Source organism: Streptomyces sp. NPDC088733 (assembly GCF_044751185.1).
Classification (GTDB): domain Bacteria; phylum Actinomycetota; class Actinomycetes; order Streptomycetales; family Streptomycetaceae; genus Actinacidiphila.
Window position 1 is genome coordinate 52,327 of record NZ_JBIVLH010000010.1, and the last position, 53,601, is coordinate 105,927.

General features: G+C 70.8%; 66 protein-coding genes, 1 tRNA gene and 1 pseudogene (1 of these 68 only partly in view). 22 read left to right on the forward strand and 46 right to left on the reverse strand.

Going from position 1 to position 53,601, the window contains the following annotated elements:
- The 32 genes and pseudogenes from ACIP64_RS19750 to ACIP64_RS19905 form a co-directional block, all read right to left on the reverse strand.
- Positions 1-189: the beginning of a hypothetical protein gene (locus ACIP64_RS19750; RefSeq protein ID WP_401588203.1), read on the reverse strand. It extends 261 nt beyond the left edge of the window; the window shows 189 of its 450 coding nt (coding positions 1-189); its start codon is at positions 187-189; the stop codon falls past the left edge of the window.
- Between the two features lie 18 nt (positions 190-207).
- A complete protein-coding gene (locus ACIP64_RS19755; protein WP_401588205.1) occupies positions 208-384 on the reverse strand; it encodes a hypothetical protein in 177 nt (58 codons plus the stop codon).
- Entirely contained in the window at positions 381-545 is a 165-nt protein-coding gene (locus ACIP64_RS19760; RefSeq protein ID WP_401588208.1) for a helix-turn-helix domain-containing protein, read from the reverse strand. Before ACIP64_RS19760 ends, ACIP64_RS19755 begins: the two co-directional genes overlap by 4 nt.
- The gene (locus ACIP64_RS19765; RefSeq protein ID WP_401588211.1) at positions 542-955 is read right to left on the reverse strand and encodes a hypothetical protein; all 414 of its coding nucleotides are present in this window, start codon (positions 953-955) and stop codon (positions 542-544) included. Before ACIP64_RS19765 ends, ACIP64_RS19760 begins: the two co-directional genes overlap by 4 nt.
- Entirely contained in the window at positions 952-1,356 is a 405-nt protein-coding gene (locus ACIP64_RS19770; RefSeq protein WP_401588214.1) for a hypothetical protein, read from the reverse strand. The genes ACIP64_RS19765 and ACIP64_RS19770 overlap by 4 nt, the downstream gene beginning before the upstream one ends.
- Before the next feature lie 71 nt (positions 1,357-1,427).
- The gene (locus tag ACIP64_RS19775; RefSeq protein WP_401588216.1) at positions 1,428-1,619 is read right to left on the reverse strand and encodes a hypothetical protein; all 192 of its coding nucleotides are present in this window, start codon (positions 1,617-1,619) and stop codon (positions 1,428-1,430) included.
- Positions 1,616-1,819: a hypothetical protein gene (locus tag ACIP64_RS19780; protein ID WP_401588219.1), complete on the reverse strand. Its 204-nt coding sequence runs from the start codon at positions 1,817-1,819 to the stop codon at positions 1,616-1,618. Before ACIP64_RS19780 ends, ACIP64_RS19775 begins: the two co-directional genes overlap by 4 nt.
- Before the next feature lie 59 nt (positions 1,820-1,878).
- Positions 1,879-2,613 (reverse strand): DNA-methyltransferase, encoded by a 735-nt coding sequence (locus tag ACIP64_RS19785; RefSeq protein ID WP_401588222.1) that lies wholly within the window; start codon positions 2,611-2,613, stop codon positions 1,879-1,881.
- 330 nt (positions 2,614-2,943) lie between these two features.
- Positions 2,944-5,592, reverse strand: coding sequence for a hypothetical protein (locus ACIP64_RS19790; protein WP_401588225.1), 2,649 nt, complete (start codon positions 5,590-5,592; stop codon positions 2,944-2,946).
- The gene (locus tag ACIP64_RS19795; protein ID WP_401588228.1) at positions 5,589-5,876 is read right to left on the reverse strand and encodes a hypothetical protein; all 288 of its coding nucleotides are present in this window, start codon (positions 5,874-5,876) and stop codon (positions 5,589-5,591) included. Before ACIP64_RS19795 ends, ACIP64_RS19790 begins: the two co-directional genes overlap by 4 nt.
- Before the next feature lie 19 nt (positions 5,877-5,895).
- Entirely contained in the window at positions 5,896-6,192 is a 297-nt protein-coding gene (locus tag ACIP64_RS19800) for a hypothetical protein (RefSeq protein ID WP_401588230.1), read from the reverse strand.
- Entirely contained in the window at positions 6,192-6,494 is a 303-nt protein-coding gene (locus ACIP64_RS19805; protein ID WP_401588233.1) for a hypothetical protein, read from the reverse strand. The genes ACIP64_RS19800 and ACIP64_RS19805 overlap by 1 nt, the downstream gene beginning before the upstream one ends.
- Positions 6,491-6,778: a hypothetical protein gene (locus ACIP64_RS19810; protein ID WP_401588236.1), complete on the reverse strand. Its 288-nt coding sequence runs from the start codon at positions 6,776-6,778 to the stop codon at positions 6,491-6,493. Before ACIP64_RS19810 ends, ACIP64_RS19805 begins: the two co-directional genes overlap by 4 nt.
- Positions 6,775-7,029 (reverse strand): annotated as a pseudogene (locus ACIP64_RS19815) (WhiB family transcriptional regulator); the annotation flags it as partial. The gene ACIP64_RS19810 and the pseudogene ACIP64_RS19815, both read right to left, overlap by 4 nt.
- 188 nt (positions 7,030-7,217) lie before the next feature.
- Complete coding sequence (locus ACIP64_RS19820) at positions 7,218-7,802, reverse strand: hypothetical protein (RefSeq protein WP_401588239.1); 585 nt, start codon at positions 7,800-7,802, stop codon at positions 7,218-7,220.
- Positions 7,799-7,933 (reverse strand): hypothetical protein, encoded by a 135-nt coding sequence (locus ACIP64_RS19825; protein ID WP_401588242.1) that lies wholly within the window; start codon positions 7,931-7,933, stop codon positions 7,799-7,801. Before ACIP64_RS19825 ends, ACIP64_RS19820 begins: the two co-directional genes overlap by 4 nt.
- Positions 7,930-8,271 carry a hypothetical protein gene (locus ACIP64_RS19830; RefSeq protein WP_401588245.1) on the reverse strand — a complete coding sequence of 114 codons (342 nt, stop codon included), beginning with the start codon at positions 8,269-8,271 and terminating at the stop codon, positions 7,930-7,932. Before ACIP64_RS19830 ends, ACIP64_RS19825 begins: the two co-directional genes overlap by 4 nt.
- Positions 8,268-9,089 (reverse strand): exonuclease domain-containing protein, encoded by an 822-nt coding sequence (locus ACIP64_RS19835; RefSeq protein ID WP_401588248.1) that lies wholly within the window; start codon positions 9,087-9,089, stop codon positions 8,268-8,270. The genes ACIP64_RS19830 and ACIP64_RS19835 overlap by 4 nt, the downstream gene beginning before the upstream one ends.
- Positions 9,086-10,180, reverse strand: a complete 1,095-nt coding sequence (locus ACIP64_RS19840; protein WP_401588250.1) for a hypothetical protein — start codon at positions 10,178-10,180, stop codon at positions 9,086-9,088. Before ACIP64_RS19840 ends, ACIP64_RS19835 begins: the two co-directional genes overlap by 4 nt.
- Complete coding sequence (locus ACIP64_RS19845; protein ID WP_401588253.1) at positions 10,180-11,094, reverse strand: hypothetical protein; 915 nt, start codon at positions 11,092-11,094, stop codon at positions 10,180-10,182. The genes ACIP64_RS19840 and ACIP64_RS19845 overlap by 1 nt, the downstream gene beginning before the upstream one ends.
- Positions 11,091-11,315 (reverse strand): hypothetical protein, encoded by a 225-nt coding sequence (locus tag ACIP64_RS19850; protein WP_401588256.1) that lies wholly within the window; start codon positions 11,313-11,315, stop codon positions 11,091-11,093. Before ACIP64_RS19850 ends, ACIP64_RS19845 begins: the two co-directional genes overlap by 4 nt.
- Positions 11,308-11,745, reverse strand: a complete 438-nt coding sequence (locus ACIP64_RS19855) for a hypothetical protein (protein ID WP_401588259.1) — start codon at positions 11,743-11,745, stop codon at positions 11,308-11,310. Before ACIP64_RS19855 ends, ACIP64_RS19850 begins: the two co-directional genes overlap by 8 nt.
- Positions 11,742-12,098, reverse strand: a complete 357-nt coding sequence (locus ACIP64_RS19860; protein WP_401588262.1) for a hypothetical protein — start codon at positions 12,096-12,098, stop codon at positions 11,742-11,744. Before ACIP64_RS19860 ends, ACIP64_RS19855 begins: the two co-directional genes overlap by 4 nt.
- Complete coding sequence (locus ACIP64_RS19865; RefSeq protein WP_401588264.1) at positions 12,095-12,361, reverse strand: hypothetical protein; 267 nt, start codon at positions 12,359-12,361, stop codon at positions 12,095-12,097. Before ACIP64_RS19865 ends, ACIP64_RS19860 begins: the two co-directional genes overlap by 4 nt.
- The gene (locus tag ACIP64_RS19870) at positions 12,358-12,564 is read right to left on the reverse strand and encodes a hypothetical protein (RefSeq protein WP_401588267.1); all 207 of its coding nucleotides are present in this window, start codon (positions 12,562-12,564) and stop codon (positions 12,358-12,360) included. The genes ACIP64_RS19865 and ACIP64_RS19870 overlap by 4 nt, the downstream gene beginning before the upstream one ends.
- Positions 12,561-13,139, reverse strand: coding sequence for a hypothetical protein (locus tag ACIP64_RS19875; protein WP_401588269.1), 579 nt, complete (start codon positions 13,137-13,139; stop codon positions 12,561-12,563). Before ACIP64_RS19875 ends, ACIP64_RS19870 begins: the two co-directional genes overlap by 4 nt.
- Positions 13,136-13,375 (reverse strand): hypothetical protein, encoded by a 240-nt coding sequence (locus ACIP64_RS19880; RefSeq protein ID WP_401588272.1) that lies wholly within the window; start codon positions 13,373-13,375, stop codon positions 13,136-13,138. Before ACIP64_RS19880 ends, ACIP64_RS19875 begins: the two co-directional genes overlap by 4 nt.
- Positions 13,372-13,740 carry a hypothetical protein gene (locus tag ACIP64_RS19885; protein ID WP_401588275.1) on the reverse strand — a complete coding sequence of 123 codons (369 nt, stop codon included), beginning with the start codon at positions 13,738-13,740 and terminating at the stop codon, positions 13,372-13,374. Before ACIP64_RS19885 ends, ACIP64_RS19880 begins: the two co-directional genes overlap by 4 nt.
- Entirely contained in the window at positions 13,737-14,072 is a 336-nt protein-coding gene (locus tag ACIP64_RS19890) for a hypothetical protein (RefSeq protein WP_401588276.1), read from the reverse strand. The genes ACIP64_RS19885 and ACIP64_RS19890 overlap by 4 nt, the downstream gene beginning before the upstream one ends.
- Complete coding sequence (locus ACIP64_RS19895) at positions 14,069-14,857, reverse strand: phage antirepressor (protein ID WP_401588278.1); 789 nt, start codon at positions 14,855-14,857, stop codon at positions 14,069-14,071. Before ACIP64_RS19895 ends, ACIP64_RS19890 begins: the two co-directional genes overlap by 4 nt.
- A 93-nt stretch (positions 14,858-14,950) precedes the next feature.
- Positions 14,951-15,223 (reverse strand): hypothetical protein, encoded by a 273-nt coding sequence (locus tag ACIP64_RS19900; RefSeq protein ID WP_401588280.1) that lies wholly within the window; start codon positions 15,221-15,223, stop codon positions 14,951-14,953.
- Positions 15,224-15,229: 6 nt separating this feature from the next.
- The gene (locus ACIP64_RS19905; protein ID WP_401588281.1) at positions 15,230-15,508 is read right to left on the reverse strand and encodes an XRE family transcriptional regulator; all 279 of its coding nucleotides are present in this window, start codon (positions 15,506-15,508) and stop codon (positions 15,230-15,232) included.
- A 265-nt stretch (positions 15,509-15,773) separates the two neighbouring features.
- On the opposite strand from ACIP64_RS19905, the gene ACIP64_RS19910 reads away from it, so the two are divergent.
- The 6 genes from ACIP64_RS19910 to ACIP64_RS19935 all read left to right on the forward strand — a co-directional run bounded on the left by ACIP64_RS19910 (position 15,774) and on the right by ACIP64_RS19935 (position 23,491).
- The gene (locus tag ACIP64_RS19910; RefSeq protein WP_401588283.1) at positions 15,774-16,130 is read left to right on the forward strand and encodes a helix-turn-helix domain-containing protein; all 357 of its coding nucleotides are present in this window, start codon (positions 15,774-15,776) and stop codon (positions 16,128-16,130) included.
- Between the two features lie 164 nt (positions 16,131-16,294).
- Positions 16,295-16,543 carry a hypothetical protein gene (locus ACIP64_RS19915; protein ID WP_401588286.1) on the forward strand — a complete coding sequence of 83 codons (249 nt, stop codon included), beginning with the start codon at positions 16,295-16,297 and terminating at the stop codon, positions 16,541-16,543.
- Positions 16,533-17,837, forward strand: a complete 1,305-nt coding sequence (locus ACIP64_RS19920; protein ID WP_401588289.1) for a tyrosine-type recombinase/integrase — start codon at positions 16,533-16,535, stop codon at positions 17,835-17,837. Before ACIP64_RS19915 ends, ACIP64_RS19920 begins: the two co-directional genes overlap by 11 nt.
- Before the next feature lie 274 nt (positions 17,838-18,111).
- Positions 18,112-18,486, forward strand: a complete 375-nt coding sequence (locus ACIP64_RS19925) for a VOC family protein (protein WP_401588292.1) — start codon at positions 18,112-18,114, stop codon at positions 18,484-18,486.
- A 35-nt stretch (positions 18,487-18,521) separates the two neighbouring features.
- Positions 18,522-21,839: an AfsR/SARP family transcriptional regulator gene (locus tag ACIP64_RS19930; protein WP_401588295.1), complete on the forward strand. Its 3,318-nt coding sequence runs from the start codon at positions 18,522-18,524 to the stop codon at positions 21,837-21,839.
- 56 nt (positions 21,840-21,895) lie between these two features.
- A complete protein-coding gene (locus ACIP64_RS19935) occupies positions 21,896-23,491 on the forward strand; it encodes an MFS transporter (protein WP_401588298.1) in 1,596 nt (531 codons plus the stop codon).
- Positions 23,492-23,615: 124 nt separating this feature from the next.
- Here the strand turns inward: ACIP64_RS19935 and ACIP64_RS19940 are convergent, their stop codons facing one another.
- Positions 23,616-24,383, reverse strand: coding sequence for a DUF5324 family protein (locus tag ACIP64_RS19940; RefSeq protein ID WP_401588300.1), 768 nt, complete (start codon positions 24,381-24,383; stop codon positions 23,616-23,618).
- Between the two features lie 214 nt (positions 24,384-24,597).
- Between ACIP64_RS19940 and ACIP64_RS19945 the strand changes: the two genes are divergently transcribed.
- Both ACIP64_RS19945 and ACIP64_RS19950 read left to right on the forward strand, forming a co-directional pair.
- Positions 24,598-25,125 (forward strand): peptidylprolyl isomerase, encoded by a 528-nt coding sequence (locus tag ACIP64_RS19945; protein WP_401588302.1) that lies wholly within the window; start codon positions 24,598-24,600, stop codon positions 25,123-25,125.
- A gap of 73 nt (positions 25,126-25,198) precedes the next feature.
- Complete coding sequence (locus ACIP64_RS19950) at positions 25,199-26,053, forward strand: rhomboid family intramembrane serine protease (protein WP_401588305.1); 855 nt, start codon at positions 25,199-25,201, stop codon at positions 26,051-26,053.
- Positions 26,054-26,294: 241 nt separating this feature from the next.
- Here the strand turns inward: ACIP64_RS19950 and crgA are convergent, their stop codons facing one another.
- Positions 26,295-26,549 (reverse strand): cell division protein CrgA, encoded by a 255-nt coding sequence (crgA, locus tag ACIP64_RS19955; RefSeq protein WP_319663327.1) that lies wholly within the window; start codon positions 26,547-26,549, stop codon positions 26,295-26,297.
- A 136-nt stretch (positions 26,550-26,685) separates the two neighbouring features.
- Between crgA and ACIP64_RS19960 the strand changes: the two genes are divergently transcribed.
- From ACIP64_RS19960 to ACIP64_RS19985, 6 genes are read left to right on the forward strand one after another with little or no spacing between them, the layout of a single operon-like run.
- Positions 26,686-27,453, forward strand: a complete 768-nt coding sequence (locus ACIP64_RS19960) for a DUF881 domain-containing protein (protein WP_401588307.1) — start codon at positions 26,686-26,688, stop codon at positions 27,451-27,453.
- On the forward strand, positions 27,453-28,163 hold the full coding sequence (locus tag ACIP64_RS19965; RefSeq protein WP_401588856.1) for a class E sortase: 711 nt from the start codon (positions 27,453-27,455) through the stop codon (positions 28,161-28,163). Before ACIP64_RS19960 ends, ACIP64_RS19965 begins: the two co-directional genes overlap by 1 nt.
- A 41-nt stretch (positions 28,164-28,204) precedes the next feature.
- Positions 28,205-28,381 carry a hypothetical protein gene (locus ACIP64_RS19970; protein WP_360904574.1) on the forward strand — a complete coding sequence of 59 codons (177 nt, stop codon included), beginning with the start codon at positions 28,205-28,207 and terminating at the stop codon, positions 28,379-28,381.
- On the forward strand, positions 28,378-29,013 hold the full coding sequence (locus ACIP64_RS19975) for an aminodeoxychorismate/anthranilate synthase component II (protein WP_401588310.1): 636 nt from the start codon (positions 28,378-28,380) through the stop codon (positions 29,011-29,013). Before ACIP64_RS19970 ends, ACIP64_RS19975 begins: the two co-directional genes overlap by 4 nt.
- Before the next feature lie 4 nt (positions 29,014-29,017).
- Positions 29,018-30,442 carry a class E sortase gene (locus ACIP64_RS19980; protein WP_401588313.1) on the forward strand — a complete coding sequence of 475 codons (1,425 nt, stop codon included), beginning with the start codon at positions 29,018-29,020 and terminating at the stop codon, positions 30,440-30,442.
- A 31-nt stretch (positions 30,443-30,473) separates the two neighbouring features.
- The gene (locus ACIP64_RS19985) at positions 30,474-31,202 is read left to right on the forward strand and encodes a class E sortase (protein ID WP_401588316.1); all 729 of its coding nucleotides are present in this window, start codon (positions 30,474-30,476) and stop codon (positions 31,200-31,202) included.
- 91 nt (positions 31,203-31,293) lie between these two features.
- Here ACIP64_RS19985 and pknB read toward each other — a convergent pair whose 3' ends face one another.
- The 6 genes from pknB to ACIP64_RS20015 form a co-directional block, all read right to left on the reverse strand.
- On the reverse strand, positions 31,294-33,300 hold the full coding sequence (gene pknB, locus ACIP64_RS19990; RefSeq protein WP_401588319.1) for a Stk1 family PASTA domain-containing Ser/Thr kinase: 2,007 nt from the start codon (positions 33,298-33,300) through the stop codon (positions 31,294-31,296).
- A gap of 151 nt (positions 33,301-33,451) precedes the next feature.
- Positions 33,452-34,915 carry a peptidoglycan D,D-transpeptidase FtsI family protein gene (locus tag ACIP64_RS19995; protein ID WP_401588321.1) on the reverse strand — a complete coding sequence of 488 codons (1,464 nt, stop codon included), beginning with the start codon at positions 34,913-34,915 and terminating at the stop codon, positions 33,452-33,454.
- Positions 34,912-36,300 (reverse strand): FtsW/RodA/SpoVE family cell cycle protein, encoded by a 1,389-nt coding sequence (locus tag ACIP64_RS20000; protein ID WP_401588324.1) that lies wholly within the window; start codon positions 36,298-36,300, stop codon positions 34,912-34,914. Before ACIP64_RS20000 ends, ACIP64_RS19995 begins: the two co-directional genes overlap by 4 nt.
- 28 nt (positions 36,301-36,328) lie before the next feature.
- Positions 36,329-37,900, reverse strand: a complete 1,572-nt coding sequence (locus ACIP64_RS20005; protein WP_401588858.1) for a PP2C family protein-serine/threonine phosphatase — start codon at positions 37,898-37,900, stop codon at positions 36,329-36,331.
- A 57-nt stretch (positions 37,901-37,957) separates the two neighbouring features.
- Positions 37,958-38,476 carry an FHA domain-containing protein gene (locus ACIP64_RS20010; protein ID WP_360904592.1) on the reverse strand — a complete coding sequence of 173 codons (519 nt, stop codon included), beginning with the start codon at positions 38,474-38,476 and terminating at the stop codon, positions 37,958-37,960.
- A 10-nt stretch (positions 38,477-38,486) separates the two neighbouring features.
- Positions 38,487-39,344, reverse strand: coding sequence for an FhaA domain-containing protein (locus ACIP64_RS20015; RefSeq protein ID WP_401588327.1), 858 nt, complete (start codon positions 39,342-39,344; stop codon positions 38,487-38,489).
- 363 nt (positions 39,345-39,707) lie between these two features.
- On the opposite strand from ACIP64_RS20015, the gene ACIP64_RS20020 reads away from it, so the two are divergent.
- Positions 39,708-39,791, forward strand: a tRNA-Leu gene (locus ACIP64_RS20020).
- Between the two features lie 189 nt (positions 39,792-39,980).
- On the opposite strand, the gene ACIP64_RS20025 is transcribed toward ACIP64_RS20020, so the two are convergent.
- Positions 39,981-40,664, reverse strand: coding sequence for a hypothetical protein (locus tag ACIP64_RS20025; protein ID WP_401588330.1), 684 nt, complete (start codon positions 40,662-40,664; stop codon positions 39,981-39,983).
- 489 nt (positions 40,665-41,153) lie between these two features.
- Entirely contained in the window at positions 41,154-41,630 is a 477-nt protein-coding gene (locus ACIP64_RS20030; protein ID WP_401588332.1) for an ArsI/CadI family heavy metal resistance metalloenzyme, read from the reverse strand.
- 91 nt (positions 41,631-41,721) lie between these two features.
- On the opposite strand from ACIP64_RS20030, the gene ACIP64_RS20035 reads away from it, so the two are divergent.
- From ACIP64_RS20035 to ACIP64_RS20045, 3 genes are read left to right on the forward strand one after another with little or no spacing between them, the layout of a single operon-like run.
- Complete coding sequence (locus ACIP64_RS20035; protein ID WP_401588335.1) at positions 41,722-42,087, forward strand: ArsR/SmtB family transcription factor; 366 nt, start codon at positions 41,722-41,724, stop codon at positions 42,085-42,087.
- Entirely contained in the window at positions 42,084-42,797 is a 714-nt protein-coding gene (locus ACIP64_RS20040; RefSeq protein ID WP_401588337.1) for an aquaporin, read from the forward strand. The genes ACIP64_RS20035 and ACIP64_RS20040 overlap by 4 nt, the downstream gene beginning before the upstream one ends.
- Before the next feature lie 20 nt (positions 42,798-42,817).
- On the forward strand, positions 42,818-43,228 hold the full coding sequence (locus ACIP64_RS20045) for an arsenate reductase ArsC (protein WP_401588340.1): 411 nt from the start codon (positions 42,818-42,820) through the stop codon (positions 43,226-43,228).
- Positions 43,229-43,278: 50 nt separating this feature from the next.
- Here the strand turns inward: ACIP64_RS20045 and ACIP64_RS20050 are convergent, their stop codons facing one another.
- On the reverse strand, positions 43,279-44,298 hold the full coding sequence (locus ACIP64_RS20050; RefSeq protein WP_401588343.1) for a cation diffusion facilitator family transporter: 1,020 nt from the start codon (positions 44,296-44,298) through the stop codon (positions 43,279-43,281).
- 573 nt (positions 44,299-44,871) lie between these two features.
- Here ACIP64_RS20050 and ACIP64_RS20055 point away from each other — a divergent pair.
- The 4 genes from ACIP64_RS20055 to ACIP64_RS20070 all read left to right on the forward strand — a co-directional run bounded on the left by ACIP64_RS20055 (position 44,872) and on the right by ACIP64_RS20070 (position 49,804).
- Complete coding sequence (locus ACIP64_RS20055; protein ID WP_401588345.1) at positions 44,872-45,243, forward strand: hypothetical protein; 372 nt, start codon at positions 44,872-44,874, stop codon at positions 45,241-45,243.
- Between the two features lie 117 nt (positions 45,244-45,360).
- Complete coding sequence (locus ACIP64_RS20060; RefSeq protein WP_401588348.1) at positions 45,361-46,515, forward strand: PLP-dependent cysteine synthase family protein; 1,155 nt, start codon at positions 45,361-45,363, stop codon at positions 46,513-46,515.
- Positions 46,512-47,783, forward strand: coding sequence for an MFS transporter (locus tag ACIP64_RS20065; protein ID WP_401588351.1), 1,272 nt, complete (start codon positions 46,512-46,514; stop codon positions 47,781-47,783). The genes ACIP64_RS20060 and ACIP64_RS20065 overlap by 4 nt, the downstream gene beginning before the upstream one ends.
- 944 nt (positions 47,784-48,727) lie before the next feature.
- Complete coding sequence (locus ACIP64_RS20070; RefSeq protein ID WP_401588353.1) at positions 48,728-49,804, forward strand: PP2C family protein-serine/threonine phosphatase; 1,077 nt, start codon at positions 48,728-48,730, stop codon at positions 49,802-49,804.
- Positions 49,805-49,917: 113 nt separating this feature from the next.
- On the opposite strand, the gene ACIP64_RS20075 is transcribed toward ACIP64_RS20070, so the two are convergent.
- The 3 genes from ACIP64_RS20075 to ACIP64_RS20085 all read right to left on the reverse strand — a co-directional run bounded on the left by ACIP64_RS20075 (position 49,918) and on the right by ACIP64_RS20085 (position 53,159).
- The gene (locus ACIP64_RS20075) at positions 49,918-50,523 is read right to left on the reverse strand and encodes a cadmium resistance transporter (protein WP_401588356.1); all 606 of its coding nucleotides are present in this window, start codon (positions 50,521-50,523) and stop codon (positions 49,918-49,920) included.
- Between the two features lie 151 nt (positions 50,524-50,674).
- Entirely contained in the window at positions 50,675-52,753 is a 2,079-nt protein-coding gene (locus tag ACIP64_RS20080) for a heavy metal translocating P-type ATPase (RefSeq protein WP_401588359.1), read from the reverse strand.
- Positions 52,746-53,159, reverse strand: a complete 414-nt coding sequence (locus ACIP64_RS20085; protein ID WP_401588361.1) for an ArsR/SmtB family transcription factor — start codon at positions 53,157-53,159, stop codon at positions 52,746-52,748. The genes ACIP64_RS20080 and ACIP64_RS20085 overlap by 8 nt, the downstream gene beginning before the upstream one ends.
- Between the last annotated feature and the right edge of the window lie 442 nt (positions 53,160-53,601).

Here is a 53,601-nt window from a genome sequence, read left to right on the forward strand (position 1 = left end):
GAATGCCTGGACGATGGCGGGGTCGTCGAGGAAGTCCTCCAGGCACTCGTCTTCGGTGTCCCAGTCGCCGTCCTGGAGTTCCTTGATGAGGTCGCCGAGGACCTTGCGCTTGACCTCGGGGGTGGCACCGGTGTCGATGAGGGCTTGGGCGACGGGTTCGAAGATGCGGTTGGCGCTGTTCCAGCCCATGGCGGGTGGTCCTTCCGTTCAGTCGATGAGTGCGGCGGCCGCGATCACGGCCGTAATGGCGAGGGCGACGACCAGCCACGGCAGGAGGGCGCGCCAGTGGTCGCGGATCAGGCAGGCCGCGACAACGAGGAGCGCGCCGGCGGTGGGTGCGCCCGCGCAGACGGCGCCGGTGAGGACGGCGTGGCCCTGGGTCACAGCTCGCCTCGCTGTCTGCGGGCGGCGCGCCACCAGCGGTAGATCGTGGCGCGCGCTACGCCGAGGCGGAGTGCGACGGATGCGGGTTTGCGTCCGGCGTCGAGGAGGGTGAGGGCTTGGGTGCGGCGGGACGGGTTCGGGTCGGGCGCGGGATGGCTCATCGCGGGTCTCCTGCGGGCCGTGTGGCGTGCGTGGCGGCTTCGGTGGGGCTCAGGGCGTCCGGGGCGCTGCCGGGCGCTCCAGCGGGCTCCTGGCGGCCGTCGAGTGCGGTGATCGTGGGACAGGGCCAGGGAGCGTCAGCGCAAGTGGCCCTGTCCGGATCGCACCCGAAGCACCACTGGCCCTCCTTGCAGCGGGCGTTGCCGCACGGCGCGGGCTGGTGCAGCTCCCGCACCCGGGCGACCCGCGCCCGCTCGGTGTGCAACGCGGCCTGCAGCCCGCCCGCGCTGCGCCGCGCCGCGTCCAACGCGGTCAGCGCGTCCCGCAGGATCACCGCCTCACCGGCCAGCAGCACGCCGCGCTCGGCCCGGTTGACGAGGGCGAGCAGCTGCTTGAGCGTGGGCCCGGTCACTGGGCGTCCCCGCAGGTCCGTGCCTCAACGTCAAACCCGGCAACAGGGGCGGCGTTGCGGTTGAGGATGGCGTCGGCGGCGGCTCGGGCGAGGTCGGCGTATTCGCCGCCGGACAAGCCGACGGTCTCGCCGCGCTGGAGCATGGCCAGCGCGTTGGGGCCGAGGCGGACGGGCACCGTTCGTAGCGCGAGCTCGATGAGGTCGGCGAGCTGTTGCAGCGTGTACGAGTCGAAGCCGATCGAGTTGTGGCCGTCGTAGTCGACGAAGACGTGCGACATGCTCACGGTCGGCTCGGGCCGGGCGGACTCGGGGGCGTGCTCGCACTCGCCCCAGACGAGGGTGTGGACGCGGGGCTTTCGGCAGGCTCGGGCGCAGCCGTCGAAGTCGGCGGGCGTGGTCATGATTCGCTCCTTGGTGGATGCTGGGCGGGCGTCGCCCCCGCGATACGAGCGCGGGGGCGACGTGCAGGGGGTCATCGCTGGCCGGCTTGCCAGCAGGCAGGGCAGATGTCGCGGTGGTCGGCAGTGCGGTGCCAGCCCTGGCGGCGGGCGTCGGCTCGGGTCTCAGTGGCGGTGCAGGACAACCCCCGCGGGTAGAACTCGGCCAGGCAGAGGTCGCCCCCGTCCGACTCGACGTCGCAGGCGATCACCGCGTAGGCGCTCATCGCCGGCCCTCCGCCCAGTCGTCGATGACGGAGTCGGTGATGTGGCTGGTGTCCTCGGCCTCGTCGGCTCGGGGGGTGCCGGTGATCTCGTGAAACCGGTCGTCAAGGCGCTGTGCGAGGCGGACCCGGGTCTCCGGGGAGAGCTGATCGACGAGGCGCATCATGCGGGCGTGGTCGGCGGTGGCGGGGCGGTCGTTCACGGTCGGGTCTCCTTGGTGGGGTGTGCGGGGCGCGGCCATCACACGGCCGGGACGGCGGGTCATATGGCGAGGGTCAGGTTCGACAGGCGGCGGGCGGCGGCTTCGGCGTAGGGCTCATGGCGCTCGATGCCGATGGCGCGGCGTCCGGCCTGGCGGGCAGCGTCGAGGGTGCTGCCGGAACCGGCGAACGGGTCCAGGACAAGGCCGCCTTCGGGGCAGGCGTACCGAATCAGCGGGTCCAAGATCCCGAGCGGCTTCTCCGTCGGGTGGAACCCGCCACGGACGGACGGGGCTTCGAGGACGGACCGCATGAGGCGGGTGCCGTCGTCGGCGTACAGATGTGCACCAATCGCCCCGGTGTGGGGGGTGCGCGATGCCCTGGCGCGAGCGTGTTTGTCCGGGCCGGTGTAGGCGAGCCGCGGGGTGTCGTGGTGCACGCTGGACCAGTCGCCGCGGTACCAGTGCGTGGCGATCTCGTGGACGCGCTTGAAGCGGTCGGTAGCGAAGCCGGTCCCGTTGGCCTTCTGCCAGATCACGTCCTGGCTGAGCTTCCAGGCCGCGAACTCGGGCGCCCGGTCGAGGAACATGCGCATCGATCCGAAGCACCACATGCTGCTGGCGACCGAAGCGGCGAGGTCGGGCCAGCCGTCCGGCCACCGGTCCCAAGCCAGGCTGGTCTCGGCGTAGGGCGGGTCGGCCAGCACCAGATCGGCCTGCAGGCCGAGCGCGGGCAGCACCTCCCGCATGTCGCCCAAGTACAGGGCGACCTGGTCGTCGGCGTAGTACGGGGTCATCGGGTGGCCTTTCTGGGGCTGGTGGTGGTCGGGTAGGCGGTGGGCCTGTGCGCGCGGCCGGCGGGAACCGGTTCTGGTTCCGAGCCGTGGGGCGTTGGCTCGGCTTGGGGTTGGTTATTTGCGTCGGCAAGGAGGTGGACAGGTGGACAAGGTGGACACGTGTCCACCCCCCCGTGTCTCGCGCGTCGCGTGAAAGAGAAGATGTCCGTTTTCTTATAGTTGTTACGTATATTTTTGAGGCCGATTTCCTCGCGACAGGGGGTGGTGGACGGATGTCCACCTGTCCACCTCGGGGGAAAAGGTGGACGTGGACGGGAACTTGTCCACCTTCTATTCGCCCGTTTTGACACAGATCCGGTCCCCCTCCTCGTAGACCCAGCCCTTGGTGACCGCGAGCGCCACAGCCCGCTCAGCCACCCCGCGATCCCGCGACGCGAGCGCCTTCTTCAGCGCCCCGAACGTGACCCCGCCGACGGTGGAGGCGTGCCGGCGAACGAGGTGGGCGACGCGTTCGACGGTGAGGTCGGCGTCGGTCTTCGCGGCGTGGGACCGAAGCTCGGCGTGGATCTTGGCGTCCTCGGTGCGCTGCTTCTCTGCGGCGGCTTCGCGCTGGGCGCGCAGGACGAGGGCGTCGCGGACGGCGCAGGACGAGGCCCACGCGGTTTCGGCGAGGGACCAGTCTTCTTCGGTGACGAAGTGCCGGCCGCCGTCGAGGAGCGCGAACAGGGCGGCGAGCTTGACCTTCATCAGGCCGGCGTGTCCGTCGAGTTCGGGGACTTCGATTTCGCCGCGGCCGCGGGCGACGCGGTCTTGCCACAGCATCTTGCGGATGCGGTCGGGGAAGACGATGTCGACGGGCCCGTCGGGGCGCAGGCGGCCGGGGTGGTTGTCGATGGGGCCGGGCCAGGCGGGGGGGACGTCGGGGATGGTGGGGTCGTCGGCCCAGCCCCAGTAGAAGCGTTGGGGGGTGCCGGTGTGGGCGTCGGCGAGGAGGACGGTGGCGATGGACGGCTGGAATCCGGCGAGGAGGCCGAGGCTGTAGGAGCCGGGGGCGATGTAGCGGGTGCGTTCTTCGGAGGCGTTGGTCTGGCCGAGGGCTTCGCCGATGGCGGCGCGGCGGAGGGTTTCGCCGAGGATGCTGCCGGAGCGTTCGGCGAGTTTGGCGAGGGTTTGGCCTTCGTCGACGTAGAAGAACGCGTTGTGGCGGACTTGTTTGCGGACGCGGGCCATGACGGGGTCGCCCTTGTAGGGGCCTTTTTGGTGGAGTTCGCCGGTGGGTTCTTCGACGGTGCCCATGAAGGCTTCGGCGACGCCTTCGCCGGTGCCGATGGGTAGGCCGTCGCGGAAGTCGTCGTCTGCGGGCATGAGGTCGCGGTTGACGCCGGCGCTGATGGACTTGCCGGCGCCGGAGGTGCCGACCATGGCGGCGAAGATGTTGAGGCTGGCGCGGCCGCCGATGCCTGTGACGGCTCGGACGTGGTGGCTGATCATGCCGGAGAGGCGGGCGAGGGTGGAGTAGAGGACGAGGTCGCCGGAGCAGCCTTGGGAGTGGGCGGCTTGGCGGATGTGTTGGAAGACGGGCCGGCTTGCCCAGAACGTTTCGGGGAGGAGGCCGGGCCGGTGGGTGGGGGGCGCGGATGCGTCTGGCGCGTCGTCGGGGTCGGGTTGGTCGTGGGGTTCGTCGGTGGGCCACCAGATGTCCTCGGGGGGTGCCTGCGGGGCCGCGGTGGGGGTGCTGCTCTGGGTGTTGGCGGCGATGGCCTGGAGGACCGCAGTGGGCAGGGCGCGGGCTGCGCCGCGGGCTTGGTGGCCGTGGGCGGCGCGGATGGCGTCGCGGGCGGCTTCGCTTTCGTCGCCGGCGTAGTGGAGGTGGGCCCACAGGGTGGGCACGGTGAGCTTCTTGCCCATGGCCTGCTGGCCGACGGGCAGCCCGGAGCGCTCGGACCAGTTGACGGCGACGTGGTCGTCGCAGACGAGGCTGTACTCGGAGTCGGCTGTGCCTTCGGTGCCGGCGGGGCGCAGCCACTTGTGGCGGCCGTCGGCGGCGGTGCCGCGGTAGGTCCAGCCTGCGGGCTGGAGGATGTCGGGGAAGGCGAGGTGGGCGGCGAGGATGTCGAAGACGCCGGTTCCCGTGGTCCGCTGGCCGTTGGCCGGCTTGCGGGCGGCCGTCGGGGTGGGGGTGGTGGTGCGGCCGAGGCGGGTGTCTTGGCGGGCGCGTTTGGCCTGTGCGGCTTTCTCCAGGAGGCGTTGGGCGTCGGGTTCCAGGCGGGTGACGGCGTCGCGCATCACGGCCAGGTCGATGGGCTGGCCGGTGCCGGGGAAGCTGCCGGTGGGGCGGTCGCCGTGCTTGCGGTTGACGGTGCCGGGGATCCGCATGAGCCGGTCGAGGTTGCCGACGCCGACGTCCCAGGTGCAGCCGTGGTTGTAGGCGGCGGCGCCGAGGATGGCCTGGATGCCGGTGGTGAGGTGTTCGGTGCTGGTCCGGTCGTCGTCGCCGGTGATGATGTGGGGCTGGTTGAGCTGCCAGACGGGGTTGCAGCCGCCGCCGGAGTAGACCCAGCCGGACGGCTGGGGGAGGCCGGTGGAGGCGACGATGCTTTGGACGTGGTCGGCGTCGATCGGGTGGGGCATGTCGTCGAGGCCGGGCTTGTGGCCGATGTCGCCGTAGTCGCCGTCGGCCCACAGGAAGGTGACGGCGTGGGCGAGGTCTTTTCCGCCGCGGCCCTTGGCGGGGTGTTCGCGCAGTGTGGTGACCTGGGCGTAGATCCCTTTGGGCTGGCGGGTGTCGAGCTGCATGACGTAGTCGGTGGCGGCGGTGATGCCGTGTTCGTCGGTGGGGAAGCGTCGGCCGGCCCAGCGGTCGGCGTCGGAGCAGATGCTGAGCAGTCCGGGGATGTCCTGGTAGTGGTAGGCCAGGGAGGCGTGGACGAGGTGCTCGTCTGCGGTGAGGTTGTGGAGCGTCTCGGGCTCGGTGATCACTGGCCACGCTCCTTGGTCTGGGTCCGCATGGCGGTGGCGATCTCTTCGGTGAGTTGCGCGATGGCGGTGGCCCACAGGCGGCCGGTCGCGTGGACGGCGCGGGGTGAGGGCTGTTCTTCGAGGTGGCCGCGGATGGCGCCGAGGGTGAGTTCCCAGCGGGCGCGTTCGGCGTTGGCCTGGGCCCGGGTGAGCATCTGCTGCTCGTCCTCGCCGACGGCGTGGAGCTGGGTGCGCGGGACGGGCCATTGGCCCGGCCGGCGGTCGGGCCCGGGGTTCGCGTTCATCCGGGTGACTCCTCGATGGTCAGAAGAGAGTGGTGGGTTCGGCGGGCGGGCACTGGTGGCATGCGACGTGCGGGTGGGGGCAGTCGGGCGGGTGCCAGGAGTGGATCCAGCGGAGCCGGGGCGGGCCGTGGCTGTTGTCGATGAGGCACCAGGTGAGCCGGTTGGGGTCCTTGCGGACTTCGGTTTCCTCGTCGCGGCTGATCCCGGTGGGGTCGGCGTTGACGGTCAGCCCGTCGACGAGCTGGCGGAGGACGGCGCGCGAGCAGCCGCGGCACTTGCCTTGCCGGACGGCCGGGCTGCTCGCGCGCCGGTGCATCAGGCGCTCTGCTTGTTCTCGAAGAGGGTTCCGCGGCTGGTGCGGCGCTCGTACATGGAGCGCTGCTGAGAGCGGAGCTTCTCGTCGGTGAACTCGTCGGCGGCGACCTCGATGCCGGTGACGCGGATCTTCACGGCCTGGGGCTTGTCGCCTTCGATGCCGGGTTCGGTGCGCTCGACGTGGCCGAACTCGACGATGGCCATCCAGTGGCCGGCGCGGTCCTTGAACATGTCGTCGGCGTGAGGCGAGAGGGCTTCGGCGACGGCTTCGAGGACTTTGCTGTCGAACTTGATATCGGTCATGGCGTGCCTTTCGGGGTGGTGACCGCGGCCTGGGCGGCGCGGTAGGCGGTTGGGCTGGAGCGGCGTTTGCCGCTGGCGATGGCGCGGTTGTCGATGGCGGCGGCGACTGCGTCGGGGGTCGGTGTGGTGAAGTGGGCGGCGGGCCAGCCGGGTCCGGGTTGTGGTCGGGGCTTGCCTGCGAGGGCCCAGGGGGCGTGGGTGTCGCAGCGCCAGCCGCAGGGGTAGAAGTGGGTTTCGCCTGCGTGTTCGCCGAGGAGGTTGCAGGTCCCGGCGTGGCCGGTCATGACGCGACCTGGGTGCGGTTGCGGGCGGCGCGGCGCTTCATGGTGCGGCGTTCGTCCTCGGACAGTCCGCCCCAGATGCCGGCGTCCTGGCCGGTCTGGAAGGCCCAGGCGAGGCACTGCTCCATGACGGGGCAGCGCAGTCGGCAGACGTCCTTGGCTTCTTCGATCTGGATGAGCCAGTGACCGGTGTTGCCGTCGGGGAAGAACAGGTCGGCTTCTTCCTGGCGGCAGGCGGCCTGGTGGCGCCAGTCGGTGGCGGCGTTGGTTGTGGGTGCCTTGAACTGGGTGTGGGCGCGGCCCCGGGCGGTGCCGGGCTTGACGGGACCGCCCGCCTGGGGGTCGCCGTGTTCCTGCCACCGGCGGTAGTGGGTGCCGCACCAGCCGCGGGCTTTGGCGTTGCGTTCGCAGCCGTCGATGGAGCAGATGCGGATGGCCGTCTTCATCGGGCCACCGCCGTCATGTCGGGCCAGTCGCACCCGTTGAGGGCGAGGCGGTTGCGGGGCGGCACCACGGCGAGCGGGTGGCCGAGCCAGTCCAGGCCGGCGGCGGCCAGGGCGTAGGCGTCGGCCCGGTCGTACTTGGCGACGCCTTCGAGTTCGATGCCGTACCGCTCGGAGATGGCTTCGCGGACTTCGGGCTTGGAGGCGCGGCCGCTTCCGGCGGCGTACATGGCCCGGTTGGACGGCGGGACGATGGCGTAGGGGATGTGGTGCTTCCAGCACCAGTGGCGGGCCATGACGCGGAGCCCGGCGAGGTCTTCGTGGCGGTGCTTGACTCCGGCGCCGAAGGAGGGGCCTTCGATGACGACGAGGTCGGCGTTGCGGATGAAGTCGCCGATCTTGGTGATGAGGTAGTCGAGGCGGAAGTGGCCCTTCATGGTGGGCTTGATGTGGTCGGTCCATTCGGCTCCGGCGACGCCGGTGCAGGTGAGCGACAGATCGAGTCCGATGACGAGGGGCCTGGGTCCCACCCCCGCGCGGGTGGTCAGCGCGGGGACGGGGGTCTCGATGGGCAGGGCGGTCACGGGTTGCCTCCGGTGGTGCGGGCGTGGCGGCCGCCGCGGGGTAGCCACAGGTAGCGGAAGGTGACGGTGGCGACGGCGAGGCTGAGGGTGATCACCAGGGCGCCAAGGCCGATCGGGAAGTTGGGGATCACGTGCGGCCCCCCGCCTTGGCCCGGTCCCGCTCGCGGCGCTCCGTCTCGCGCAGGCCGGCGGCGTCGAGGTCGCCTCCCTTACCAGGCTTCGCGTGTACACCCACCGCGTCGTCGAGCTGCTTGCCGAGCCGGGTGACTGCGGCGTCCTTCGCGCGGGCTTCGCGCTCCAGGCGGACGATGCGGGCCGCCATCTCGGCCTCGCGGCGAACGGACAGTCGCTGGCTTCGGTGAGCAGCTGCAAGTTCTTCCCCCTGCAGCGCGACCTTGGCGACCAAGCGCTCCTTGTCCCGGCGGAGTTCGACGTTCTCGCGCTTCTCGCGGCGTCCGAAGAGGCTCATGCCGGCACCTCCTCGGCGACCGGGCGCAGCGGCCACGTGCCGTCGACGACGGCCTGCGGATCCCGCTTGCCCTGCGGCGCCTTGGTCCGCAACCAGTCCTGGAAGCTGGCGGCGTCCCGGGCGGCCCACTGCATCTGCATCTGGTGCAGGTCCTGGACCGTGACGCCGGCCATCGAGTCGAACCGCTGGGTGCGCAACTGCCGGACCCACACGGGCCGGTCGGCGGGGGCGCGGTGGGCGATGGCGCCGATCTTGCAGGCGACGCGGGCGGCCATCATGGCGTCGTACTCGGCGCCGTGGGCGTTGCCTTCGTCCCACGGGAGGCCGTAGGTCTCGGCGGAGGTGCGGAGCTGGTACGGGCCCTGCGTCTCGGAGACGCGGCGCCGGTACGGGCAGGCGTGGCGGTCGAGGACCATCGTGTCGATGACGTTCATCTGCGCGGCCGGGATGGCGTCGAACAGGCCACCGCCCAGGTACCGGTGGGCCTCGCGGTCGAGCAGGGTGAGGTCGTACACGATGTTGTGGCCGACGAGGGTGACGCCGCCTGCGACGGCGGTGCCGATGGCGGTGAGGATCTGCTCGACGACCTCGGCGGCGGGCCGCCCCTCGGCGCGGGCCTGCTCGGTGGTGATGCCGTGGACGGCGGTGGCGCCTTCGGGGATCTCGATGCCGGGGTCGGCCATCCACGAGCGTTGCTCGGCGGGCTGGTCGCCGCCGAGGAGGATGGCGGCCGCGGTGACGATGCGGTCGGTGTCGGTGTCGACGCCGGTGGTCTCGGTGTCGAAGGCCAGGAGTCGGCCGGTGTGCCAGGGGTTCACGCCTGGCCTCCCTTCAGGCTGGTGAGGAAGTCGCGCAGCTGCTCGGCGGTGGCGGTGGAGGGGTGGAGGCCGTCGTGCTCCTTGGCGAAGGCGTTCTCGACCTGCTCGGTGGTCATCCCGCGGGTGCCGGCGGCGGCGATGATCTGGAACCAGATCTCGTGCAGCGCGCCGTCGTCGACGACCTCGGCGGGGTAGGCGCCGTCGGCATCGGGGACCACGGGCGGGGGCGGCGCCGCGGCGGCGGGCTTGGCCATGCCGATGGCCTTGATCTGCTCCTGGTAGCTGACGGGGGCGCCTGCGTTCTTCGCCTCCTGGAAGAGGGCGAGGACGTCCTCCTGCGTCTTGGCGTTGCGTGCCTCGGCGAGGTAGTCGCGCGGCGGCCCGGCGGTGATGGCGGTCCGCTCCGGCCCGGACGCCACGGCCGGGGCGCTGGTGGTCTGTCCGGCGATCAGCGCGGCCGGGGTGATGTCGACGTCGAGCGTCGGGACCATGAAGCGCGTCGGGCCGTCGTCGGTGACGGCCGACATCTCCTCCATGCCGAGCCAGCCCTCGACGTGCCCCTGCGCGCGGGCCAGCAGCTCGGCGGCCGCGGGCAGCGTGGTGCCGGCGTAGTAGCCCTTGGAGATCAGCAGCCACTGCCCCATGGCGGGCAAGTCCTTGAGCATGACGTTGACCCGGGTCGTGATCTTGCAGTCGCGGTTCTCCGGGTTGCACACGCACGGCCGGTCGGACTTCTGCTCGGTGACGCCATCACAACGGCGCTGGCACTTCGATCCGGCGTACAGCTCGTACCACTGGGACACGGCGTCACGCGGCGGGATGAGGACCGGGAGCCGGTCGACGGTGGAGTACACCTCGAACTCCGAGGGGCCCCCGTTAGCCGGGGTCCAGGGCTTGACCTCGCCGCCGTACAGCTCAGCGACCGCAGTGAGGATCACGCGACTCGGCGACGTGAAGCGGAACTTGTTGAGCTTGGCCGGGCGGAGGATCTTCTTGCCGGTCTTCTGGGAGACGCGGCCGGTGTCGACGGCGTGGCCGATGCGGATCTCGCCGAGCTGACGGAGGCGCATCTGGAGGTCGAGGATGGGCATCAGGCGGCCCTCTCTTCGGTGATGGCGGGAAGGGTGAGGGCCTCACCCACAACGGACTTGGACAGCTCGCGCTGGAACTCGGCGACCGCCTGGACGTGGCGGAAGACCTCGTAGACGTCGTCGCCGCACTTCAGCGGCATCGGCCGGTAGCCCTCCGGCCGCAGGTGCAGGACGATCCCGATGTCGTGGACCTTGGGCATGGGGATCTGGGTGCCGTCCCGCAGCCACGCCACCTCGGCCCGGCGGTAGGCGGACATCTGCGCGCCGGCCTCGGGGTAGACGCCCTTCTCGTCGAGCTCGCCGCCGGTCTTGGTGTCGCCGATGAACAGCGTCCGCGGCGGCACCTCGAGCAGCTGGGCGATGAGGCGGGAGCGGAAGAGGTAGTCGAGTTTCCCGGCCCAGCCGTCGGCGAAGTTCCCGACGGTCATCTCCGACGCTTCGAACTCGATCTCCCAGTCGGTGACGAAGCGAAGGAAGTGCTCGATGAACGGGGCGATCTCCTCGTCGGAGAGGAAGCTGGCGGGGATCGGCTGGCCGAGGACGTGGGCTTCGATGACGTCATGGACGGCGCCGCCGACCTCGGCTCGCTCGTCCTTCTTGCGAATGTGGCCCTTGCGGAGCCAGTCGTAGGCGGCTTCCTTGTCGGCGGGGCGGAGCGAGGCGTGGACGAGCTTGGGGAGGGTGGCGAAGGCGTCCTGTGCGGTGAGGTTCGCGGCCCAGAACACGAGCTGCGGCTTGGGGAATCCCTGGCTGAGGATGGTCGTGACGCGGCGGAGCTTGATGTCGGTGCCGGGGACGGCGTACCAGCCCTGCGAAGGCTGGGGGATGCGGTCGGGTCCGGTCGGGGCGGCCTTGGTGGTGCGGCGCCGACCGGGGGCCGGGGCGGTGGCCCCGGCCTCGGTCGTGGTGCTCACAGGTCGCCTCCGGGAAGGACGTAGGTGCGGTTGCCGTCGGCGGCCGCGGGGGTCAGGACGCCGGCGCGGACGCGCGCGCGGAGGTCTTTGCGGGCGGTGTTGCGGTGGCCGCTGAATCCGTTGGCGGCGTTGGTGGCCATGGCGCGGGTCGCGGTCCAGGGGCCGGTCTCGCGCTGTATGGCCGCGGCGAGGACGGTGCGGCGGGTGGGCTGCTCAGGCATCGGCGGCCTCGCCCTCGGGCGCGTGGTGCACGGTCCAGGTGCGGTCGGGGTGGCGGACGATCCAGTCGCCGAACTTGGCGACCTGCCGGGTCTCGCCCTGCCCGATACGGAGGCCGGTGACGACGAGCTTGTCGTCGACGTACTCGAAGTAGCCCTTGGCGAACAGGCCGTCCGCGTCGGTGGCGTCGTCGACGATGTTGAGGTTCCGGCGGGTCAGGTTCCAGGTGCGGCAGCCTGCGGCCTCAAGGGCGACGATCGGGGCGCAGAACGAGCACTCGCCACGGACGTCGGTGAGGTTGCCGTCCTTGTCGACGTCGCGGTTGTCGACGTCGCCGAGGAGCTGGCCGCAGCCGTTGCAGGCCCGCTTCATGCGGATCGTGGTGGAGCCGTCGGCGTTCACGCGGTCCGGCGTGAAGGTGCGGGCGCTCATGACGCCCTCCGGATCTGCCCCGGGACCGGCTTCGGGAACGCGGCCTGGTGGAGCGCCGCAACGAGCTGTCGCAGGCTCGACCCGTAGACCTTCACCTCGGTGCTGGCGCCGCGCATGAGCTCCGCGACGAGGCGCTCCAGCGGGAGCCGCTCCGGCGCGTGTCCGGGTGTGGGCGCGGTCTCGGCGACGGCCTGGAGCTCGTCGTAGAGGTCGCGGTCGTCGGTGAGCCGGTCGACCGCGTAGGCGAGGGTCGCGTGGACGATCGCGGCGACGTCGAGTTCGACGCCTCCGGGGATCGCGGTCACGTCGATCGGGTGGGGTCCGTCGATGCGGACGCGGCCGTCGTGGTTCACGAGGACGCACCGCCCTTCGCGGCCTCGGCGTTGTCCGCGGTCGGGGCCTCGACGGGGAACACCGCGTCCAGGTAGGCCCGGATCTCGCGGGCGTCGCGCTCGTCGAGCTCGGCACTCAGGACCGGCTCGCCGGAGCCGTTGAACTTCGGGCCGGCGAGCCGGTAGCCGTGGCCGCGGCCGTCCTCGTCGCGCTCGTTGATGCTGAGCTGAAGGCCGTTGGTCCAGCCGTCGCGGCTGATGTCGATGGTGACCTTCTTGGTCATCGGAAGCTCCAGGGAAGTCGGTGCCGACCCGTCGGCATGGGCTGGGGGGAGGTCAGGTCACGGCGGGCCTCGGCCCCGGGGTCCGTGGTGCGGGGCGTGGCCGGGCGCCCGTTTGCGATCCAGATCAGGTGCGGGATGGCGAAGGCGGCGAGCACGGCGAGGTAGAGGCCGACGGCGCGGGCGAGCCAGACGATGTCGCTCACCGGGACTCACCGCCCTCGGGCTGCTCAGGGCGCGGGGCCGGGCCGTCGATGATGGCGAGGATGGAGGCGCCGAGGTCCCAGGCGGTCTCGCCGTCACGGACCAACTCGACCTGCGACAGCCGCTCCTCGATCTCGCGGTGCCGCAGCTCGGTCGCCTCGGCGAACGTCCGCAGCCTGGCCAGCTCGGCACGGGTCCGGTCCAACTCGCCCAGCAGGAACGGGATGTCCTCGCGGGCGTGCGCGATGAACTCGGCGTCCGGGTGGTCGATGCCGTCGATGTCCGCGCGGTACGGCGGCTCCGACTTGTCCACCCAGTCGAGCCGGTGCACCTCGTAGGTGACGAGCTCCTCGGCTTTGTGCATCATGCGGTCGATCGCGAAGCGGGGCTGGGCGCCCTGCATGCCCCAGCGGTCGAAGTCCATGACGGTCATGCCGCCGCCGTGCGGGGACTGGAGCCGCATGTGGCGGGCCTCGGTGTTGCCACGCCAGCGCCACGGGCCGGGGTAAGCGGCCTCTGTGCGGGTGGTGATCTCCTTGATGCGGGCGGCCCGCTCGTCGGACGTGGTCTCGTTCATCGGGCACCACCCCGCGGCGGCCCGGGGCAGGCGAGCGGCGGCTCGGCCGGGTCCTCCAACTGGTGCCGCTGCGCGAGGAGCTGCGCCTCGCGGAACCCACGCGGGTGGGTGTAGCGCCAGGCCTGCGCGCGGTAGTGCCGCAGGTGCCGGCGGAGCGTCCCGGGCGGGGTCCACTGGCTCGGGGTGACGAGCTGCGCGGCCGCGGTGAGGACCGGGTCGGGAAGGAACTCGGTCATCGCGGGTCACCTCCGGCAACCGCCACCTGCTCGGCGGCGCGACCTTCGGCAGCGCGGATGTTCGTGCGGAGCTGGGCCTCGGCCTCGACCGGCGGCAGTTGCCTGTACGAGCCGCACGGGCAGGTCCGGCCGAAGGCGAAGCACGAGTGCGGGGTCGGGATGGTGTGGGTGAGGTGGGAGTGTCCGCACTCGCAGATGCGCGGGGCGCATGGCGTCTGCAGCTCGGCGACGCGGGCCGTCAGCCGCTCGACCTCGGCGATCAGCTTCCGCAGGTTCGCCGCCCACGTACCGGGCGCCGGGTGCGGGGCGCACTTCACGGACTCGCGGATCTCCGCGAACTCCTCGGGAGTCAGCGGGGCGTTCATGCCGCCACCGCCGAGGACTCCGGAGCCAGTGACGCCCTGCACACCAGCGAGACCGAGAACTCCACGTCCCGCCACACCACGTGCAGCCAGGAAGAGAACCGCGCCTGACCCGACTCGGTGGTGTACCTGGTCTCGGAGGCACTGCCGCCCAGCGCCGCGACATACGCGGCCATCAGCGGGCGAGCGTCCTCCTCCACGGTCAGGTTGCCCATGAGGAAGCCGTCCTCGGATAGAGACCAGCGCATGCGACGGAGGTGCGGGAACTCGGTGATCAGCTGGTTGATGGCCATGACCGGCGCCAGCTGCGGGTTCGTCCTGGTGATCGCCTTCATCGCGCACCGCCCGCGGCCAGAACGCCAGCCCCACCGAGCCGCTTGTGCAGCTCATGCAGGCCCTTCGCCGTCACCCGAACCTGCGGCGCCGTCAGCACCAACTCGCCCGAGTGCGGGTGCTCGTACGACTGCGGCAGCTCCGACAGCCAGCCCCGCTCGATCGCCGCCTGGTACGCGCGCGGCTTGTCGTCGGCCTGTTGCCGGTACGTCCACCGGTACTCGGCGAGCAGCGCGAACAGGCGGGTCCGGCCGATGGAGATGGCCTCGTCACGGCTGAGGATCTTCGCCGCGTCGGCCACCGCGTAGTCACCCTCGCCGGACGCGAGGACCTGCCACGAGCGGGCCACCGGCTCCAGCTCGGCCACGCGGGCCTCCGCGGCGCGCTTCTCCTTGATGAGCTGCACGTTCCGCTCGGCCAGCTCCAGCTCATCCATCGGGGCCGGGGCGTAGCGGCCGGTCTCCCGAATCTCGCGGAGGATCGCTTTCACCCGGGCCTTGATGGCCTTCGCGCCGGGGAGGGTGCTGCGGAAGATCAGCTCCCACATGCCGTCCTCGTAGATGACCTTCATCTGCTGAGGTCCGCCAGGGGTACTCACGATCTGAGTACCCTTCTCGTCCTCGTCCAGGATTCGAAGCGCGTTCGCGGCGTCGCGGTAGCCCATGGTCTTGGCGAAGTCGGAGGCGACCGCGTACGCGCTACCGTCCTCGGTCCGGCCGAAGCGGATACCCGAGCCGGATACGTCGAACACGGCGAGGGTGTTCGGGGGTGGGATGATGGTGCTCAAGGCGACCTTCTTTCGAATCGTTCAGTTGCCGAGTCGTGGGCTCGCCAGGCCGGGAAGTCGGGCGGGCCTTCGGCGTTTCTGCGTGGGGGAAGTTCAGGAAGCGCGGGCGGCGACCATGCGGCCGGCCTTCGCGAGGAGCTCGTCCTCGACGCCCTCGGTCTCGGCGTCGATCCACCGCTGGACCTTGTCCGGGTGGAAGCGGCGGTCGCCGTTCGGGAGCCGTGTCTCGATGGGGCATCCCTGCTTGACCCACCGGTTGACCTGCCAGAGCGAGACGCTGTAGCGGCGAGCCAGTTCGGCGGGCTTCAGGAGCGGGACGAGACCGCCCGGCAGCTGCGGCGGGGTCTTCGCTGCGGGGTTGGCCATCTGGGTCTACCTTTCTACTGTTGATGTGGAGGTGGTGGGCATGGAGAAGAGGGCGTCGAGGGGGCGGTGCAACACCTGGGCTACGAGCTCTCCGGTGTGGCGCTTGCAGCGGTCCTTGGCGGTCTTCCCTTGGCCGGCGAGCTGGCCGACCTTGGCGGCGCTGATGCCCTTGCCTTCGGGGTCGATCTCCTTGGTGGCTGCGGCCACTGCGGGGCCGGAGAGCCCGAGCTCTTCCATGGCGTCGCGGATGGGCTTGCCTGCTTCTCTTCGATGGAGCACTTCCATGCGGAACCTCGCGCCGTTCGGTGGCTGAGCTGCCCCGTTGGGGCGTTGCCATATTTCTACTATTGAAGTTGAGGCGCGTCAAGCGGTCTGTGTCGGCGAGTCGAAGTTTGTGTTTGCGGTAGCGCCCACCCGAATGGGTGTTCTACTGTTTGGGGGCGCGCCCCGGTGGCGCGCCGCGGCGCAGGCGCAACGGGGGACCGCCGAGTTCCCGCCACGCTTCTACTTTTACTTGCGGAAAGTAGAAGGGGCAGGTCATCCTTGCCGTGTGAGCGAACCCGAGCACAATGAGGACTTCGCGCAGCTGATCCAGCGCCTCAAGGACGAGTACGACGTCAACGAGAGCGAGATCGCGCGTCGGCTCGGCGTGTCCCCAGCCACCGTCAACACCTGGACCCAGCGGCAGCGCAAGGCGCCCAGGGCCGCAACGCTGGAAAAGATCTCCGAGGTCTTCCCGAAGTTCACCCGCGACGAGATCTTCGCCGCGGCCGCACGGCGGACGCCGGGCCCGCTCTCCAAAGACGCGACCGAGCGGCTGCTCGCCTACTACGCCCAGCTGACCGAAGAGCAGCAGCGGGCGAAGCTGGTCGAGATGAAGGCCCTTGCGGAGGACAACCGTCTGTAGGGTTCGCGAGTCATAATCTGAATGACTCTCACCGCTTGTGTGCGATCGGTGAACACAGAGCCACGCAAACCCCTCCCGAAACCACTCCGAAGGGTCTAACGTCGGTACGACCCGGTGCTCCCCCACCGGCCCCTACCGTCCCGGCTGCTCCCTGGGGGGACCCCGTGTGTGCCAACCTGCAAGCCTCCATCCGCGTCACCCTTCCGTGGAACCCGGACACCCGGACCATCCACATCGACGCCGCGCATGACACGTACACCGCGACGCTCGCCGTTCGGGCAGTTCTCCTCGAACTCGGCTACTCGCAGCCCCCGCGCGGTGCACTCTGCTGGTGCGGGCAGTTCCTGGACGTCGCGGCCGCCGTCCGGCGGGGCCCCGCCTGGACCAGTGAGGTGACCCGCTATGGCGCGTAGGGCGCTGAACAACCCGAGGCAACGACCGTCCAAGCTGTGCGGCTGCAAGCGCTGCTTGACGGAGTTCCCGGGGGAGCGGAAGCCGAGACGCGACTGCATCGGCAGCTGGCAGGCCCGCTACCGGGACGCGGACGGCAAGCAGCGGCACAAGAACTTCCGGACCAAGCGCGAGGCGGACGCATTCCTGGACTCGGTCCGCAGCGCCGTCCGCGAGGGCACCTACCTGGACCCGACGCGCGGCGACATCACCGTCGAGGCATGGTGGAAGCTGTGGTGGAAGTCCCAGGAGAACAAGGGGCAGACCACGACCCGCAACCGCAAGCTGTCCGGGTGGAACGCGCACATCAAACCGAAGTGGGGCCGGCGCAAGCTCAACAGCCTCGGCTACCTGGAGCTCCAGGAGTGGATGACCAACGAGGTGAAGGGCTACGCGACGCAGACGAAGGTGCTGGAGCTGCTGCGGGCGATGCTACGGGACGCGGTCCGGGATCAGCGGATCAAGTACAACCCCGCGGTCGACGTGCAGAAGACCGCGAAGGCCCCGGCCAAGCACCCCGAGGACCTCAAGCCGCCGACGGAGGAGCAGTACGAGGCGGTCCGTCAGCAGCTCCCCTCGTACTACCGGCCCCTGGTCGACTTCGCCCAGGACACGGGCATGCGATGGGGCGAGTACACCGGGCTCCGCCGTTGCCACGTGGACCTGCCCGGTGCCCTTGTCTACGTAAGGGAAGTGGTCATCGACGACCACGGCCGGCTGCGCCGCCAGGCGATGCCCAAGAGCGCGGCCGGCCTGCGGGTGGTGCCGCTGACGCCGAAGGCCCTCGCCGCGGTGCAGGCGATGATTGACCGGCTTGACCCCGCGGCCACGCAGTCGAAGGTCGAGGACGGGATGTGCCCGGACGAGCTGGTGTTCCGGGGGCCGCTGGCCGGGACGGAGCGGATGAACCCGGGGTCGGGGGAGCGGGAGCCGCTGGACGGCGTGATGAGCAGGAACAACTTCCGGAGAGTGTGGATCAAGGCCATCAAGGGTGCGGGGATCGCGCGGATGGTGACGAATCCGGAGACGGGCCGTAAGGAGTGGTGGCCGCGGGTGCACGACTACCGGCACGCGATTGCGTCGCGGCTGCACGCGGCGGGCATCCCGGAGGTGGATGTGCAGTTGTTCCTCGGCCAGGAGCGCGGCGGGCGGGTGACGTGGTTGTACACGCACGGCTCGGACGATTCGGCGCTGGCCTCGGTGCGATCGGCGCTGCTGACGGGGCGTGCGCTCCATGTGGTCTCGAAGCCTGCATGAGTCCACGAGAGTCCACGCGGAGTCCACTAACCCCGCGCCCTGATCCACTGCACAGGCATACACATCCTCTCGTGACCAGCAGGAAGGCAGGCCGACGGATGCCAACACAGGCCATCACCAGCTGCATTTGATTTTGCATGGCGGATGTCAGGGGTTCGACTCCCCTAGGCTCCACACCTCCCGACCGGGCCGGAACCTCATCGAGGTCCCGGCCCGTCGTGTTTCCGCCGCCGTTCGGAGGGCGGCCCGTCCGGCGCTTCGGCATGCTGGAGCCATGTTCGGAAAAACGAGGGCGTTCAGCGGCTTCGCCGTGGACGACATCGGCAGGGCCGCGGAGTTCTACGGGAAGACGCTGGGGCTGGATGTCTGCGAGGAGCACGGACTGCTGACCCTGCGGATCGAGGGCGGCACCCGGGTGCTGGTGTATCCGAAGCCGGACCACACCCCGGCGTCGTTCACCGTCCTGAACTTCCCTGTCGACGACATCGACCGGGCGGTGGACGGACTGGTCCGGCGCGGCGTCGCCTTCCAGCGCTACCCCGGCATCGAGCACGACGAAAAGGGCATCGCCCGCGGCACCGGCGGTCCGCCGATCGCCTGGTTCACCGATCCGGCGGGCAATGTCCTCGCCGTGCTCCAGGAGGACTAGACCGTCCGGGGGGACGGTGCGGCAGAATCGGCGGCGTGCGGTTCGGGATTCTGGGGGAGACGCGGGCGCTGCGGCCCGACGGACAGACCGCTGCGGCGGGCGGGCCCGGGCGTCGTGCGCTGCTCGCGATGCTGCTGCTGGACGCCGGGCGGATCGTCGGCACCGAGCGCCTGATCGACGGCCTGTACGGCGAGGAGCCGCCGGCCGGCGTGGGCAACGCGCTCCAGTCGCAGGTCTCGCGGCTGCGCTCCGCGATCGGAGCGCCCCTTGAGAGCCATCCCGGTGGATACCGGCTCGCCGTGTCCCGGGACGAGGTCGACGTCCATTGTTTTGAGCGGCTGGCCGCCGAGGGCCGCGGGGCGCTGGCCGGCGGGGAGGCCGCCCGGGCGGCCGGGCTGCTCCGTGAGGCGCTCGGGCTGTGGCGGGGGTCCGCGCTGTCGGACGTGGGCGACGCGCCCTTCGCCGGGCCGCAGATCACGCGTCTGGAAGAGCTGCGTGTCGCGGCCCTGGAGGACCGGATCGCCGCGGACCTCCTGCTCGACCCGCACCGGCACGGCGAGCTGGCGGCCGAGCTGCGGGAACTGGTCGCGGCGTATCCGCTCCGCGAGCGGCTGCGGGCCCAGCTGATGCGGGCGCTGTACAGCTGCGGACGCCAGTCGGAGGCACTGGCGGTGTACGAGGACGCCCGGCGTGAGCTCGCCGACTCCCTGGGTGCCGACCCCGGCCCGGAACTCGCCGAGGCGCATCTGGCCGTGCTGCGCGGCGACGCGGGACCGGCCGTTGTCGCGATGCCCGTTTCCCGTGCTTCGGGTGTTTCACGTGAAACATCGTCCGCGTCGTCCGCGCCGTCCGCCCTGCCGCCGCGGCACACGCTGCCGGCCCAGCTCACCAGCTTCGTGGGACGGGAGGAGGAGCTGCGGCGGATCGGGTCGCTGCTGGCCGATGCGCGGCTGGTCACCCTGGTCGGGCCGGGCGGCGCGGGCAAGACCCGGCTCGCCGTCGAGGCGGCGGGCCGGTACGCCGGGGAGGCGTGCTTCGTCGACCTGTCCGGACTGACCCACGGCTCGGCCGTGCCGCAGGCGGTCGCCGGTGCGCTGGGGCTGCGCGAGGCGGGCCCGCTGTCCTCCGCCGGCCGGGAGGCGGCGGCGCCCGGCCCCCTCGCACGGCTCACGGCGGCGCTCACCGATCGCGAGCTGCTGCTGGTGCTGGACAACTGCGAGCACCTCGTCGAGGACGTGGCACGCCTCACCCACGGTCTGCTGTCCGGCTGTGCCGGCCTGCGCGTCCTGGCGACCAGCCGGGAGGCGCTGGGGATCACCGGGGAGGCCCTGTCGCCGCTCGCGCCGCTCCCGCTGCCCGAGGAGGACGCGGACGACGCCGCCGTGCTCGCCTCCCCCGCGGTCCGGCTGCTCGCCGACCGGGCCGCGGCGGCCGGATCCGCCGAGAGCCTGCCGGACCCCGGGGCCGCCGCCCGCATCTGCCGGGCCCTGGACGGCATTCCGCTCGCCATCGAGCTGGCGGCCGCCCGGCTGCGCTCGTTGTCCGCCGCCGAGATCGCCGACCGGCTCGACGCCCTCCCGGGGGCCGCCGGCGCGGGGGACCGCTTCCGGCTGCTGTCCCGCGGCAGCCGTACCGCGACCCCGCGCCAGCGCACCCTGCGCGGCGTCGTCGACTGGAGCTGGGAGCTGCTGTCCGAGGAGGAACGGACCGTTCTGCGCCGGACGTCCGCCTTCGCCGGCGGCTGGACCCTCGCCGCCGCCGAGGCGGTCTGCGCCGGACCGGCGGACCCGGCGCAGGGCGCCCCCGCGATCGACGCCGACGACGTACTCGATCTGCTCGCCTCGCTCGCCGACAAGTCACTGGTCGTCGTCCACCGTCCCGAGGGCGCCGGCGCCCACGGGACGCGCTACCGGCTGCTCCAGACCATCCGCGCCTACGCCGCCGACCGTGCGGCGGAGGCCGGGGAGAGCGAGCCGCTGCGCCGCGCGCACGCCGCGTACTTCCTCGGCCTGGCACTGACCGCCGACCCCCATCTGCGGCGCGCGGAACAGCTCGACTGGCTGGGCCGCCTGGCCGCCGACCACGACAACCTGCACTCCGCCCTGCGCGGCGCGGTCGCCGCGGGCGACACCGCCGCCGCCCTGCGGCTGCTCGCCTCCCTGTGCACCTACTGGATGCTCCGCGGCATGCGGTACGAAGGCGCCCAGCCCGCGGCCGAACTGCTCCGGGCGACCGGGACGGGCCCGCCGGAGGGGCTGGACGAGGAGTACGCCCTGTGCGTCATGACGGCCGCGGCCGCCACCGCGGACCAGGGCGAACTGGCCGCGCACTTCGCCTCCGTGGCCGAGGTCGTCCGCCGGCTCGGCGGCCTGCCGCGCCGGTTCCCCGTGCTCAACCTGCTGTGGGCGCCCTTCTCCGGCGTCCCCGACACCGAGACGTACGCGGTGTACCGGCGGGAGCTGGCGGGACAGGCCGAGGACCCCTGGCAGACCGCGCTCATGCACATCGGCTCGGGGTTCCAGCTGTGGATGGCGGAAGGCGACATCGACGCGGGAGAGGCGGAGTTCACCGCCGCGCTCGCGGCCTTCCGCACGCTCGGCGACCGGTGGGGCAGCACCATGGCCCTGACCCAGCTGGCCTGGCTCTCCGGGGCCCGCGGTGACCAGCCGCGCGCCCTGCGGCTCGTGGACGAGGCGCTGGCCGTCGCGCGGGAACTCGGCGCCACGGAGAACGTGGCCGAACTGCTCGGCGAGCGCGGCAAGAGCGCCGCCCACGCGGGCCGTACCGACCGGGCCCGGGCCGATTTCACCGCGTGCCTGGAGCTCGCCCGCAGGTCCGGCGCCCGGGAGCTGCTCGCCGGCGCCCATCTCGGCCTGGGCGAGTGCGCGCGGCTGGAGGGCGACCTCGCCGAGGCGCGCCGGCTGTGCGAGCTGGCCCTGTCCGAGTGCCTCACCGGCTGGTACACCGGCGAGGGCGCCCGCACCGAGGCGCTCATCGCCCTGGGCCGGATCGCCCTGGCGGAAGGCCGTCCCGAGCAGGCCCGCGCGCGATTCCTGGAGGCCGCCGACCCCGCGCACGGCGCCCGGAACCTGCCCCTGGCGGCGGCCCTCGCCGCGGCCCAGGCCGAGCTCTCGCTCGCCGAGGGCGACCCCGCCGCGGCCGCCGAACGCCTCGGCATCGCCAGCGCCCTGCGCGGCCCGTCGGTGCCCGCGCTCCCCGATGCCGACCGCACCGACGCCGCCGTGCGGGCCGCCCTGGACTCCCCCGCGTACGAGGCGGCCTACGCACGCGGTGCCCGGCTCCCCGTGGACCGGGCCCTGATGACGCTGACCGGGCAGGACGCCGGCGCCTGACCGCCGGTCAGCGCGCGGTACGCGGCCGGTCAGCGCGCCCGGCCACCGTTGCCCCCATGACGACGACACACACCACCCCGACCCCGCGGGCCCCGGGCCCCGCCCGCCACCGGTGGGCCGCACTGGCCGTCTGCTGCCTGGCCGCCATGCTCCTCGGCATCGACAACAGCGTCCTCAACTACGCCATCCCGTCCCTGCTCAGGGACATGCACCCGAGCGGCACTCAGATCCTGTGGATCTCCGACGTCTACGGCTTCGCCATGGGCAGCCTCCTGGTCGTCATGGGCAACCTCGGCGACCGCCTCGGCCGCAAGCGCCTGATGCTGCTGGGCGCCGCCGCCTTCGGCGGTGCCTCGCTGCTCACCGCGTACGCCCCCGACCCGCAGCTGCTCATCGCCGGGCGGGCCCTGCTGGGAGTGGCCGGCGCGATGATGGTGCCCTCCACCCTGTCCCTGCTGCGCCACGCCTTCACCGACCCCAAGGAGCGCACCACCGCGATCGGCATCAGCAGCGGCATCGGCGCGGCGAGCTTCGCCCTCGGCCCGGTCGTCGGCGGGCTGCTGCTGGACCACTTCTGGTGGGGTTCGGTGTTCCTGGTCAACGTTCCGCTGATGGCCGTCGTCCTGGTCGCCGGGGTGCTGGTGCTGCCCGAGTCGCGCAACCCGCGTCCGGGGCGGCTGGACTGGCCGGGTGTCCCCCTGTCGATCGTCGGTGTGCTGGGTGCCATCTACGCGATCAAGACCGGCTTCCGGGACGGCGCCGGCCACGCGCCGGTGTGGATCGCGGCGGCGGTGGGGGTCGCGGCCCTGCTGCTCTTCGCCCGCCGCCAGGTCCGCGTGGAGGAGCCGTTGATCGACCTGCGGCTGTTCCGCAACCCCGCCTTCAGCGGTGCGGTCGGTGCCAACCTGGTGATGATCTTCGCCTCGTCCACGCTGTCGCTGGCCTTCGCGATGTACTTCCAGACCGTCCGCGGCTGGTCGCCGTTCACCGCGGGCCTCGCCCTGCTGCCCGGCCCGCTCGCCGCGGCGTTCGCCGCACCGCTCGCCACCGCCCTGATCCCGCGTCTCGGCCGGGCCACGGTCGTCGCGCTGGGCCTCGGCATGGTGGCCGTGAGCACCGCGGTCCTCGGGCAGCTGTCCGACCCGGGCACGTCCTACGGTGCGCTGCTGGCGCCGCTGGTCGTCAACGGCATGGGGATCATCCTGATCGTCTCGGTCACCAACGACACGATCCTGGCGAGCGCTCCCAAGGACCGCACCGGCGCGGCCGCGGCCGTCTCGGAGACGGCGATGGAGATGGGCGGCTCGCTGGGCATCGCCGTCCTCGGCTCCGTCCTCGCCTCGGTCTACCGCGACTCCTTGGTCCTGCCCGCCGGGCTGCCCGACGGTGTGGCACGGGCCGCCCGTGAATCGGTGGGCGGCGCGGTCGAGGCGGGTGCCCGGATCCCCGGCGCGGCGGGGACCGCGCTGACGGAGACCGCCAGGGACGCGTTCTGCCACAGCATCCAGGTCACGACGCTGGCCGGGGCGGTGCTCATCGCCTGCGGCGCCGTCGCGGCCCGCTGGGCCCTGCACGGGGTGCCCGCGGAGATCGCCGACCCCGAGGCGGAGCCGGAGGAGGGGGAGGACCTGCCCGTGCCCGCGCAGCGGTGAGATGAGCCCCTGTACGCACAGCGGGAGGGCGGCGGACCACAGGGTCCGCCGCCCTCCCGCGTCATGACGACGTCACGCGGCGGTGGTGCCGGCACCGCACCGCCGCCGCTGCCCGGGCCCCGTCTCAGGGATACGTCTCCCCGTTGCCGGGGCGGTCCTTCGAGTCGGCCTCGGCCTGCTTGGCCTGCACCTCGGGGTCGAGGGCGTCGACGGGGGAGCCGTCGACCTTCCCGAAGGCGGCGTCGGAGCCGACCCCGCCGTTGAGCGAGGCGCGGTCGGCGACCTCGGTGGCCGGCGCGGGCTCCACCAGCCAGTCGGGGTTGGTCTGCCTGCTCCACCACTTCCAGGCCGCGAATCCGCCGCCCGCGACCAGGCCCACCAGCAGGAAGGTCCTGGCGAAGCGCCCGGAACGGGCACGCCGCACGCGGCGGCGCTCCAGTTTGCGGATGTCGGCGGCCGTGACATGGCTGCGCAGGGCGGCGACCGCGGCGGCCGCCCGGACCGCCGCCTCCTCCGCGGCCGGCTGGGCGACCGAGCGGACGGTGCTGACGGCCTGCTCCACGCGCGGGCCGGTGTAGTCCGCCGCCTGCCGGGCCGTCCTGCGGGTCCGCTGGGCGGCGGTGCCGACGGCCTGCTGCACTCCCGGTGGCACCGCCGCCAGGGCCTGGTCGACGCGCGACGCCAGGTAGGCGTCGTACTGAACACGGGCCGCGTCGCGGGCCTGCAGGGCGGCCGACGACACCCTGGGTGCCAGGTACAGCCGCGCCTCGTCCGCGTAGTGCGCGGCGCTGCCCTTCGCTGTGCCGGCGTACGGCGCCACCGCGTCCGCGGCGTGCCGCACGCTGTCCTTCGTCCTTCCGGCTGCGTCGCGCACGCTGTCGATGCGGGTCACGAGAACCTCCTCCTCGGTGGCGTTACGTTTTCGCCTTTCCACCCGGTTTGAAATCATGCCCGTGACGACGGGGAACGGCATGTGCGTACGGGCATCCGGGTCAAGCCGCGTCCGCCCGGGCCGTCGCCGCGGGGCCGGTTCGCGACAGGGCGCGGGAGAAGCCCCGACGTGCGAGGATTTGTCCCTGTCGTCGAGGACTGATGGAAGGTAGACCGTGGCCGAGCAGCTCCACGCCACCCTGAGGACCACCCAGGGGGACATCACCATCCGGCTCCTGCCGGACCACGCGCCGAAGACCGTCCAGAACTTCGTCGAGCTCGCCGAGGGCACCCGCGAGTGGACCGACCCGCGGACCGGTCTCTCCTCCACGGAGCCGCTCTACAACGGCACGGTCTTCCACCGCGTCATCTCCGGTTTCATGATCCAGGGCGGCGACCCGCTGGGCAACGGCACCGGCGATCCGGGCTACCAGTTCGGCGACGAGTTCCACCCCGAGCTGGCCTTCACCCGGCCGTACCTGCTGGCCATGGCGAACGCCGGGCCGGCGACCAACGGCTCGCAGTTCTTCATCACCGTGTCGCCCACGACCTGGCTGACCCACAAGCACACGATCTTCGGCGAGGTCGTGGACCCGGCCAGCCAGAAGGTCGTGGACGCCATCGCCACCACCCCGACCAACCCGCGCACCGACCGTCCGGTGGAGGACGTCGTCATCCAGAGCGTGGTCGTCGAGCGCCGGTAGGGCGACCCGGGAACTCAACCGCCCTGCCCGTCCGTCTGATGTGCGGGGCGATTCCGCGGTGAAGGGCTGAGAGATGACCGACCAGGCGGTCCGCTGCTACCGGCATCCGGACCGGGAGACCGGCATCCGGTGCTCCCGCTGCGAGCGGCCGATCTGCCCCGAGTGCATGGTCAACGCCTCGGTCGGCTTCCACTGCCCCGAGTGCGTGCGCGACGCCCGCCGGGAGACGCAGGCCACCGGTCCGCGCACGGTCGCGGGCGGCAGCGTGGCCGGCGACCCGCGCCTGGTGACCAAGGTCCTGATCGGGCTGAACCTGGCGGTCTTCCTGCTCGTCCAGGCGGTGGGCGACCGGGTGGTGACCGACCTGGCGCTGCTCGGGGCGGCCTGCGACCGGTCCGGCTGCTTCGGTGTGGCCCTCGGCGCGGACCAGTGGTACCGGCTGATCAGCTCGATGTTCCTGCACCAGGAGCTGTGGCACATCGGCTTCAACATGCTCTCGCTGTGGTGGATCGGCGCCCCACTGGAGGGGCTGCTCGGCCGGGCCCGCTACATCGCGCTCTACCTGATCTCCGGGCTGGGCGGCGGTGCGCTGGTGCTGCTGCTGGCGGCGCCCAACACCGCGACGCTCGGCGCGTCGGGCGCGATCTTCGGACTGTTCGGCGCCACCGCGGTCTTCATGCGGCGCCTGCGCTACGACATGCGCCCGGTCCTGATCCTGCTCGGGCTGAACCTGGTCTTCACGTTCTTCTGGGCGGGCATCAGCTGGCAGGCCCACATCGGCGGCCTGGTCGCGGGTTCTCTCGTGGCGGTCGGGATGGCCTACGCGCCGCGTGAGCGCCGCGCGCTGGTGCAGTGGGGGACGGCCGCGGCCGTGCTGGCCGTGGTGCTGGTCGTCGCGTGGGTGGGCGTCGCAGGAATCACCGGTTAGGCCGTAACCCGCTCTGTTGATCTGACGTTATCCACAGCGATGGACCGCTCCCCTGTGCATCCTGTGGGCAAGTCGTGCACGGACCCGCACACACCGTGTCTGACCTGCAAGATCAATGAAAGACCGGTGGCCCGTACATCGGACCACCGGTCACACCGGCGTCAACCCGGTAGTGGTTATCCACAGATCATGCGACCTTTTCAACACTGTGGATGACGCTTGTGGATAACTGTGCGATCGACTACTTCCACTGCGTGGAGACGACGAAGCCACCCGCGATGAAGCCGAAGCCCACGGCGATGTTCCAGTTGCCCAGCTGCTCCACCGGCCAGCTGCCCTGCGTCACATAGAAGATGACGATCCACGCCAGGCCGACGAGGAAGAGCGCCAGCATCAGCGGTGCGACCCAGCCCCTGCCGGTGCTCAGCTTTATGGCGGCGGTCTTCGCCGGCGGCGGGGTGAAGTCTGCCTTCTTGCGGATCCGTGACTTCGGCACGAGGGACTCTCCTGTCGATGCGCTGCGTGACCGCGCGTGTGACGTGTGGTGTGAACTGGCGGGCGGCGAGGCGAACCAGGCCGCCAGGCGTCCGTTAGCGTAGTGCTTCCATGGGTTGGAAGGAGATAAGGCTACGGTGAGCAGTCCGGTCCATGCCTCCCCCACCCGCCGTTCTGCCCGGTCTGTGGTGCTTCGCCTGCTCAGCGCGGCTGTCTTCGCCCTCGCCGGCCTGCTGTTCTGGGTGAGTTTCGACACTGCCAAGGGTGTGGACATCCGCACCGACGAGCCCCTGCTGCGGCTGTCGGACCGGGTTCAGGAGAAGAGCCGGCAGAACGAGAAGCTCGACAACGAGCTCTCCGGCGTGCGCAAGGACGTCGACTCCCTCGCCCACGCCGACAGCGGGGTCAGCGACGCGACCCGCGACCGGCTCGACCGGCTCTCCGCCGAGGCGGGCACGAGCAAGCTGAGCGGCCCCGCCGTCTCCGTCACCCTCAACGACGCGCCGCCGGACGCCGCACCGCTCATCGCCGGCGTGCCCGACCCGCAGCCCAACGACCTCGTGATCCACCAGCAGGACCTCCAGGCCGTCGTCAACGCCCTGTGGGCGGGCGGCGCCTCGGGCATCAAGGTCATGGACCAGCGGCTGATCTCCACCAGCGCGGTGCGCTGCGTCGGCAACACCCTCATCCTGCAGGGACGCGTCTACTCCCCGCCCTACAAGATCACGGCGGTGGGCGACCCCGGCAAGCTGCACAAGGCGATCGACCGCAGCCCGGCGATCCAGAACTACCTGCAGTACGTCGAGGCCTACGGACTCGGATGGAAGGTCGAGGATGACAAGCGGGTGACTCTGCCCGGCTACTCCGGCACAGTGGATCTGCACTACGCCAAGCCTGTGGGGTGATCGCCGTGCGCCTGGTGGTGCGGACGCTGAGCGAGTTGTGCGTCACCGCGGGCGCGCTGATGGTCCTCTTCGTGGTCTACGTGCTCTTCTGGACCGGCTTACGGGCCGACAGCGCCATGGACGGCGAGATCCACCGGCTCCAGGACAGCTGGGCGACACAACCGGCGGGCACGGCGCGGCCGTCCACCGCGCACAAGGTGCCGGATTCCGCGAAACCCGCCCCCAAGGTGACGCCGTACCCGCAGGGCAAGGCCTTCGCCGTCATGTACGTCCCCCGCCTCGGGCGGGACTGGCACAAGCCGGTGCTCCAGGGCACGGAGACCGGCACCCTCAAGCGGGGCCTGGGCCACTACGCGGACACCGCCCGTCTCGGCGGGGTCGGAAACTTCGCCGTCGCCGGCCACCGGCGCACCTACGGGGACCCGTTCAAGGACTTCCCGCTGCTGCGCAAGGGCGACGAGGTCGTCCTCACCGACGGCCGGACCTGGTACACGTACGAGATCGACCGCGCACCCTACCGCACGGTGCCCACCGACGTCGCGGTCGTCGATCCCGTGCCGGAGAAGTCCGGCTACACCGTTCCCGGGCGCTATCTGACCCTGACCACGTGCGATCCCGAGTGGGGCCACAGCCACCGGCTCGTCACCTGGGGGCACCTGGAATCCACACAGCCTGTGGAGGACGGCATGCCGGAGGGACTGTCGGGCTAATCTTGGCGTGGCACGGGGAGCAGGGAGCAGGAAGGCAGCGCATGTACGGCTTCATCTGGAGGCACCTGCCGGGCAACGCGTGGGTGAGGGCGGCGATCTCGCTCGTCCTCGTCCTCGCCGTCGTGTACGTCCTCTTCCAGTACGTCTTCCCGTGGGCGGAGCCGCTGCTCCCCTTCAACGACGTGACCGTGGACCAGGGGATGGCGGCTGTACGGTGAGCGCCCGCATCCTCGTCGTGGACAACTACGACAGCTTTGTCTTCAACCTGGTCCAGTACCTCTACCAGCTGGGCGCCGAGTGCGAGGTGCTCCGCAACGACCAGGTCGCCCTCGCGCACGCGCAGGACGGCTTCGACGGGGTCCTGCTGTCACCGGGACCCGGCACCCCCGAAGAGGCCGGGATCTGCGTCGACATGGTGCGGCACTGCGCGGCCACCGACGTCCCGGTCTTCGGCGTCTGCCTCGGCCTGCAGTCCATGGCGGTCGCCTACGGCGGTGTCGTGGACCGGGCGCCCGAGCTGCTGCACGGCAAGACCTCCCCGGTGTTCCACGAGGGACGCGGGGTCTTCGCCGGGCTGCCGACGCCCTTCACCGCCACCCGGTACCACTCCCTGGCGGTCGAACGTGACACCCTGCCCGAGGAGTTGGACGTCACCTCCTGGACGGAGAACGGCATCGTGATGGGCCTGCGGCACCGCACCGCCCGGGTGGAGGGCGTCCAGTTCCACCCGGAGTCGGTACTCACCGAATGGGGACACCGGATGCTCGCCAACTGGTTGGCCGAGTGCGGCGACCAGGGCGCCGTCGAGCGCTCCGCGGGCCTCGCGCCTGTGGTCGGAACCAGGGCGTGATTGCGTGACCGCGCATCGGCACTTCGGTGACACCGCCGAATTCGCCGCCGCGGTGGAGCAGTTGGCCGACCCGCTCAACGACCCGCTGCCGAGCACCTCGCCGCGCGCGGAAGGGCCCGGGGAGCCCCCGGCCCAGGAGCAGGAGCCGCCTGCCCAGGAGCCGCGGCGGACACCGCAGGAGAGCCGGACGAGCGCGCGGCACGCGCAGCCGTCCGCGTACGAGCCCGCGGCCCGGGCCGCCGAGGCCCCGCCGGTCGACGCCCCGTCCGCCCAGGTGCCGACCGCCCCGGTCTCCGTGCCGCCGTGGGAGGAGCAGGCGCCGCAACCGCCCGAGGCCGCCCGCGTCGTACGCCGCCGGCCCACCGAGGAGGAGCGGGCCGTCGCCCGCCGCAGGGCGGCCGGTGCCCCCGGCGACACGATGGCGCTGCCTGTCGTGGACGCCCCCGGCCCCGTCCCCCGCCGCGACAAGGACACGGACACCGCGCCCGGCGACGGACCGGAGGAGGACCCGGGGCCGCCGCGCCCGGAGCGCGAGGACGACGGCATGCCCGCGGTCGGCGGCCGTGCCGCCCGCCGCAAGGCCGCCCAGGAGGCCGCACGGCGCGGTGGCAGAGGACGCAGGCGTTCCGGTGCCGCCCCGGGCGCCCAGGACGCCACAGGGGCGCTCACGGCCCCGGACGCGTCCACCCCGGCGATGGTCCCCGCCCCCCGCTCCCGTATGGAAGCCCGTCGCGCGGCCCGCGCGGCCAAGGAGAGCCCCGGTGTGATCGCCAGCCGCGTCGTGGGTGAGCTGTTCATCACCTTCGGCGTGCTGATGCTGCTGTTCGTCACCTACCAGCTGTGGTGGACCAACGTCCTGGCCCACCAGCAGGCCGGCGGGGCCGCCAACAGCCTCCAGAAGCAGTGGGAGGGCGAGAAGACGACGCCCCGCGACCCCGGTGCGTTCTCGCCCGGCCAGGGCTTCGCGATCATGTACATCCCCAAGCTGGACGTGAAGGCCCCCATCGCCGAGGGCACCGACAAGCACAAGGTGCTCGACAAGGGCATGATCGGCCACTACGACGGCCAGTTGGAGACGGCGATGCCCTGGGACAAGCAGGGCAACTTCGCGCTCGCCGCCCACCGCAACACCCACGGCGAACCGTTCCGCTACATCAACAAGCTGGTGGACGGCGACAAGGTCGTCGTCGAGACGGAGTCGACCTACTACACGTACGAGGTCACGAGCATGCTGGCCTCGACCCCGCCGTCGAACACCTCCGTGATCAAGCCGGTCCCCAACGGATCCGGGTTCACCAAGCCGGGCCGCTACATCACGCTGACCACCTGCACACCGGAGTTCACGAGCACGTACCGCCTGATCGTCTGGGGCAAGATGGTCGAGGAACGGCCGCGTGCGAAGGGCAAGCCGGACGCGCTGGTCGAGTAGGCCGGGTACGTACGCACAGATCGGGGCAGCGGTGACGACCACCCAGCAGGACCACCAGTGGGAGACGGCGCCCTACCCGCGGCGCACCCGCGACGGCGTCGCCGCCGTCGTCAGCCTGATCGGTGAACTCCTCATCACCGCGGGCCTGGTGCTCGGGCTCTTCGTCGTCTACTCCCTGTGGTGGACCAACGTCCTGGCCGACCGCCAGGCCCAGCGCGACGGCGACGACGTCCGCCGCCAGTGGGCGGTCGAGCAGCCGGGCAAGCTCGACACCAAGAACGGCATCGGCTTCCTCCACGTCCCCGCGATGGGCAAGAACTTCGAGGTCCTGGTCCGTAAGGGCACCGGCACCGACGTCCTCAACGAGGGCGTCGCCGGCTACTACACCGACCCCGTGAAGTCGGCCCTGCCCTGGGACAAGCAGGGCAACTTCTCGCTCGCGGCCCACCGCGACGGCCACGGCGCCAAGTTCCACAACATCGACAAGATCAAGAAGGGCGACGCGGTCGTCTTCGAGAACCGCGACACCTGGTTCGTCTACAAGGTCTTCTCCGTCCTGCCGCAGACCTCGAAGTACAACGTCAAGGTGCTCGCCCAGATCCCCGCCGAGAGCGGCAGGACCAAGGCCGGCCGCTACATCACCCTCACGACCTGCACCCCGGTCTACACGTCCCGCTACCGCTACATCGTCTGGGCCGAACTCGTCCGCACGCAGAGGGTCGACGCGAAGCGGACGCCTCCGGCGGAGCTGGGCGGCTGAGGGGGCCGGCAGAGCAAAAGGGGAGGGGCCCCGGACATCGTGTCCGGGGCCCCTCCCCTTTTGCTCCCGCCCGGCAGGCGGCGTCGGCGCGTCAGCCGCCGTTGCCGCCTCCGTTGAAGAAGCCGCCGCCGCCGTTGTTCCCGCCGCCGTTCGGGTCCTGGACCCCGACCGTCAGCGTGTCACCCGGCTTCATCTGGGAATCGCGGGGCGGGTTCTGGTTCTGGACGATGGCGTTGTCGTTCCCTGCCAGGTTGGGCGGGAACACCACCAGGTTCAGTCCCATCTCGCTGGCGATGCCCTTGACCTCGCCGAGCGACTTGCCCGTCAGGTCGGGGATCGCGTTGGTGGACGGGGGCTTCGCGATCACGATCGTGACCGTGTCGCCCGCCTTGACTGTGCTTCCGGCCCCCGGCTCCGTCCTGATGACCGTGTCCTGGGCGTGGTCGGCGGACTCCTCCTGGGTAACGGTCACCTTGAGACCGTCTGCCGTGAGGATCTGCGTGGCCTCGTCCTTGGACTTGTTGCCGACGTCCTTGATCGTGACCTCTTGCGGGGCCACCGCCACGGTCAGCGTGATCGTCACGCCCTTGGCGCGCTTCTCGCCGCCCTTCGGGTCCTGCTTGAGGACCGTTCCCTCTTCCTCGTCAGTGGAGGTCTGGGACTGCTTGTCGACCTCGAAGCCCGCCTGCTTGAGCTCCTGCTGGGCGTCCTCGAACTTGTCCCCGGTGACGTCGGGCACGGGGATCTTCTCGGCGCCCTTGGAGAGGTTCAGGGTGACCGACTGGTCCTTGGGGATGCTCGTGCCGGGCTCGGCCGACTGCTTGCAGACGTTGCCCTTGGGCTGGTCGGCGCAGAAGACCTCCTCGCCGAAGGAGATCGTCACATTGGCGTTCTGGGCCTTGGTCTCCGCCTCGGCCTTGGCGACGCCGACGAACGCCGGAACGGAGACGGTGTCGCCCCCGCTGTCGCCCCCGGAGAAGAGCGCCTTGCCCATGAAGATCGCGCCGATGAGGACCAGGACGGCCGCGACGACGAGCAGGATGGTCGAGGTGTTGCTCTTCTTGGGCTTGCGCCGACCACCGCCGCCGGGTCCCTGCTGGTCGTAGCCAAAGCCGCCGTCGTCGTCGCGCATGGGCGGCAGCATCGAGGTGCCGGCGTCGTGCTGCGGCGGCATGGCCGTGGTGGCGGAGTCGTTGCCGTAGCCGCCGTAACCGCCGCCGTAGCCGACGGAGCCGAGGGCGACCGTGGCGCCGACCGGCTGGCCGTCGAGGCAGGCCTCGATGTCGGCCCGCATCTCGTCGGCGGACTGGTAGCGGTAGTCAGGGTCCTTGGTCAGCGCCTTGAGGACGATGGCGTCCATCTCGGGGGTGACCTCGGGGTCGTACACGCTCGGGGGCTGCGGCTCCTCCCGGACGTGCTGGTACGCCACCGCGACCGGGGAGTCGCCCACGAAGGGCGGCCGCACGGTCAGCAGCTCGTACAGCAGGCAGCCGGCGGAGTACAGGTCGGAACGGGCGTCGACGGTCTCGCCCTTGGCCTGCTCCGGCGAGAGGTACTGCGCGGTGCCGATGACGGCCGCGGTCTGCGTCATCGTCATGCCGGAGTCGCCCATGGCGCGGGCGATGCCGAAGTCCATGACCTTGACCTGGCCCTGGCGCGTCAGCATGACGTTCGCGGGCTTGATGTCGCGGTGCACGATGCCGGAGCGGTGGCTGTACTCCAGTGCCTGGAGGATGCCCACCGTCATCTCGAGCGAACGCTCCGGCAGCAGCTTGCGGCCGGAGTGCAGCAGCTCACGCAGGGTGGAGCCGTCCACGTACTCCATGACGATGTACGGGATGGAGACCCCGTCGACGTAGTCCTCGCCGGTGTCGTACACCGCGACGATCGACGGGTGGTTCAGCGAGGCGGCCGATTGGGCCTCACGGCGGAACCGGGCTTGGAAGGACGGGTCGCGGGCGAGATCCACCCGGAGCGTCTTCACGGCGACGGTGCGGCCGAGCCGGGTGTCGTGGGCGATGTACACCTCGGCCATACCACCGCGGCCGAGCACCGAGCCCAGCTCGTACCGGCCGCCGAGGCGACGCGGCTCTTCCATAGCGCTTGCCCTTCCTAAACCGTCCGTGTGGCTGCTCGGGCATACCGTACCCGCCGCCGCGTACCGATCCCGGCCCTGGCCGGTAGCCGATATACGACCGGTATCGCAACGTGCGTTTTGGCGCACATACAGAGATACGGCGTGACCGGCATCACTTGTTCAGCACGGCCTCCATGACGCTCTTGGCGATCGGGGCCGCGAAGCCGCCACCGGAGATGTCCCCGCGGTTGGCGCTCGCGTCCTCGACGACCACCGCGACCGCCACCGGGGAACCGGAGTCCGTCTTGGCGTATGAGATGAACCACGCGTAAGGAGACTCACTGTTGTCGATACCGTGCTGGGCGGTACCGGTCTTGCCGCCCACGGTGACGCCGGAGATCTGTGCGTTCTTGCCCGTACCGTCGGTGACGACGGTCTCCATCATCTGCTGGAGCTTCTGGGCGTTCTCCGGGCTCAGCGGCTGCGAGAACTCCTTGGGCTTGGTCTGCTCGACCACGGCGTTGTTCGGGGCCTGCAGCTTGCTCACCATGTAGGGCTGCATCAGCGTGCCGTCGTTCGCGATCGCGGCGGCCACCATCGCCATCTGCAGCGGGGTGGCGGCGGTCTCGAACTGGCCGATCGAGGACAGCGCGGTCTGCGGCTTGTCCATGGTCTTGGAGATGTTGCTGGCCGCGGTGCGGACCGGGATGAAGATCTCCTGGTTGAAGCCGAACTTCTGGGCCTCGTCGACCATCTTGTCGCGGCCGAGGTCGGCGCCGATCTTGCCGAAGACCGAGTTGCACGAGTACTGCAGGGCCACCCGGAGCGTGGCGTTCTTGCAGGGGATGGGCCCCTCGTTCTTCAGCTCCTGGTGGTTGGTGTCCGGGAGGATGTACGGCACCGGGGAGTCCGTCGGGTCGTCGATGTTGCTGTACAGCCCGTCCTGGAGGGCGGCGGCGGCGGTGACGACCTTGAAGGTGGAACCCGGCGGGTACGTCTGGCGCAGCGCCCGGTTGAGCATCGGCTCGTCCTTGTTGTTCTCCTTCAGCAGCGAGCTCCAGGCCTTGCTGTCCTTCTTGGAGTTGCCGGCGAAGGAGGACGGGTCGTACGACGGCGTGCTGGCCAGCGCGAGGATGGCGCCGGTCTTCGGGTCGATCGCGGCGACGGCGCCCTTCTTCTTGCCCAGGCCCTCGAAGGCGGCCTTCTGCGCCTTGGCGTTCAGCGTCGTGACGACGTCGCCGCCCTGCTTCTGCTTGCCGGACAGGATGTCGACGGTGCGCTTGAAGAACAGCCGGTCGTCGTCGCCGGTGAGGATCGAGTCGTAGATCGACTCCAGCTGGGTGGAGCCGAAGGCCTGGGACGCGTAGCCGGTGACCGGCGCCCACAGGGGGCCGTCCTTGAAGGTGGCCTTGTACCGGAAGTCGCTGCCGTTGGTCTCGGCGTGGCCGGTCACGGCCTTGCCGTCGACGAGTATGTCGCCGCGCGGGCTCGCGTACTGGTTGATGGCGACGCGGCGGTTGTTGGTGTCGGTCCTGAGCGCGTCGGCCTGGACGAACTGGATGTAGTTCACCCTGATCAGGAGGGCGAGCACGAGCAGCCCGCAGAAGACAGCGACTCGTCGCAGGGGCTTGTTCACTGGACGCGCACCACCTGGGTCGGCTCGGCATCGGGGGACGAGGCGGGGGTCGGCGCCGGACGGCGCGCGGTGTCGCTGATTCTCAGCAGGATGGCCACCAGCGCCCAGTTGGCGATCACGGAGGAACCACCCTGGGCGAGGAACGGCATCGTCATACCGGTCAGCGGGATCAGACCGGTGACGCCGCCGGCCACGACGAACACCTGGAGCGCGAACGCGCCGGACAGACCGATCGCCAGCAGTTTGCCGAAGGGGTCGCGGGCGGCGAGGGCGGTGCGGGCGCCGCGCTCCACCAGGAGTGCGTAGAGCAGCAGTATGGCCATCAGACCGGCCAGGCCCAGCTCCTCGCCGACGGTGGCGAAGATGTAGTCGCTCTTGGCGGCGAAGCCGATGAGCCGGGAGTAGCCCTGGCCGAGGCCGGAGCCGAAGAGGCCGCCGGAGCCGAAGGCCCACATGGCCTGGGCGGGCTGGCTGGCGCCCTGCCCGGCCTCGATGGTGCGGAACGGGTTGAGCCAGTCCTCCACACGGCTGTGGACGTGCGGCTCGAAGCTGCCCACGACCACGGCGCCGCCCACGGACAGCAGCAGACCGAAGACGATCCAGCTGGTCCGCTCGGTGGCGACGTAGAGCATGATCACGAAGAGGCCGAAGAAGAGCAGCGAGGTGCCCAGGTCGGTCTCGAAGACCAGGATCAGGATGCTGAGGCCCCAGATCACCAGGATCGGGCCCAGGTCGCGGCCTCGGGGCAGGTACATGCCCATGAAGCGGCGGCTGGCGAGCGCGAGGGCGTCCCTCTTGACCATCAGGTAGCCGGCGAAGAACACCGCGATGATGATCTTGACGAACTCACCGGGCTGGATGGACATACCGGCGACGGTGATCCAGATCCGGGCGCCGTAGACGGCCGGGAAGAACACCGGGAGGATCAGCAGGACCAGCGCGACCACCATCGAGATGTAGGTGTAGCGCTGCAGGATGCGGTGGTCCTTGAGGAAGATCAGTACGCCCAGGAAGAACGCGACGCCCAGCGTCGACCACATCAGCTGCGTCGGCGCGGAGGACCCGCCCGGCAGCGACGGCTCCTGGTCGAGACGCCAGATGAAGACCAGCCCCAGGCCGTTGAGCAGCGTGGCGATCGGCAGCATCAGGGGGTCGGCGTACGGCGCGAACCGGCGCACCACAAGGTGCGCGACACCGGCGATCGCGCCCAGCCCGAGGCCGTACGCGAGCATGCCCGCGGGCAGCGCGTCGTTCTTCGCCAGGCCCACGTTCGCGTACGCGAAGACCGGGATCAGCACCGCGAAGGCGAGAAGCGCGAGCTCCGTGTTGCGACGGCTCGGCGCGCCGACGGATGTGATGGTCGTGGTGTTCGTGACAACGCTCATGCTGGACTGACGGCCCTCCTGCAGACTGCTAGCTGCCCGTGGGGCACTGCTCGGCCAGCGCCTGGTCCTCGGCGGTGAGGGTGGGGCTGGTCGACGGACTGGTGGTCGCGCCCGCGGACGGGCTGCTGGGGGGCGTGCTCGCGGTGCCGCCGGCGGTCGGGGAGCCCGAGGGCTTGCCCGTGGCCTTGCCGGATGCGGTGCCCGCGCCCTTCTGCTGGTCCTTCTTGGCCTTGTCGGCGGCGTCCGCCCGGGCCTTGTCCAGGGATTCCTTGGTCTGGCAGACCTTGGCCTGGTGCTCCAGCTCGTCCGCGGTCTTGCGGGCGTCGGCGAGGTTGCCGGCGGCGATGGTGGCCGTCACGTACTTCCGCTGGTTCTGCGGTAGGTACTTGAGTTCGATGCCAGGGCGGTCCTCATGGACCTTCGACAGGTTGACCCAGGCCAGCTTCTGCTCGATGCCCTGGTAGATCGCCGCGTGATCGCCCTTGACCCCGACGTAGTACTGCGTCTGCGTCCAACGGTACGCGCCGTACAGACCACCGCCGACGACACCGAGGGCGACCAGCAGCACGAGGGACCGCTTGAGCCACCGGCGCGACTTCACCGGCTTGTCGAGTTCCTCGTCCTCGAAGGCGCCGAAGCTGCCCATGGGCGAGCCGGCCGCCGGGTCGGCGCTGCCGGGGGGCCCGAAGGAGCCCTCCGGGGCCGGCGGGCGGCCGAGCTCGGAAGCGCGGCCGGCCGGGGTCTGCAGGTGCCGCGGGTCGGACATCGGGAGGTGGTGACGGCTGTCGGCGACGGCGCCCACGACGACGGGCGTGTCGTGCAGCTGCACGGCCAGGGTGTCCCCGTCGTCGATGTCCAGGACGTCGGCGACGATGCAGGTGATGTTGTCGGGGCCGCCGCCGCGCAGGGCGAGCTGGATCAGCTCCTGCACGGTCTCGGCGGGCGCCTGGTACCCGGCGAGGGTGTCCTCCAGCGTCTGGTGGCTGACCACGCCGGACAGGCCGTCCGAGCAGATCAGGTACCGGTCGCCGGCGCGGACCTCGCGGACGGACAGGTCGGGCTCGACCTGGCCGCGGCCGTCGAGCGCGCGCATCAGCAGCGAGCGCTGCGGGTGCGTGCCGGCCTCCTCCTCGGTGATCCGGCCCTCGTCGACCAGCCGCTGCACCCAGGTGTGGTCCTGGGTGATCTGGGTGAGCACGCCGTCGCGCAGCAGATACGCGCGCGAGTCGCCGACGTGCACGAGGCCGAGCCGCTGACCGGTCCAGAGCAGGGCGGTGAGCGTGGTGCCCATGCCCTCCAGCTGGGGGTCCTCCTCGACCATGACGCGCAGCTGGTCGTTGGCCCGCTGCACGGCGGTGGCGAGCGAGGTCAGGAGGTCCGAGCCGGGGACGTCGTCGTCGAGCGTGACGAGGGTGGAGATCACCTCCGACGAGGCGACCTCACCGGCGGCTTGGCCGCCCATGCCGTCGGCAATGGCGAGCAGCCGCGGGCCGGCGTAGCCGGAGTCCTCGTTGCCCTCCCGGATCATTCCCTTGTGCGAACCGGCGGCGAAGCGCAGCGACAGAGTCATGCGCACCTCGCCCGTCGGCTCCGGGTACATCCGCACGCTGCCCACCCTCTCGCTCGCGCTCGCTGGCTGTGCTCGCCCATGGTGCGACTACTTCCGCAGCTCGATGACGGTCTTGCCGATGCGGATCGGGGCACCGAGCGGGATCGGCGTCGGCGTGGTCAGCCGGTTCCGTTCCATGAAGGTCCCGTTGGTGGATCCCAGGTCCTCGACGATCCAGTTGCCGTCCCGGTCCGGGTAGATCCTGGCATGCCGGCTGGACGCGTAGTCGTCGTCGAGCACGATTGTGGAGTCGTGGGCCCGGCCGAGCGTGATGGTCTGGCCCTGGAGCGCGACGGTGGTCCCCGCCAGCGAGCCCTCGGCGACCACGAGCTTGGTCGGGGCCCCGCGACGGGCCCGGTTGTTCTGCGGCTGCTGCCGCTGGGCCGCCGCCTGTGTCTGCTGCCGCTGCTGCGGCGGCCGCGTCTGGTCGCCGCGGCGGCCGGCCGCGCGCTGGGTCACCCGGGTCCCGAACAGGTCGCTACGGATGACCTGTACGGCCACGATGACGAACAGCCACAGTACGGCGAGGAAACCCAACCGCATGACCGTCAGGGTCAGCTCTGACATTGCCCCCGCTTCACCCTTCGGCTTGCCGGTACACGATGGTGGTACTGCCCACGACGATCCGTGAACCGTCGCGGAGCGTAGCGCGCTGGGTGTGCTGCCCGTCCACCACGATGCCGTTCGTGGACCCGAGGTCCACGACCGTCGAGGGCGTGCCGACCCTGATCTCGCAGTGCCGGCGGGACACACCGGGATCGTCGACCCGCACGTCGGCCTCGGTGCTGCGCCCGAGGACGAGGGTGGGCCGGGAGATCTGGTGGCGGCTGCCGTTGATCTCGATCCAGCGGCGTACGTTCATGCCGGCACCCGCGCCGGGGCCCGTACCGGTGCCCGGGAGCCGGGTCACGGGGGCGGCCGCGGCGGGCGGCGGTGCGGCGGGCATCGGGGGCGCCCCGGAGGGGCGCTGGGGGGCCTGCGGCGGGTAGCCGTAGCCGCCGCGGCCCTGGGGCGCGTTCCGGTCCTGCGGCGGCGACTGCTGGAGCTGCTGCTGCGACTCGCTGGAGGCCAGCGTGCGACTCCGTACCCGGTACAGACCGGTGTCGAGGTCGTCGGCCTTCTCCAGATGGACCTTGATCAGGCCCATGAACGTGTAGCGCTGCTGCTTGGCGTAGTCGCGCACCATGCCGGCCAGCTCGTCGCCGAGCTGGACGGCGTACGGGCTCAGCCGCTCGTAGTCCGAGGTACTGAGCTCGACGATGAAGTCATTGGGGACCACCGTGCGGTCCCGGTTCCAGATGGTGGCGTTGTTGTCGCACTCGCGCTGCAGCGCGCCCGCGATCTCCACGGGCTGGACCTCGGACTTGAACACCTTGGCGAAGGTGCCGTTCACGAAGCCCTCGAGACGCTGCTCGAACTTCTTGAGTACTCCCACGGTGCACCTCCTTCCTCAAGGCCCTGCGGTTGTCGCGGGCTCACGCCGCGATCCTTCCCCTTCGATCCTTCCGGTACTGCTTACTGATCGTATCCACGCACCGGGAAAACCGGTGGTTCCCCGATCGGTCCCTCGGGACCGGTGTCAACGCTCACAGGCGCCGCCGCCGCTTCCCCACAGGGATGGTAGAGGCGCCTCAAGCCAGTGTCCCGCAACAGAGGACGGTTCCCGCCCCGTGGGGGTGCCCGGAAACGGATGTGAATCCACCCTGAACAGCGTGCTAGTGTTCTGGGTGTCGGAAGGCGCTGACGCACCGAACGGGAAGCCCCGCAGAGTGTGACAGAATCTAACGGCAGCACCCATGCGCGGGTGGCGGAATAGGCAGACGCGCTGGATTCAGGTTCCAGTGCCCGAAAGGGCGTGGGGGTTCAACTCCCCCCTCGCGCACAGATGAAGCGGGTCTCCCCGGTGGCGAAAGTCACCGAGGGGGCCCGCTTCTCGCGTTGATCCAGGCATCCGCAGGCCGGGTTGGCCGAACGTAACGTCCCTCACACGCCGAAGCCTCCTCGCCGGCCGTCACAGGGCGGCGAGGGGACTTCCTTGTCTGGGCGATGTCCTGGGTGTGATGCCTGTCACTCAGGTGGCGGGCGTCAGGTGGCCGATCGGGGTCCAGGTACCCAGGGGCCTGGTCCTGCGTCTGCGGTTCGTGCGCCTGACGGGTCGTTCACCGCCGAGGGCCAGGCTGTCCAGCCATCTTGTGATCTTGCGTCTGTTGGCGTGGGCGAGCTGGAACACAAGAAGGACGGTCCAGGCGGCGAGTCCGCGGATGGGCCCGGACCGTGAGGACTCGATGGCTTCGGCGAGGGGGCTCTTGGCGAAGCCGTTGAACCCTCGACGCTGTTGCGGAGGCGGAAGTAGATCTTTGAGGGGGCACTGGACCTTGCCGGCCTCGGCGGGGCAGTACCAGGTGCCCTCGACGGGGATCGCTCCTTGGGTTCCGCCCTGGTTGCCGAGCTGGTCGACGCGGTAGTCGTAGACGGGCCGGTAGCCCAGGGCCCTGACAGGCAACTGCCATCCTGTGGCCCCGGAGTTGTCGTAGGCAAGGTAGCCGGGTGCGTAGCCGCGCTCCTGGAGCCGGGAGATCGTTTTCAATCCGTTGTATCCGGGCCGCTCTCCGGGCTTGTCCAGGCAGAGGCCGAGAACGAGTGCCGGAGGGACCTCGGGGTCGGGCGTGCCGTCGTCCAGGAGCGGCTTGTCGTGCCGGGTGTCCCTGGTGACGGCGAGATGGGCGTCGGAGCCGAAGAGACACCGCTTCCTCACGGAGGGCTTCTTCCCCGGGTCGGCTGGGGGCCTTCGCGTCCTCCTGGAGGGCTCGGCGTCGTCGGCGACGGGCGAGGCGTCCGAGTCATCCGGCGCTGCAGATGCATTGCATCGCCGCCGGTCTGCTGTTCTTCCGGGTGATCATCGGAGTGGACCCGGGGCCCCGACGGCTGCCCTTCTTCGCCCGGCTGATCCTGAGTTCCACGGACAGCCTGGGGACGAGCCGGTGGCAGGCACCGGGCCGCCCGTGGGGCCCCTTACTGGCCGACGATCAGTAGGACCGTGCGATCGACCGCGGCGACGCCAACGACCCGCTCGCCGCCTACAACGCCTGTCCGGCGGCCCCGCACGCGCGAGAGGGGCGAAGGAGCCCTGATGCCGGTTGATCCCTCTGGCAACGGCTGGGGGTGTGTCAGACGTCCACATCCCCATGGGTTTCCCGGTCCCTGCGCAGTCGTGGCAGCCGCGCGGGGACCGGGGGCAACGAACTCAGCTGTCGCAATTGCATGTGGTTCCAGCGTTGGCGGGTTCAGTCCTGTCGGTGCTCCGGTCGGTGCAGCAGGCGTCGCCGCCGGCGACGGGGGGCTCGCCAAGGGTGTCGGTGTCGGCCTTGACGACATAGACCTCCCAGGGCTCCTTGCCGGGGCCGGTGACCCAGACCTTGTCCTGGAGGGCGTAGCAGCAGGAGGTGTCGTTCTCCTCGAAGGTGGCCAGCCCGGTGCCTTGGAGTCGGTCGGTGGCGGCGGTGACCTGCTCGGTGGAGGCGACCTCCACGCCGAGGTGGTCGAGACGGGTGTCCTGGCCGGGCTCGCCCTCGATGAGGACGAGCTTGAGCGGGGGTTCGGTGATCGCGAAGTTCGCATAGCCGGGCCGGCGCTTGGCGGGCTCGGTGCCGAAGAGCTTGGAGTAGAACGCGATCGATCCCTCCAGGTCGGCGACGTTGAGGGCGAGCTGGACGCGGGACATGGCGGTGCCTCCCGAATCGAATCCGGTTGAATCGATGTCTGTCGATACAAGCGACCTTGTCGTTTGATTCGACTGCTGTCAATATCGATGCATGTCGAAGTCAGAGTTGTCGGTGATCCAGCCCGAGGCGGTGTGCTGTTCGCCGATGGTCCGGGAGCCGCTGGACGAAGCCGCCGCCGTGGACCTGGCCAGGATGTTCAAGGCCTTGTCGGACCCGGTCCGGCTGCGGCTGCTGTCGCTGATCGCCTCGCATGAGGGCGGCGAGGCCTGCGTGTGTGACCTGACCGGCCCGTTCGACGTGTCCCAGCCGACGATCTCGCATCATCTGAAGGTGCTGCGGGGGGCCGGCTTGGTCGGCTCCGAGCGTCGCGGGACGTGGGTCTATTACTGGGTTCGGCCGACCGCGCTGGCGAAGCTGTCGAGCTTGCTGCAGGCCCCTGTTGGGGCCGGTGGGTGAGCCCCTCGCTCGGACGCCGGGCGGCTGCCGAGGCGGCCGGGACGGCTGCCCTGGTGGCCGTCGTCGTCGGTTCGGGGATCCAGGCGACCGAACTGTCCCGGGACGTGGGGGTGCAGTTGCTGGCGAACTCGCTGGCGACCGTGTTCGGCCTCGGGGTGCTGATCGCCTTGCTCGGCCCGGTCTCGGGGGCCCACTTCAATCCGGTGGTCAGCTTGGCCGCTTGGTGGAACGGCCGTCGCGACGGCGGCATGAGCCTTGGCGAGGTCGGGATCTATGCGTTCGCGCAGACCTGCGGGGCGATCGGCGGGGCGATCGTCGCCGATGGCATGTTCGCCCGGCCGCTGGTCGGCTTGGCTTCGCATGACCGCTCGGCGCCGCAGCTGTGGCTGGGCGAGGTCGTCGCGACCGCGGGCCTGATCGCGCTGATCTTCGGCCTCGCCCGCAGCGGCCGGGACCATCTCGCGCCGGTCGCTGTCGCCTCGTGGATCGGCGCGGCGTACTGGTTCACCTCCTCCACCAGTTTCGCCAACCCCGCCGTGACCATCGGCCGCGCGTTCACCGACACCTTTGCCGGGATCGCCCCCGGCTCGGTTCCCGGGTTTGTCGCTGCCCAGCTCGGCGGGACCGTGATCGGCCTGGTGCTGGTCGCGGTCGTCTTCGGCCGGGCCGCGGCGCCCGAAGTTGAACCCGAGCTTGCTCCCACCCTGTGACCTGCAAAGAAAGCCAAGCCATGAGTGCTGATCGTCCGTCCGTGCTGTTCGTCTGCGTCCACAACGCGGGCCGGTCCCAGATGGCCGCGGCGTTCCTGACCCATCTGGCCGGGGACCAGGTCGAGGTCCGCTCGGCCGGCTCCGCCCCCGCCGACTCGGTCAACCCGGCCGTGGTCGAGGCGATGAGGGAAGCGGGCGTCGACATCTCCGCCGAGACCCCGAAGGTGCTGACCACGCAGGCCGTGCAGGACTCCGACGTCGTGATCACGATGGGCTGTGGAGACGCCTGCCCGTTCTTCCCGGGCAAGCGCTATCTGGACTGGCAGCTGGACGACCCGGCCGGGCAGGGCGTCCACGCGGTCCGCCCGATCCGCGACGAGATCGAAGCCCGCATCCGCGGCCTGATCACCGAACTCGGCGTTCAGGCCTGACCCTGACCATCCGCGGCGTGAAGGCCCCGGTCGTGACGCCGCATCAGAGATCAATGCGTATGAGGTCCTTCACGGTGGACCGGGCCGTGGGCATCGTCGCAGTGGCCGGTGTCGCCGGGACTGGTGTCTCCGGGACCGGTCAGCGTCAGGACGTCCGCCGCCGCATGGTCGACCTGCAGTGTGGTGTGCGTCAGGCCGTAGTCCGCGGCCAGCAGGGACTCCAGGCCGCGGCGGACGGCGTGGCAGTCACCACTCGGTTCGACCAGGACGTGAGCCGACAGGGCCGGCTGACCCGAAGTGATGGTCCAGATGTGCAGGTCGTGCACTTCGGTGACGGCGGGCTGGGCCACGAGCTTGTCGCCGATCTCGTTCGGGTTCATGCCGGCGGGTGCCGCTTCGAGGAAGATCCGCCCGGATGCGCGGACCAGGCCGTAGCCGGCCTTCAGCATGAGGACGACGATCACCAGCGTGGCGATGGCGTCGATGCGGGCATAGCCGGTGAGCAGCACGATCAGTCCGGCCACGGCTGTGCCGATGAAGGCGTAGAGGTCGTTGAGGATGTGCTGGAAGGCGCCTTTGACGTTGAGGGAGGACCGGTTGGCCTTGGACAGGCACCACGCGGCCGCGATGTTCACGACGATCCCGGCCAGTGCGGTGATCAGGACCAGGCCGCCGTGCACCTCGGGAGGGGAGATCAGACGGCGCACGGCCTCGTACGCCAGCCAGGCGGCGAGCAGCAGCAAGGTGATGCCGTTGGCCTGGGCGGACAGGATCTCGGCACGCTTGAGCCCGTAGGTGAAGCCGCCGCGGGCGGGGCGGGCCGCCAGGCGCATGGCCACGAGGGCCAGCACTATGGAGGCGGCGTCGGTGAGCATGTGCGCGGCGTCGGACAGCAGGGCCAGGGAGCCGGCCAGGACGCCTGTGACGACCTCGACCGCCATGAATCCGGCGATGAGGATCAGGGCGATGGCGAGCCAGCGGCGGTCGGCGTCCGCGGCGACGCCGTGGGAGTGGCCTGCGTGGCCGTCCGCTCCGTGGTGATCGTCGTGCTCGTGGTCATGCGTGGCCATGGCCGGACGCCCTCCTGAGATCCGAGTCCGGCTGCGCAGCGAAACACACCTGTGCCCAGCTCGGCAAAGGCTGCATCGGTGACCGTTGTCAACACCGATAAGACGCCGCTGACCTGCGGTGATGCCGGACGGTCGGAGGTGCTGGGACGCATGCCGATCGCGGTGCGGCGCCGCGTTGCTCGAGGGCGCAAAGTGATTTTTGGCTACGTTGCTGAATCCGACGGGACCCTCGCCCGTGCACAGAGGCGCGCACCCCGGCGGCTGGAGGCTCCATGCCGCTGCTGCCCTGGCGCCGGAAGGTCCTTGCCGCCCTGTTGCGCCGCCACCAGGACCATGCGGGCGGCGTGGCCTTGCGGAGCTGGGCCGGGCGGCACCACGCCCCCGGCGCCGCAACGGTACGGCCGGCGCCTGCCACGTGAACTGCCGTGGCTCCGGGGGCCGCAAGTGCCCCGGACCTCCGGAGCCACCGGTTCCGTCATCGCGGAGAGTCCTTGTTCGACTACTATGGGTGACATGCGGTGTCGCGCGGCAGTCCAGCGGAACTCCCCCGGCAGGGTTCTCGTCCTGCTGGCGATGCTGCTCCTGACGGTCCTTCACCAGCTCGCGTGCGCGCACGGCCCGAACCACACCGGTGGCGACACCATCATCGCTGTGGCCGCCGGCGAGGCGCTTTGTCAGCCCTCAGGTCAGGCCTCGGAGGAACCTGGCCTGACCAGCGCGGACGGCCCGGGCGACGGCCACCACGCGCTGTGCGGCGTGGCGGTGGACCGCACTGCCGATCCCCGCCCGCGCCTGGCGCAGGCTTCTCAGACATCCGTGCTCGACGTGACGGGTTTTGGCATGCCCGCGTCCGCACCGTGGTCCGGGGGCGCCGCGGGCCGCTGTGCACCACCCTCCGTCCCGAAGCAGGACACCCTGACATTGCTGTGCGTGTCACGGACCTGACCGTGCCCGACGGCCGCTCGGTGCGCCGCGCGCGCCGGGCCGCCGTTCCTGCCCGCGCGTCAGATTCCTTACGACACAGCGGCGGCGCGGCATGCGCCGGCCGCAGGAGACCCACGCATGAGCACAGTGCCTTCCCCGATCACGCCCTTCTCCCCGGCCGAACTGCTGGCCGCCACCGCGCCGCCGCGGCGCACACCGGCGGGGCTGGTGGGCAACACCCCCGTCCTGTGGGTGGGCTCGCCCTTCGTTCCCGGCAGCCGCGGCTTCTGGGCCAAGCTGGAGGGATTCAACCCCGGGGGCATCAAGGACCGTCCGGCCCTGTTCATGGTCGAGGCCGCCCGGGCCCGGGGCGAACTCCTCCCCGGTGCCCGGATCGTCGAGTCCACCAGCGGCACCCTCGGGCTCGGGCTCACCCTGGCCGCGGCCGTCCACGGCCACCAGGTCACGCTGGTCACCGACCCCGGCATGGAGCCGCCTATGGTCGGTCTGCTCACCGCCTACGGTGCCACCGTCGACATCGTCCGGCAGACCCATCCGACCGGTGGCTGGCAGCAGGCCCGCCGTGAACGGGTGAGGGAGATCCTGGCGGCCGATCCCACGGCCTGGTGTCCGGACCAGTACAGCAACCCCGACAACGTGGCCGCCTACGCCGTCCTCGCGCACGAACTGGTCGCGCAGCTCGGCCGCATCGACGTCCTGGTCGCCAGTGTCGGCACCGGGAGCCACTCGGCCGGCGTCGCCGGGTCCCTGCGGACGTTCTTCCCCGACCTGCGGCTGGTCGGCGTGGACACCACCGGCTCCACCATCTTCGGCCAGCCGCCCGCCACCCGCCTGATGCGCGGACTGGGCAGCAGCATCCATCCCCGCAACGTGGACTATCCCGCCTTCGACGAGGTCCACTGGGTCGCGGCCGCCGAAGCGGTGTGGGCCTGCCGCCGCCTGGCCCGCGACCACTACGCCACCGGCGGATGGAGCGTCGGCGCGGTCGCCCTGGTCTCCCGGTGGCTGGCCCGTACGCTGCCCGCCGAGACACGCATCGTGACGATCTTCCCGGACGGACCGCAACGCTACATTGGCACCGTCTTCGACGACGCCTACTGCCGGAGTTACGGTCTGCTCCACCACGAACCCGCCGACCACCCGCAGGAGATCACGCACCCCGGCGAGGCGGCGGTCGACCGCTGGACCCGGTGCACCACCGTCCGCGATCCGCTCGCCGACTCCGCGGGTGGCGACGACAGCCCGCTCGCCGTCGTCCGGGACGCGCAGTGACGGGGCTGTGGGGGCAGGTCCGCTCCTTCGACCGCGCCGCGCAATTGCTGATGGCCAACCAGTTCGCCATCAACCTCGGCTTCTACATGCTGATGCCCTACCTCGCCGACCATCTGGCCGGCGGCCTCGGCCTGGCCGCGTGGGCCGTCGGCCTCGTGCTGGGCGTGCGGAACTTCTCCCAGCAGGGCATGTTCGTCCTGGGCGGCACCATCGCCGACCGCTTCGGCTACAAGACCCCGATTGTGATCGGCTGCGCCCTGCGGACCGTGGGATTCGGGGTGCTCGGACTGGTCGACTCCCTGCCCGCGCTCATCGCCGCCTCGGCGGCGACCGGCTTCGCCGGGGCGTTGTTCAACCCGGCCGTCCGTGCGTACCTCGCGGTCGAGACCGGCGACCGGCGTGTGGAGGGCTTCGCCCTGTTCAACGTCTTCTACCAGGCCGGTGTCCTCATCGGGCCGATCGTGGGCCTTCTCCTGCTGGCCTGGGACTTCCGCGCGGTGTGCACGGTCGCCGCCGCCGTCTTCGCGGCACTGACCGTCCTGCAGTGGAAGGCCCTGCCCGACCGGCACGCCGGCACAACCGGAAAGTCGGGCCCGGCGGTGGGGATGACGGGCTCCTGGCGGCAGGTACTGGGCAACCGGCCGTTCATGCTGTTCTCCCTGGCCATGATCGGCTCGTATGTGCTGTCCTTCCAGGTCTACCTCGCGCTGCCCCTCCAGGCCCACCAACTCCTCGGAGACGGCGGCCAGGCGGTCACCAGCGGCCTGTTCATCGTCTCCGCGGTCGTCGCCGTACTCGGCCAGCTCCGCATCACCGCCTGGATCCGCCGGCGGTGGACGGGCCCCCAGGCGATCGTCGGCGGAATCACGGTCATGGGCCTGGCCTTCGCACCGCTGGCCGCTACCCCGGCCGCATCGGCGGGACCGATCGGCACGGTCGTGTCGGTGGCCCTTCTCGTGGCGGCCGTGGTGCTGCTGGCGGTGGGCACCGCCGTGGTCTACCCCTTCGAGATGGACACCATCGTCACCCTGTCCGGTGAGCGCCTGGTCGCCACCCACTACGGCTGGTACAACACCCTCTCCGGCCTCGGCATCACCCTGGGCAATCTCGCCACGGGAGCCCTGTGGGACGTGGCCGCCCGCCACCACGCCGCGTGGCTGCCCTGGCTGGCCCTGACCGCCACCGGCCTCGTGTGCGCGGCCTGCGTACACCTGCTGTCCCGCACCGGCGGGCTGCGCATCGCCACAACCGAACCAGTACCCGCCTGATCCGTTGACGGTGCCGGCCCGCTCCCGGGCGGGCCGGCACCGATCTCCTACCGCCCTCTCGTGTCCGGGACCGCCGGGCCGCTGGAGAGGGGAGGCCGCGAACTCCTTCGGGCATCACCTTGTCGCCGAGGCGGAAGTCCCTCCCGGTTTTGTGAAGGTGCCGAACTATTTTCGGGACATCAAATCCCGGTAATGAGATGGTCTCGATCCCTATTTTGCCGCGCGGGTCTTTCCGTGAGTGAAAGCGTGGGCATGTGATCGATTTTTGCGAACTTGCCATTGTTTTACTCTCGCCCAACTTCCCGACCAGAGAACGGCGTTGAATGACACATCATGCCTGCCGTGCCGGGCTCGGCGGCTGGGCGGAGGAATTCGCTTGACGTGCCGAAAGGCGCGTCGCACAGTTGATTTGCTCAGCGAAGACTGGCTTCCGTGATACGGAAGAGTAAAAGGACGGCGGAGTCGTGATCCCAACAGAGCCGTGCGTATGCCGAGGACACCACCGAGTCGGTGTCGGTTTTCATATGGTCTCGCTGTCCCCCCGGGGCACAGGACATGCGACCCTCACCGGGTTCACGGGACGTAGTGAGCCGCGACGTGGCCCCGGGCTCCCCGCCAGGGCCGCCTCCCCGTCCGGACGGTCGGCGGCCTGACCTTCGGCCAGGAGACCGTTCACCGGCATCGCGGTGTATTCGGCGGACGCGTCGAGTTTCCACCCGTCCTGTCCGGCGGTGATGCCACGAAACTCTGCGCGCCGGCTCGGTGCAGCCCTTCCACGAACATCCGAACAATCGCGGTTCGCCATGTACTTCTACTCGCTTACCCCTGTCGCAGAACATCCGGCAGGTCGTGGAGCCCGCTTGCTCCAAGCCTCCTGCCTGGACCGCCGTGTGGGTCGCCGGAGCAGCGGCGCGAGCGCCGGACCCTGGAGGAAACGCGGTCAGGTGCTGCCGCCCCTCCTGCTGATTGTGGCGATCACTTCGGTCGCGTTGCCCGCCTCCTTGGCGGTGCACCTGTCACCGCTGCTGGTGGCGGCCCCCATATGCGCGGGAACCCATGCGCGAGCGCGAGCGCGCTTCACAGCCGCCGTCGCCCTCGTCGCCGTCGCGGGAGTGGTGGTCGTCGACCGGCGCGACGGCCTGCTCCACTCGCCGCTGCTTCCCCTTCACATCGCGGCAACACTGGCTGTCTCGGCCTTCGTTCTCGCGTACGGGGCTCTGCGCGACCGCGACCTGAGAGATCTGGCCCAGGTACGGGCGGTCTCGGAGGCGGCCCAGCGGGTACTGCTCCGGCCGATCCCGCAGGAGATGGGTCCCTTCCGTGTCGCGTCGACTTACCGCACCGCGACGGCACACGCCCTGGTCGGAGGCGGGCTGTACGCCGCCTCCCGTAAGGACGACATCACCCGCATTCTCATCGGCGATGTTCGCGGTAAAGGCCTTCCCGCCATCGAGGACGCTTCGGCTGTCCTCGATGCGTTCCGTGAAGCGACCCACCAGCACCGCACACTTCCGGAGCTGGCGGCCGCGCTCGAACGCAGCGTCCGCTGGCACATGGGCGAGCTGGCGGACGGCGGTGCTCCCCACAGCAGTGAGCGATTCATCACGGCCCTGCTCATCGAACTCGCCGATGGGGAGCGGACCGTCAGGACGGTCAGCTGCGGCCATCCGGCACCACTCCTGCGACACCGCGGTCAGGTGACGCCGTTGCGCACGGCCCGCCCGGCCCCGCCGCTCGGACTCGCGGGTGACACTCCCTGCGCGTTCCATCCCGACGTCACCGACTTCGACTGCGGCGACACTCTCCTGCTGTACACCGGTGGCCTTCCCAAGGCCCGCAATGCCGCCGGAGACTTCTTCCCCGTCCTCGACCGCGCCACCACATGGACGTGGGGTTCCCCCGGCGCGCTCCTGCAGCACATCAGTACCGACGTGGACCGCTATGCGGGACGGCAACTCCGGGGCGACCTCGCCCTCATCGCCGTCCGTCGCCCACGGCCTGAGCTTGTGCGTCACACCTGACGCGGGCCGGCCGCAAGGGCCGTACGAATGACGCAAGCCTTCGGACCAGGCTCCCGTTGGCTTTGTTCGCGACGATGAACAGCACTTGTTCACCGCGAACGAGCCCTGCCGCCTCACAGGCCGAAGGCGCCGCCTTCGATGAGGATGAGCAGGCCGATGGCGATGAGGACCAGAGGCAGCAGGATGTGCCCCCAGCGGGCGAGGGCCTTGGCGATGACGGGGCGAGTGGCGAAGAACCGTCCAGCGAAGCACCACACCGCCACCAGGACGAGGAACACCACGGCGTAGACGGCCATCCCGCCGGTGCCGGCGGTCGCGAGGACGGGGACGTAGACGCCGATGTTGTCGCCGCCGTTGGCGAAGGTGACCGCGGCGACCTCCAGCGGGCCGGGGCCGCCTTCCTTGGCCTGTGCTTCGCTTTCGTCCGTGCCGCCGTCCCGGTGGTCCTTCCACGACTGCCAAGCGGCCTTGAGACCGAGTGCGAGGGGCAGCAGGCCGAGGTAGGGGATGGCCGACCCGGGCAGGAAGGTGGCGCCGAACGCGGCAGCCACGGCCACGGCGAGGATCGCGGCGAAGCCCAGGTACTGGCCGAGCACGATGCGTCGGGTGGAGCCCGGGTACCCGGCTCCCTGGGCGAAGAACAGCGCCAGGATCAGGATGTCGTCGATGTTCGTGACGGCGAACAGCCCGGCGGCCTGCCCGATGATGCCCAGGTCCACGAGTGGATGCCCTCTCCTTCGGTACGGATGAACCCGGTGACGCTACCGGGCGCCCGCACCACCCCTCGCACGGGGCCGAAACCCAGTGCTGTCGCTCCTCGTGGACATCGAACACGACGCCGTCGAGGCGATGCGTCTCCTGCGGACGGTGTCAGTCCTCGCAGCCGCAGCTGTCGGAACAGCAGCCCCCCGCATTTCCCGGTGCCGCCCCTATAGGGATGAGGTCGCGGCCGGGCGGGAGGAGCCGCAGAGGGAGGGCGGCGGGTGCGACGGGGACGGTGGTGGCGGCGGCATGTCGTGCGACGGCCGCGCGCAGGGGCGCGTGCGCGGGCAGGTTCTTCCTGCGTCCGGCGCGGATGCCGTTGCCGATGACGAGGACTTCGGCGAGTTCGTGGCCGGCGACCACGGCGGCGAGCCCCAGTACACCGGTGCCGGCCAGCGGGACGAGGGCCAGCAGGATGCCGCCGGACAGCAGCAGGTTCTGGGTGAACACGCGGTGGGCCGCTCGCGCGTGGGCGAACGCGTCCGGCAGGCGCCGCAGGTCCTCGCCCATCAGGGCGGTATCAGCGGCCTCGATGGCCACGTCGCTCCCCATCGCTCCCATGGCGATGCCGGCATCGGCCGTGGCCAGTGCGGGCGCGTCGTTGATGCCGTCACCGACCATCGCGACCGGCCCCAGGGCCTGGAGCTCGGTGACGATACGGGCCTTGTCCTGCGGGAGGAGTTCTGCGCGTACGTCGTCGATGCCGGCCGCGGCGCCGATGGCGGCGGCGGTGCGGGCATTGTCGCCCGTGAGCATGACCACCTTGACGCCCTGCGCGCGTAGTGCCTTGACGGCCTCCGCCGCCTCGGGGCGGATCTCGTCGCGGACGGCGACCGCTCCCAGGAGCTTTCCGTCGCGTTCGACGAGGACGACGGTGGCTCCCTCGTCCTGAAGCCGCTGGACGTCGGGGGTCAGGGCGCCGGGGTCGACGAAACCGGGCTTGCCCAGACGGGCGTTGCGTCCGTCCACCATGCCTGTCAGACCGTTTCCCGGCACGGCCGCCACGTCTGTCCCGGGGGTCAGGGCCCGGTCGCCGGCTGCGGTGAGGACGGCTGCGGCGAGCGGGTGCTCGCTGCGGGCCTCCAGCGCGGCTGCCACGTCAAGGACGTGGGACCGGTCTGTGTCGTGCGTGGTGACGACGTCGATGACGACAGGTTCGTTGCGGGTGAGAGTGCCGGTCTTGTCGAGCGCGACCACCTTGACCTTTCCCAAAGCCTCGACGGCGGCACCCCCCTTGACCAGGATGCCTGCCTTGGACGCCGCGCCTATGGCCGCGACGACGGCCACGGGAACCGACAGGGCGAACGCGCACGGGGCGGCGGCGACGAGGACGACCAGGGACCGCCCGATCCACACCCCGGGGTCACCGAAGAGACTGCCCAGCCCCGCGACCAGCGCCGCGAGCACCAGCACGCCCGGCACAAGCGGCCTGGCGAACCCCTCGGCAAGTCGCTGGCTGGAGCCCTTGCGGTCCTGGGCCTCATGGACGATGTGCACGAGGCGCGCGAGCGAGTTGTCCTCGGCGGTCGCGGTGACGGTGATCTCCAGGGCTCCCGCACCGTTCACGCAACCGGCGAACACCTCGGCGCCCGGGCCCACCTCGACCGGCACGGACTCACCGGTCACCACCGAGGTGTCCAGCGCACTGCGCCCGGAGGACACGACGCCGTCGGTGGCGATCCGCTCACCGGGCTTGACGAGCAGGGTGTCGCCGACCCGCAGGTCGGACGGGGGAACCTCCGTCGTGACGCCGTGCCTGCGCATCACAGCAGTGGCCGGTACGAGGTCGAGCAGGGCGCGCAGTCCGTGCTGGGTGCGGGCGACGGCGTATCCCTCGAGGCCCTCGGCCACGGAGAACAGGAAGGCCAAGGTGGCCGCCTCCCCGTATTCGCCCGACACCACGGCGCCGACGGCGGCGATGGTCATCAGCAGGCCGACGCCGAGCCGTCCGCGTACCAGCCCACGCAAGGTGCCGGGGACGAAGGTCGCCGCACCGACGACAAGGGCCGCCAGTTCGAGCGCCGTGTCCCAGGGTCCGGGAAGGAACAGCGCGGACAGCAGGAGGACGCCTGCCGCTGCGGCCGCTTGGAATTCGCGGACCTGCCGGACGGCGGCGGGGGCAGCCGCCGACTCCGCGGCGGAGGGAGTCCGTGTCGAAGTGTCGGTACCGCAGCACGCGTCAGCCATGCTTCCCTTCCTCAGGGTCGAGGGTCGCGGTGTTCTCGACATCGAGGCTGTCGTAGTCCTCGGGCGCGCACGCCGGCTCGACGGATTTCCCGGTGTCCACCAGCAGGACGAGCGCGGCCAGGTCGGCAAGGGCGTGGGCGAGTTTGGGATCGGCCAGCTCGTAGCGCACCCGGCGGCCGACCGCGACGGTCTTCACCAGTCCGCAGCCCCGCAAGCAGGACAGATGGTTCGACACGTTCCCTCGGGTCATGCCGAGCGACTCGGCGAGATCCGAAGGGTAGGCAGGGGCCTCGAGCAAGGCCAGCAGCAACCGCCGACGATTCTCATCGGCGAGTGCTGTACCGACACGGGCAAGCGCAGCCGCGTTCACGGCGACTGCTGGGGTTCTCGACTGGCTTGTCTGCACCACTCGACGGTACAGCCAATCCTGAATTAAGCACAGGGTGAATCAATGAGTACTCGGTCTCGCGGTGTGAGACCGCTGTGGGCCGTTCTGACAGGCCCGAAGCTGCAGGCCGGCCCAACTCGGCGTGAAGGACCCCCGTGCCACGGCACGACACGGTCACACACCGCCCGAAGCCGCCCACCCGTCACGGCAGGGACCGTTGCAGCACCAGGCCACGTCGACGAAGTCCGAAGCAGCAGGCCATTGCCGCACTGTCAGATCGGATTCCGCCCGTACCCACCCTCTCCCGACCATGTGCGAGAGGTGCGACGCCACAAGCGTCAGCGGTCGCACCTCTCCCACCTGTGCGACAGCGTTCCCGTCAGTCGCGCCACTCTTGCCTGCCCACGGCGCTGAGCCCTTGTTCCGAGCCGCTCGGACGGACGCGGTCTGCCTGTGCTCA

Excerpts from the sequence above, each read along its gene's own strand:
- ACIP64_RS20035 (WP_401588335.1), top strand. The coding sequence starts at position 41,722 with ATGTCGAAGTCAGAGTTGTCGGTGATCCAGCCCGAGGCGGTGTGCTGT.
- ACIP64_RS19810 (WP_401588236.1), bottom strand. The coding sequence starts at position 6,778 with ATGACCGGCCACGCCGGGACCTGCAACCTCCTCGGCGAACACGCAGGC.
- ACIP64_RS20050 (WP_401588343.1), bottom strand. The coding sequence starts at position 44,298 with ATGGCCACGCATGACCACGAGCACGACGATCACCACGGAGCGGACGGC.
- ACIP64_RS20060 (WP_401588348.1), top strand. The coding sequence starts at position 45,361 with ATGAGCACAGTGCCTTCCCCGATCACGCCCTTCTCCCCGGCCGAACTG.
- ACIP64_RS19805 (WP_401588233.1), bottom strand. The coding sequence starts at position 6,494 with ATGACCGATATCAAGTTCGACAGCAAAGTCCTCGAAGCCGTCGCCGAA.
- ACIP64_RS19800 (WP_401588230.1), bottom strand. The coding sequence starts at position 6,192 with ATGCACCGGCGCGCGAGCAGCCCGGCCGTCCGGCAAGGCAAGTGCCGC.
- ACIP64_RS20005 (WP_401588858.1), bottom strand. The coding sequence starts at position 37,900 with ATGTACCCGGAGCCGACGGGCGAGGTGCGCATGACTCTGTCGCTGCGC.
- ACIP64_RS19865 (WP_401588264.1), bottom strand. The coding sequence starts at position 12,361 with ATGACCAAGAAGGTCACCATCGACATCAGCCGCGACGGCTGGACCAAC.
- ACIP64_RS19890 (WP_401588276.1), bottom strand. The coding sequence starts at position 14,072 with ATGAAGGCGATCACCAGGACGAACCCGCAGCTGGCGCCGGTCATGGCC.
- ACIP64_RS19935 (WP_401588298.1), top strand. The coding sequence starts at position 21,896 with ATGACGACGACACACACCACCCCGACCCCGCGGGCCCCGGGCCCCGCC.
- ACIP64_RS20055 (WP_401588345.1), top strand. The coding sequence starts at position 44,872 with ATGCTGCTCCTGACGGTCCTTCACCAGCTCGCGTGCGCGCACGGCCCG.
- ACIP64_RS19855 (WP_401588259.1), bottom strand. The coding sequence starts at position 11,745 with ATGAGCGCCCGCACCTTCACGCCGGACCGCGTGAACGCCGACGGCTCC.
- ACIP64_RS19950 (WP_401588305.1), top strand. The coding sequence starts at position 25,199 with ATGACCGACCAGGCGGTCCGCTGCTACCGGCATCCGGACCGGGAGACC.
- ACIP64_RS20030 (WP_401588332.1), bottom strand. The coding sequence starts at position 41,630 with ATGTCCCGCGTCCAGCTCGCCCTCAACGTCGCCGACCTGGAGGGATCG.
- ACIP64_RS19770 (WP_401588214.1), bottom strand. The coding sequence starts at position 1,356 with ATGACCACGCCCGCCGACTTCGACGGCTGCGCCCGAGCCTGCCGAAAG.
- ACIP64_RS20010 (WP_360904592.1), bottom strand. The coding sequence starts at position 38,476 with ATGTCAGAGCTGACCCTGACGGTCATGCGGTTGGGTTTCCTCGCCGTA.
- ACIP64_RS19795 (WP_401588228.1), bottom strand. The coding sequence starts at position 5,876 with ATGAACGCGAACCCCGGGCCCGACCGCCGGCCGGGCCAATGGCCCGTC.
- ACIP64_RS19920 (WP_401588289.1), top strand. The coding sequence starts at position 16,533 with ATGGCGCGTAGGGCGCTGAACAACCCGAGGCAACGACCGTCCAAGCTG.
- ACIP64_RS19905 (WP_401588281.1), bottom strand. The coding sequence starts at position 15,508 with ATGGAAGTGCTCCATCGAAGAGAAGCAGGCAAGCCCATCCGCGACGCC.
- ACIP64_RS19925 (WP_401588292.1), top strand. The coding sequence starts at position 18,112 with ATGTTCGGAAAAACGAGGGCGTTCAGCGGCTTCGCCGTGGACGACATC.
- ACIP64_RS19885 (WP_401588275.1), bottom strand. The coding sequence starts at position 13,740 with ATGAACGCCCCGCTGACTCCCGAGGAGTTCGCGGAGATCCGCGAGTCC.
- ACIP64_RS19875 (WP_401588269.1), bottom strand. The coding sequence starts at position 13,139 with ATGAACGAGACCACGTCCGACGAGCGGGCCGCCCGCATCAAGGAGATC.
- ACIP64_RS19760 (WP_401588208.1), bottom strand. The coding sequence starts at position 545 with ATGAGCCATCCCGCGCCCGACCCGAACCCGTCCCGCCGCACCCAAGCC.
- ACIP64_RS19970 (WP_360904574.1), top strand. The coding sequence starts at position 28,205 with ATGTACGGCTTCATCTGGAGGCACCTGCCGGGCAACGCGTGGGTGAGG.
- ACIP64_RS19840 (WP_401588250.1), bottom strand. The coding sequence starts at position 10,180 with ATGCCCATCCTCGACCTCCAGATGCGCCTCCGTCAGCTCGGCGAGATC.
- ACIP64_RS19785 (WP_401588222.1), bottom strand. The coding sequence starts at position 2,613 with ATGACCCCGTACTACGCCGACGACCAGGTCGCCCTGTACTTGGGCGAC.
- ACIP64_RS20000 (WP_401588324.1), bottom strand. The coding sequence starts at position 36,300 with ATGAGCGTTGTCACGAACACCACGACCATCACATCCGTCGGCGCGCCG.
- ACIP64_RS20045 (WP_401588340.1), top strand. The coding sequence starts at position 42,818 with ATGAGTGCTGATCGTCCGTCCGTGCTGTTCGTCTGCGTCCACAACGCG.
- ACIP64_RS19775 (WP_401588216.1), bottom strand. The coding sequence starts at position 1,619 with ATGAGCGCCTACGCGGTGATCGCCTGCGACGTCGAGTCGGACGGGGGC.
- ACIP64_RS19830 (WP_401588245.1), bottom strand. The coding sequence starts at position 8,271 with ATGAGCCTCTTCGGACGCCGCGAGAAGCGCGAGAACGTCGAACTCCGC.
- pknB (WP_401588319.1), bottom strand. The coding sequence starts at position 33,300 with ATGGAAGAGCCGCGTCGCCTCGGCGGCCGGTACGAGCTGGGCTCGGTG.
- ACIP64_RS19850 (WP_401588256.1), bottom strand. The coding sequence starts at position 11,315 with ATGCCTGAGCAGCCCACCCGCCGCACCGTCCTCGCCGCGGCCATACAG.
- ACIP64_RS20080 (WP_401588359.1), bottom strand. The coding sequence starts at position 52,753 with ATGGCTGACGCGTGCTGCGGTACCGACACTTCGACACGGACTCCCTCC.
- ACIP64_RS19900 (WP_401588280.1), bottom strand. The coding sequence starts at position 15,223 with ATGGCCAACCCCGCAGCGAAGACCCCGCCGCAGCTGCCGGGCGGTCTC.
- ACIP64_RS19880 (WP_401588272.1), bottom strand. The coding sequence starts at position 13,375 with ATGACCGAGTTCCTTCCCGACCCGGTCCTCACCGCGGCCGCGCAGCTC.